The 55,139-nt window shown below is 54.2% G+C and carries 64 protein-coding genes and 1 pseudogene (1 of these 65 cut by a window edge); 23 read left to right on the top strand and 42 right to left on the bottom strand.

All coding sequences use genetic code 11. The annotated features are described in order from the left end of the window. On the bottom strand, positions 1-945 hold the 5' portion of the coding sequence (locus ACZ5BW_RS07175) for a PEP-CTERM sorting domain-containing protein (RefSeq protein WP_464543584.1). 243 nt of this gene lie to the left of the window's left edge; only the first 945 of its 1,188 coding nucleotides appear in the window; it begins with the start codon at positions 943-945; its stop codon lies off the left edge, out of view. 238 nt (positions 946-1,183) lie between these two features. Between ACZ5BW_RS07175 and ACZ5BW_RS07170 the strand changes: the two genes are divergently transcribed. The 3 genes from ACZ5BW_RS07170 (at position 1,184) to ACZ5BW_RS07160 (ending at position 3,156) form a co-directional block, all read left to right on the top strand. Beyond that, on the top strand, positions 1,184-1,633 hold the full coding sequence (locus tag ACZ5BW_RS07170) for a helix-turn-helix domain-containing protein (RefSeq protein ID WP_464543583.1): 450 nt from the start codon (positions 1,184-1,186) through the stop codon (positions 1,631-1,633). A gap of 248 nt (positions 1,634-1,881) precedes the next feature. Next, positions 1,882-2,676: an MgtC/SapB family protein gene (locus tag ACZ5BW_RS07165; RefSeq protein ID WP_464543582.1), complete on the top strand. Its 795-nt coding sequence runs from the start codon at positions 1,882-1,884 to the stop codon at positions 2,674-2,676. A gap of 78 nt (positions 2,677-2,754) precedes the next feature. Next, entirely contained in the window at positions 2,755-3,156 is a 402-nt protein-coding gene (locus tag ACZ5BW_RS07160) for a VOC family protein (protein WP_464543581.1), read from the top strand. Here ACZ5BW_RS07160 and ACZ5BW_RS07155 read toward each other — a convergent pair. After that, positions 3,120-4,115, bottom strand: a complete 996-nt coding sequence (locus ACZ5BW_RS07155) for an NAD(P)H-quinone oxidoreductase (RefSeq protein ID WP_464543580.1) — start codon at positions 4,113-4,115, stop codon at positions 3,120-3,122. The two genes, ACZ5BW_RS07160 and ACZ5BW_RS07155, sit on opposite strands and share 37 nt — an antisense overlap. 143 nt (positions 4,116-4,258) lie before the next feature. Between ACZ5BW_RS07155 and ACZ5BW_RS07150 the strand changes: the two genes are divergently transcribed. Then, positions 4,259-4,948: a type 1 glutamine amidotransferase domain-containing protein gene (locus ACZ5BW_RS07150; protein ID WP_464543579.1), complete on the top strand. Its 690-nt coding sequence runs from the start codon at positions 4,259-4,261 to the stop codon at positions 4,946-4,948. Between the two features lie 101 nt (positions 4,949-5,049). Then, positions 5,050-5,277: a hypothetical protein gene (locus tag ACZ5BW_RS07145; RefSeq protein ID WP_464574212.1), complete on the top strand. Its 228-nt coding sequence runs from the start codon at positions 5,050-5,052 to the stop codon at positions 5,275-5,277. A 43-nt stretch (positions 5,278-5,320) separates the two neighbouring features. Here ACZ5BW_RS07145 and ACZ5BW_RS07140 read toward each other — a convergent pair whose 3' ends face one another. Beyond that, entirely contained in the window at positions 5,321-6,802 is a 1,482-nt protein-coding gene (locus tag ACZ5BW_RS07140) for a flavin-containing monooxygenase (RefSeq protein WP_464543578.1), read from the bottom strand. Positions 6,803-6,949: 147 nt separating this feature from the next. Further along, positions 6,950-7,166: pseudogene (locus tag ACZ5BW_RS07135) on the bottom strand (DUF4158 domain-containing protein); the annotation flags it as partial. Between the two features lie 155 nt (positions 7,167-7,321). Between ACZ5BW_RS07135 and ACZ5BW_RS07130 the strand changes: the two are divergent. From ACZ5BW_RS07130 to ACZ5BW_RS07115, 4 genes are all read left to right on the top strand, one after another. Continuing rightward, positions 7,322-7,525 carry a hypothetical protein gene (locus ACZ5BW_RS07130; protein WP_464543577.1) on the top strand — a complete coding sequence of 68 codons (204 nt, stop codon included), beginning with the start codon at positions 7,322-7,324 and terminating at the stop codon, positions 7,523-7,525. After that, positions 7,519-8,076, top strand: coding sequence for a recombinase family protein (locus ACZ5BW_RS07125; RefSeq protein WP_464543576.1), 558 nt, complete (start codon positions 7,519-7,521; stop codon positions 8,074-8,076). The genes ACZ5BW_RS07130 and ACZ5BW_RS07125 overlap by 7 nt, the downstream gene beginning before the upstream one ends. A gap of 122 nt (positions 8,077-8,198) precedes the next feature. Beyond that, positions 8,199-8,561, top strand: a complete 363-nt coding sequence (locus ACZ5BW_RS07120) for an IS607 family transposase (protein WP_464543574.1) — start codon at positions 8,199-8,201, stop codon at positions 8,559-8,561. A 31-nt stretch (positions 8,562-8,592) separates the two neighbouring features. Continuing rightward, entirely contained in the window at positions 8,593-9,423 is an 831-nt protein-coding gene (locus ACZ5BW_RS07115; RefSeq protein ID WP_464543670.1) for an RNA-guided endonuclease InsQ/TnpB family protein, read from the top strand. A 64-nt stretch (positions 9,424-9,487) separates the two neighbouring features. Here the strand turns inward: ACZ5BW_RS07115 and ACZ5BW_RS07110 are convergent, their stop codons facing one another. After that, entirely contained in the window at positions 9,488-10,213 is a 726-nt protein-coding gene (locus ACZ5BW_RS07110) for a glycosyltransferase (RefSeq protein ID WP_464543573.1), read from the bottom strand. 264 nt (positions 10,214-10,477) lie between these two features. On the opposite strand from ACZ5BW_RS07110, the gene ACZ5BW_RS07105 reads away from it, so the two are divergent. Then, positions 10,478-10,681 (top strand): hypothetical protein, encoded by a 204-nt coding sequence (locus ACZ5BW_RS07105; protein ID WP_464543572.1) that lies wholly within the window; start codon positions 10,478-10,480, stop codon positions 10,679-10,681. A 138-nt stretch (positions 10,682-10,819) separates the two neighbouring features. Here ACZ5BW_RS07105 and ACZ5BW_RS07100 read toward each other — a convergent pair whose 3' ends face one another. Next, entirely contained in the window at positions 10,820-11,218 is a 399-nt protein-coding gene (locus ACZ5BW_RS07100; protein ID WP_464543570.1) for a DUF3579 domain-containing protein, read from the bottom strand. Between the two features lie 251 nt (positions 11,219-11,469). Here ACZ5BW_RS07100 and ada point away from each other — a divergent pair, with 251 nt between their 5' ends. From ada to ACZ5BW_RS07085, 3 genes are read left to right on the top strand one after another with little or no spacing between them, the layout of a single operon-like run. Next, positions 11,470-12,549, top strand: coding sequence for a bifunctional DNA-binding transcriptional regulator/O6-methylguanine-DNA methyltransferase Ada (ada, locus tag ACZ5BW_RS07095; RefSeq protein WP_464543569.1), 1,080 nt, complete (start codon positions 11,470-11,472; stop codon positions 12,547-12,549). Beyond that, positions 12,546-12,767 carry a 2OG-Fe(II) oxygenase gene (locus ACZ5BW_RS07090; RefSeq protein WP_464543568.1) on the top strand — a complete coding sequence of 74 codons (222 nt, stop codon included), beginning with the start codon at positions 12,546-12,548 and terminating at the stop codon, positions 12,765-12,767. The genes ada and ACZ5BW_RS07090 overlap by 4 nt, the downstream gene beginning before the upstream one ends. A 47-nt stretch (positions 12,768-12,814) precedes the next feature. After that, a complete protein-coding gene (locus ACZ5BW_RS07085) occupies positions 12,815-13,237 on the top strand; it encodes a lytic transglycosylase domain-containing protein (RefSeq protein ID WP_464543567.1) in 423 nt (140 codons plus the stop codon). Between the two features lie 275 nt (positions 13,238-13,512). Here ACZ5BW_RS07085 and ACZ5BW_RS07080 read toward each other — a convergent pair whose 3' ends face one another. Further along, positions 13,513-13,674, bottom strand: coding sequence for a hypothetical protein (locus tag ACZ5BW_RS07080; RefSeq protein WP_464543566.1), 162 nt, complete (start codon positions 13,672-13,674; stop codon positions 13,513-13,515). Between ACZ5BW_RS07080 and ACZ5BW_RS07075 the strand changes: the two genes are divergently transcribed. From ACZ5BW_RS07075 to ACZ5BW_RS07065, 3 genes are all read left to right on the top strand, one after another. Continuing rightward, positions 13,669-14,013: a hypothetical protein gene (locus ACZ5BW_RS07075; protein ID WP_464543565.1), complete on the top strand. Its 345-nt coding sequence runs from the start codon at positions 13,669-13,671 to the stop codon at positions 14,011-14,013. The two genes, ACZ5BW_RS07080 and ACZ5BW_RS07075, sit on opposite strands and share 6 nt — an antisense overlap. Positions 14,014-14,293: 280 nt before the next feature. Continuing rightward, on the top strand, positions 14,294-14,797 hold the full coding sequence (locus tag ACZ5BW_RS07070; RefSeq protein WP_464543564.1) for a hypothetical protein: 504 nt from the start codon (positions 14,294-14,296) through the stop codon (positions 14,795-14,797). Beyond that, a complete protein-coding gene (locus ACZ5BW_RS07065) occupies positions 14,779-15,279 on the top strand; it encodes an NrfJ-related protein (RefSeq protein ID WP_464543563.1) in 501 nt (166 codons plus the stop codon). The genes ACZ5BW_RS07070 and ACZ5BW_RS07065 overlap by 19 nt, the downstream gene beginning before the upstream one ends. 43 nt (positions 15,280-15,322) lie before the next feature. Here the strand turns inward: ACZ5BW_RS07065 and uvrB are convergent, their stop codons facing one another. Beyond that, positions 15,323-17,410 (bottom strand): excinuclease ABC subunit UvrB, encoded by a 2,088-nt coding sequence (uvrB, locus tag ACZ5BW_RS07060; protein ID WP_464543562.1) that lies wholly within the window; start codon positions 17,408-17,410, stop codon positions 15,323-15,325. A 343-nt stretch (positions 17,411-17,753) separates the two neighbouring features. On the opposite strand from uvrB, the gene ACZ5BW_RS07055 reads away from it, so the two are divergent. Next, the gene (locus tag ACZ5BW_RS07055) at positions 17,754-18,947 is read left to right on the top strand and encodes a pyridoxal phosphate-dependent aminotransferase (protein WP_464543561.1); all 1,194 of its coding nucleotides are present in this window, start codon (positions 17,754-17,756) and stop codon (positions 18,945-18,947) included. Positions 18,948-19,098: 151 nt separating this feature from the next. Here the strand turns inward: ACZ5BW_RS07055 and ACZ5BW_RS07050 are convergent, their stop codons facing one another. Continuing rightward, the gene (locus ACZ5BW_RS07050; protein ID WP_464543560.1) at positions 19,099-20,187 is read right to left on the bottom strand and encodes a hypothetical protein; all 1,089 of its coding nucleotides are present in this window, start codon (positions 20,185-20,187) and stop codon (positions 19,099-19,101) included. A gap of 499 nt (positions 20,188-20,686) precedes the next feature. On the opposite strand from ACZ5BW_RS07050, the gene ACZ5BW_RS07045 reads away from it, so the two are divergent. Both ACZ5BW_RS07045 and ACZ5BW_RS07040 read left to right on the top strand, forming a co-directional pair. Continuing rightward, a complete protein-coding gene (locus ACZ5BW_RS07045; protein ID WP_464543559.1) occupies positions 20,687-20,932 on the top strand; it encodes a hypothetical protein in 246 nt (81 codons plus the stop codon). Between the two features lie 409 nt (positions 20,933-21,341). Then, complete coding sequence (locus ACZ5BW_RS07040; protein ID WP_464543558.1) at positions 21,342-22,088, top strand: PEP-CTERM sorting domain-containing protein; 747 nt, start codon at positions 21,342-21,344, stop codon at positions 22,086-22,088. Positions 22,089-22,090: 2 nt separating this feature from the next. On the opposite strand, the gene fliR is transcribed toward ACZ5BW_RS07040, so the two are convergent. The 13 genes from fliR to fliF form a co-directional block, all read right to left on the bottom strand. Continuing rightward, on the bottom strand, positions 22,091-22,873 hold the full coding sequence (fliR, locus tag ACZ5BW_RS07035; RefSeq protein ID WP_464543557.1) for a flagellar biosynthetic protein FliR: 783 nt from the start codon (positions 22,871-22,873) through the stop codon (positions 22,091-22,093). 110 nt (positions 22,874-22,983) lie between these two features. Beyond that, complete coding sequence (gene fliQ / locus ACZ5BW_RS07030) at positions 22,984-23,253, bottom strand: flagellar biosynthesis protein FliQ (protein WP_464543556.1); 270 nt, start codon at positions 23,251-23,253, stop codon at positions 22,984-22,986. A gap of 45 nt (positions 23,254-23,298) precedes the next feature. Then, the gene (fliP, locus tag ACZ5BW_RS07025; protein ID WP_464543555.1) at positions 23,299-24,075 is read right to left on the bottom strand and encodes a flagellar type III secretion system pore protein FliP; all 777 of its coding nucleotides are present in this window, start codon (positions 24,073-24,075) and stop codon (positions 23,299-23,301) included. A gap of 1 nt (position 24,076) precedes the next feature. Beyond that, complete coding sequence (gene fliO, locus ACZ5BW_RS07020; RefSeq protein ID WP_464543554.1) at positions 24,077-24,553, bottom strand: flagellar biosynthetic protein FliO; 477 nt, start codon at positions 24,551-24,553, stop codon at positions 24,077-24,079. A gap of 2 nt (positions 24,554-24,555) precedes the next feature. Continuing rightward, positions 24,556-25,011: a flagellar motor switch protein FliN gene (gene fliN / locus ACZ5BW_RS07015; RefSeq protein WP_464543553.1), complete on the bottom strand. Its 456-nt coding sequence runs from the start codon at positions 25,009-25,011 to the stop codon at positions 24,556-24,558. After that, positions 25,008-25,985, bottom strand: a complete 978-nt coding sequence (gene fliM, locus ACZ5BW_RS07010; RefSeq protein WP_464543552.1) for a flagellar motor switch protein FliM — start codon at positions 25,983-25,985, stop codon at positions 25,008-25,010. Before fliM ends, fliN begins: the two co-directional genes overlap by 4 nt. Positions 25,986-25,989: 4 nt before the next feature. Next, entirely contained in the window at positions 25,990-26,442 is a 453-nt protein-coding gene (fliL, locus tag ACZ5BW_RS07005) for a flagellar basal body-associated protein FliL (RefSeq protein WP_464543551.1), read from the bottom strand. Positions 26,443-26,666: 224 nt separating this feature from the next. Continuing rightward, positions 26,667-28,154 carry a flagellar hook-length control protein FliK gene (locus ACZ5BW_RS07000; RefSeq protein WP_464543549.1) on the bottom strand — a complete coding sequence of 496 codons (1,488 nt, stop codon included), beginning with the start codon at positions 28,152-28,154 and terminating at the stop codon, positions 26,667-26,669. A 53-nt stretch (positions 28,155-28,207) separates the two neighbouring features. Continuing rightward, positions 28,208-28,654, bottom strand: a complete 447-nt coding sequence (fliJ, locus tag ACZ5BW_RS06995; protein WP_464543548.1) for a flagellar export protein FliJ — start codon at positions 28,652-28,654, stop codon at positions 28,208-28,210. 23 nt (positions 28,655-28,677) lie between these two features. Beyond that, positions 28,678-30,105: a flagellar protein export ATPase FliI gene (fliI, locus tag ACZ5BW_RS06990; protein WP_464543547.1), complete on the bottom strand. Its 1,428-nt coding sequence runs from the start codon at positions 30,103-30,105 to the stop codon at positions 28,678-28,680. Continuing rightward, positions 30,105-30,860: a flagellar assembly protein FliH gene (locus ACZ5BW_RS06985; RefSeq protein WP_464543545.1), complete on the bottom strand. Its 756-nt coding sequence runs from the start codon at positions 30,858-30,860 to the stop codon at positions 30,105-30,107. The genes fliI and ACZ5BW_RS06985 overlap by 1 nt, the downstream gene beginning before the upstream one ends. Further along, entirely contained in the window at positions 30,857-31,855 is a 999-nt protein-coding gene (fliG, locus tag ACZ5BW_RS06980) for a flagellar motor switch protein FliG (RefSeq protein ID WP_464543543.1), read from the bottom strand. Before fliG ends, ACZ5BW_RS06985 begins: the two co-directional genes overlap by 4 nt. After that, a complete protein-coding gene (gene fliF / locus ACZ5BW_RS06975; protein WP_464543542.1) occupies positions 31,848-33,578 on the bottom strand; it encodes a flagellar basal-body MS-ring/collar protein FliF in 1,731 nt (576 codons plus the stop codon). The genes fliG and fliF overlap by 8 nt, the downstream gene beginning before the upstream one ends. 228 nt (positions 33,579-33,806) lie before the next feature. On the opposite strand from fliF, the gene fliE reads away from it, so the two are divergent. Continuing rightward, the gene (gene fliE / locus ACZ5BW_RS06970) at positions 33,807-34,154 is read left to right on the top strand and encodes a flagellar hook-basal body complex protein FliE (protein ID WP_464574211.1); all 348 of its coding nucleotides are present in this window, start codon (positions 33,807-33,809) and stop codon (positions 34,152-34,154) included. Here the strand turns inward: fliE and ACZ5BW_RS06965 are convergent. The 19 genes from ACZ5BW_RS06965 to flgB all read right to left on the bottom strand — a co-directional run bounded on the left by ACZ5BW_RS06965 (position 34,151) and on the right by flgB (position 52,260). Continuing rightward, positions 34,151-34,456 (bottom strand): EscU/YscU/HrcU family type III secretion system export apparatus switch protein, encoded by a 306-nt coding sequence (locus ACZ5BW_RS06965; RefSeq protein ID WP_464543539.1) that lies wholly within the window; start codon positions 34,454-34,456, stop codon positions 34,151-34,153. The genes fliE and ACZ5BW_RS06965 overlap by 4 nt on opposite strands. Continuing rightward, positions 34,434-35,315, bottom strand: a complete 882-nt coding sequence (gene fliK / locus ACZ5BW_RS06960; RefSeq protein ID WP_464543538.1) for a flagellar hook-length control protein FliK — start codon at positions 35,313-35,315, stop codon at positions 34,434-34,436. Before fliK ends, ACZ5BW_RS06965 begins: the two co-directional genes overlap by 23 nt. 290 nt (positions 35,316-35,605) lie before the next feature. After that, on the bottom strand, positions 35,606-35,947 hold the full coding sequence (locus ACZ5BW_RS06955; protein WP_464543537.1) for a flagellar protein FliT: 342 nt from the start codon (positions 35,945-35,947) through the stop codon (positions 35,606-35,608). After that, a complete protein-coding gene (gene fliS / locus ACZ5BW_RS06950) occupies positions 35,947-36,411 on the bottom strand; it encodes a flagellar export chaperone FliS (RefSeq protein ID WP_464543536.1) in 465 nt (154 codons plus the stop codon). The genes ACZ5BW_RS06955 and fliS overlap by 1 nt, the downstream gene beginning before the upstream one ends. Before the next feature lie 16 nt (positions 36,412-36,427). After that, a complete protein-coding gene (gene fliD / locus ACZ5BW_RS06945; protein ID WP_464543535.1) occupies positions 36,428-38,437 on the bottom strand; it encodes a flagellar filament capping protein FliD in 2,010 nt (669 codons plus the stop codon). Positions 38,438-38,489: 52 nt separating this feature from the next. Beyond that, entirely contained in the window at positions 38,490-39,689 is a 1,200-nt protein-coding gene (locus tag ACZ5BW_RS06940) for a flagellar protein FlaG (protein WP_464574210.1), read from the bottom strand. A gap of 92 nt (positions 39,690-39,781) precedes the next feature. Then, positions 39,782-40,105 (bottom strand): thioredoxin family protein, encoded by a 324-nt coding sequence (locus ACZ5BW_RS06935; protein WP_464574219.1) that lies wholly within the window; start codon positions 40,103-40,105, stop codon positions 39,782-39,784. 160 nt (positions 40,106-40,265) lie between these two features. Next, positions 40,266-41,540, bottom strand: a complete 1,275-nt coding sequence (locus tag ACZ5BW_RS06930) for an EAL and HDOD domain-containing protein (RefSeq protein ID WP_464574209.1) — start codon at positions 41,538-41,540, stop codon at positions 40,266-40,268. Between the two features lie 169 nt (positions 41,541-41,709). Next, on the bottom strand, positions 41,710-42,645 hold the full coding sequence (flgL, locus tag ACZ5BW_RS06925) for a flagellar hook-associated protein FlgL (protein WP_464543532.1): 936 nt from the start codon (positions 42,643-42,645) through the stop codon (positions 41,710-41,712). Positions 42,646-42,774: 129 nt separating this feature from the next. Then, the gene (flgK, locus tag ACZ5BW_RS06920) at positions 42,775-44,694 is read right to left on the bottom strand and encodes a flagellar hook-associated protein FlgK (protein ID WP_464543531.1); all 1,920 of its coding nucleotides are present in this window, start codon (positions 44,692-44,694) and stop codon (positions 42,775-42,777) included. A 121-nt stretch (positions 44,695-44,815) separates the two neighbouring features. Beyond that, positions 44,816-45,820, bottom strand: a complete 1,005-nt coding sequence (flgJ, locus tag ACZ5BW_RS06915; protein WP_464543530.1) for a flagellar assembly peptidoglycan hydrolase FlgJ — start codon at positions 45,818-45,820, stop codon at positions 44,816-44,818. Beyond that, positions 45,820-46,953, bottom strand: coding sequence for a flagellar basal body P-ring protein FlgI (locus tag ACZ5BW_RS06910; RefSeq protein ID WP_464543529.1), 1,134 nt, complete (start codon positions 46,951-46,953; stop codon positions 45,820-45,822). The genes flgJ and ACZ5BW_RS06910 overlap by 1 nt, the downstream gene beginning before the upstream one ends. 22 nt (positions 46,954-46,975) lie before the next feature. Further along, complete coding sequence (locus tag ACZ5BW_RS06905) at positions 46,976-47,620, bottom strand: flagellar basal body L-ring protein FlgH (RefSeq protein WP_464543528.1); 645 nt, start codon at positions 47,618-47,620, stop codon at positions 46,976-46,978. Positions 47,621-47,746: 126 nt separating this feature from the next. Further along, a complete protein-coding gene (flgG, locus tag ACZ5BW_RS06900; RefSeq protein WP_464543527.1) occupies positions 47,747-48,529 on the bottom strand; it encodes a flagellar basal-body rod protein FlgG in 783 nt (260 codons plus the stop codon). A 94-nt stretch (positions 48,530-48,623) separates the two neighbouring features. Next, entirely contained in the window at positions 48,624-49,376 is a 753-nt protein-coding gene (locus tag ACZ5BW_RS06895) for a flagellar basal body rod protein FlgF (RefSeq protein WP_464543526.1), read from the bottom strand. 30 nt (positions 49,377-49,406) lie between these two features. After that, positions 49,407-50,630 carry a flagellar hook protein FlgE gene (flgE, locus tag ACZ5BW_RS06890; RefSeq protein WP_464543524.1) on the bottom strand — a complete coding sequence of 408 codons (1,224 nt, stop codon included), beginning with the start codon at positions 50,628-50,630 and terminating at the stop codon, positions 49,407-49,409. A gap of 113 nt (positions 50,631-50,743) precedes the next feature. After that, a complete protein-coding gene (flgD, locus tag ACZ5BW_RS06885) occupies positions 50,744-51,412 on the bottom strand; it encodes a flagellar hook assembly protein FlgD (RefSeq protein ID WP_464543523.1) in 669 nt (222 codons plus the stop codon). Between the two features lie 9 nt (positions 51,413-51,421). Further along, positions 51,422-51,841, bottom strand: coding sequence for a flagellar basal body rod protein FlgC (flgC, locus tag ACZ5BW_RS06880; RefSeq protein WP_074707279.1), 420 nt, complete (start codon positions 51,839-51,841; stop codon positions 51,422-51,424). Positions 51,842-51,855: 14 nt separating this feature from the next. Then, entirely contained in the window at positions 51,856-52,260 is a 405-nt protein-coding gene (gene flgB, locus ACZ5BW_RS06875; protein WP_464543522.1) for a flagellar basal body rod protein FlgB, read from the bottom strand. A gap of 373 nt (positions 52,261-52,633) precedes the next feature. Here flgB and flgA point away from each other — a divergent pair, with 373 nt between their 5' ends. From flgA to ACZ5BW_RS06860, 3 genes are all read left to right on the top strand, one after another. After that, positions 52,634-53,380, top strand: a complete 747-nt coding sequence (gene flgA, locus ACZ5BW_RS06870) for a flagellar basal body P-ring formation chaperone FlgA (protein ID WP_464543521.1) — start codon at positions 52,634-52,636, stop codon at positions 53,378-53,380. Between the two features lie 290 nt (positions 53,381-53,670). Continuing rightward, on the top strand, positions 53,671-54,009 hold the full coding sequence (gene flgM, locus ACZ5BW_RS06865; RefSeq protein WP_464543520.1) for a flagellar biosynthesis anti-sigma factor FlgM: 339 nt from the start codon (positions 53,671-53,673) through the stop codon (positions 54,007-54,009). Positions 54,010-54,016: 7 nt separating this feature from the next. Then, a complete protein-coding gene (locus ACZ5BW_RS06860; RefSeq protein WP_464543519.1) occupies positions 54,017-54,493 on the top strand; it encodes a flagella synthesis protein FlgN in 477 nt (158 codons plus the stop codon). Between the two features lie 38 nt (positions 54,494-54,531). Here the strand turns inward: ACZ5BW_RS06860 and ACZ5BW_RS06855 are convergent, their stop codons facing one another. Next, entirely contained in the window at positions 54,532-55,038 is a 507-nt protein-coding gene (locus tag ACZ5BW_RS06855) for a hypothetical protein (protein ID WP_464543518.1), read from the bottom strand. Positions 55,039-55,139 lie beyond the last annotated feature (101 nt).

Below are 55,139 nucleotides of genomic sequence, written 5' to 3'. Positions count from 1 at the left end.
ATTAAATGACTCGCCCGTACTCAGTGGAAGTGAGCCTTCGGCACTAAGCCACTGTGTCAGGTCCACAGCCACAAACAGGTCTGATGTATTATCGTTCCTGCTAAACATTGGTACCAGGAACTCATCGGAGCCTTTAAAGAGCATTGTTGCGCTGCCAAGATCAAGCTCGTTTATAGCACCATCCACTTTGCCTGCAAATGCCAGCATTGTTTCAGATTGACCTGAGCCAAACGCCTGGACCTTATAATCGCTTAACCGTCCCAGTGCTCCATTCGCCGGGTTTACCGCAGCCGCCGGGAGAGCGCCTCCATCGGTCCTGCCTGCAGCAAGATTCACGCGATTAATAACGCTGCCATCAAATAGGTTTCCGGTGCCGACTTCGCGGTAGCTGGGTGTGATGGCTACCGCAGTCAGCGGCATGCCGCCGGTATTGGTCAGGGACCACGCGAACGGTGTGCCAGCCGCCACATGTTGTCCCGATGTTATCACTGTCGCCGCAGAAGGAGGCTCCGCTCCGGCACGTATCGACACTGTGGTACGACCCAAGTCCACGGCAGCTCCATGATTAAGCTGCTCTGCCCGTCCCACTACGTCGACAGCTCCGATGACAGGTTGTTTTAGCCCGGGAAACGAAAAATTAAATACCGGTCCTGCGGGCGGTACACCTGCGCCCGCAATGTGCTGGATACCTACGGTCAGATTACGGGCACCAGCGCCCCCTGCAGCATCCGTTAAAGTTGTTCGCCAATTTGTGCCATTGACCAATGGAGTTACACCCCCGACACCAAAAAAATATTGATGGCTCCTGGTAAAGTTGGCCGCATTGTCCACTCCTCCCGGATTTAATACAAAACCAACTGCGTGGGCGGCTGGAGGCACAGCACCAATAACCATCACAAACGCTGCTGCATGTAATACTTTCCATCGATTCTTCGAAGTCTTCATTTTCGTTCTCCTTTTGCTTGGAATAACACGAGGAAATGCGCTTCATGCTCTGTGTTCGGAAATCGAGTTTTCATCCAAAAGCTTGATCGACTGCCTTATCGTGCTTTCATGCAAGATGCCTGCCATAACCGGGATACGTGTTATAAGACAAAATATGTGCCGCATATATTGCCGCATGATGCTATGGTGAAATATGTATGTGGCTGTTAGATCCCATTGACATCCGTATAGGCTAGCGATGCGCAAACTTGAGGTTACCAAAACTAATGTCATTCAGATGGCGCTGAGGCGGGAGATGCAAGGGTGCCCACAATTACGCTTTATGCACCGATTACACTGTATATTGCTGATAGGTGCGGGCGGGAGTTGTTACGAAGTAGCCAAAGTGTTTGGTGATAATCCGCGCAGTGTCGAGCGCTGGGTGCAGCAATTCCAGCAGACGGGTATAACAGGTCTCAAGGAAAAACCTCATCCCGGAAGACATGCGAAACTTGTGCATGAGCAAATGCGCCAGCTCGAATTCATGCTTCGCGATTGTCCGCGCGAACTAGGATATCCAGCAGATGTATGGAGTAGCCAGTTGCTGTGTGGCGAAATACTGCGCCGTTTTCACGTGAGCCTGAGTGTACGGCATTGTCAGCGTCTATTGAGGGCACTTCGGCAACCGGTTCCTCAACAAAATGAGTGACATTGGTAGCAAAAGGGCTGGATTTTCTGTATTCCATCTTTCTCAGGTTACCCGACAGAAATTCTGTCATATCTGTTTATACATTCTCCCCTGCCTTGCAGATTTCGAATTTCTGGATATAACTGTAAAATTCTTCGACAAACGTAAAGATGCTGAATACTTAAATCGCCAATTTGCAATTAGGATTAACCCATCTCTAAAGAGCAATCTACTCAACCCAGTCTCCGCAATTGTTCTTTCAACCCAAATTGTCTATTAGCCGCTTACCGGTCCTGGAGAGGAGAGGGGCGGTTGAAGCGATTTCGGTTTACTATGAAGGGTTAAAAGGAGGAAGGGCTCTGGAAGCTATAAACGCGGGTGATTTCGTCACGATTGCTATTCATCTTTTGGCGGCAGTTCTATCGGGCGGGGCTATCGGTCTTGAACGAAGCCTGCACGGGCATCCCGCCGGTTTCAGAACGCATGCACTGGTTTGCCTTGCATCCAGCCTGCTAATGCTGGTCACGCTCTATCAGTGGAAGTGGCTGCCGCCAAATATATCGATGGAGGCCGTCCGAATGGACCCAACCCGGATGTCGCAGGGCATCATGACCGGTATCGGTTTTCTTGGAGCCGGGGTTATTTTCAAGGAAGGCCTGAGTGTTCGCGGCCTGACCACTGCTGCTTCCATCTGGATTACAGCCGGTATCGGCATACTGATGGGTATAGGCTTTTTCCTTCCCGGTATTTTTGGAACTCTGCTGACCCTCGGGATACTCTCGCTTTTCCGTTTGATCGAAGACCGGATCCCGCGGCAGTCATACGCTCAGTATTACGTAAGCTTTGACCGCCATAAGGTGATGCCGGAAGACCAGGTCCGTGCCCTCGCACTCGACCATGGGTTTGAGATTGCAACCATGAGTTACCGGATTACGCGGGCGGGCTTGTTCGAATACCGCATGGATGTCAGGACGACAAATGCCGGCAGAGCTGCGGGGCTTGCAAAAGCACTGCAAAATATCGAGTCTGTACGTGAGTTTCGTGTCTCGACCACGGGTACCTAACTTAAAATATACGTGTCCCTCCAGCGGGAGAGATATGAATTCAGCTTGAATCGTCAACCAACCGGAGGAGTTTTCCCCATGCAACTGAACCCTTATCTCAATTTCAACGGTCAATGCGAGAGCGCTTTCAAGTTCTATGAAAAATGTCTCGGAGGGAAGATCACAGCAATGCTTACCTTCGGAAGTTCACCCATGGCGGAACAAACACCGCCGGAATGGCATGACAAAATCATGCACGCGCGCCTGACGGTAGGCGATGCTGTCTTGATGGCCTCGGATGCGCCACCCGGACATTATGAAAAAACCAAAGGGATGTCGATAGCCTTGAATACGGAAAAGCCGGAAGAAGCCGAACGTATATTTACGGCATTGTCGGAAAATGGAACCGTGCAGATGCCGATCCAGTCCACCTTCTGGGCTGCCCGGTTTGGCATGCTGGTCGATCAGTTCGGCATACCGTGGATGGTCAATTGTGAGTAAAGACGATGAATTTCAATTACTCCTGTCGTCAAAACGATTTTTCCGATGTGGGCGCCCGATTCCATCAATGCATGCGCCTCGGCAGCTTCCTCCAGTCGGAACGTTTTGAATATTTGCGGCTTTATTTTCCCCTGATGCAATAACGGCCAGACCTGCTGTTCCAGTTCCTGCGCAATCTGAGCCTTTTCAGCCACGGTGCGAGATCGCAGGGTCGAGCCGGTATGCGTTAGCCTTTTTGCCAGCATGGGCATCAGGTTCAGCTCCATGGCAGGCCCATTCTGGATACCGACCTGGAGAATACGGCCATTGAGCGCAGCCGCCTTGTAGTTTCTCGCTACATAGTCCCCGGCGACGATATCGAGAATGACATCGACTCCTTTGCCATCCGTAAACTTTCGGACTTCCTCGACGAAATCCTGCGTGCGGTAATTAATGGCGAAATCAGCGCCCAGGGCAACACATGCCCGGCATTTTTCCTCCGAGCCTGCTGTTGTCAGGACAATGGCGCCGAAAGCCTTGGCCAGCATTGTGGCGGTGGTGCCGATGCCCGAGGTGCCACCATGAATGAGTACAATCTCGCCCGATTTGAGCTTGCCGCGCTGAAACAGGTTGGTCCAGACGGTAAAAAAGGTTTCCGGCAATGCCGCTGCCTCGATCATGTCAAGACCCGATGGTATCGGCAGGGCGTTGCTCTCGTGCACCACGCAATATTCAGCATAGCCACCGCCTGCAACAAGCGCGCAAACCTTTTCGCCCTGCCTGAATCGGGTTGCGCCTTCGCCTGATCCAATGATTTCCCCCGCGACTTCAAGCCCGGGTATTTCCGAGGCACCTGGAGGGGGAGGGTAAAGCCCCCGGCGCTGCAGGATATCGGGACGATTTACCCCGGCCGCTGCCACCTTGATCAGGATTTCACCGCGACCAGGCTTGGAAACCGGACGGGACGCAGGCCTCAGCACCTCCGGTTCTCCCGGATGTTGTATTTCAATTGCCAGCATCGTTGGTCGACTGTTGAGTTTGAAAGCGATGCCAATACCTGCTATAGGTTAACTGTTCCAATTTTCCGTTGGTGTTTCGATGTTTTCCCACAAAGGAGATGAACATGAAAATTCTCATCGTTCTGACATCCCATGATCAACTTGGCGACACTGGTAAGAAAACCGGCTTCTGGCTGGAAGAATTCGTTGCCCCCTATTATGCGTTCAAGGATGCAGGAGCGGAAATCACGCTGGCTTCGCCGAAGGGCAATATGCCACCGATCGATCCGAAAAGCGATCTCCCGGAAAACCAGACTCACCTGACGCGCCGCTTCCGGACAGACAGCGCCGCACAGGCTGAGCTTGCGCATACCAAAGAGCTGACCTACATTTCGGCAGCCGATTACGATGCGGTCTTTTATCCCGGAGGGCATGGCCCGATGTGGGATATGCCGGATAACCGGATATCCATTTCATTGCTGGAGGATTTCATAGAAGCCGATAAACCGATTGCCGCAGTGTGTCATGCCCCCGCTGCGTTGGTCAACGTGCGGGGAAAAGACGGGGAGTATCTGGTCAAAAGGATGCGCGTGACCGGTTTTTCAAATGCCGAGGAAGAAGCGGTTGGCCTGACCTCGGTTGTTCCATTCCTGCTGGAAGATCGTCTGAGGGAGCGCGGCGCCATATACAGCAAGGCAGACAACTGGATACCCTACGTCAAGGTCGACGATAAGCTGATAACCGGTCAGAACCCAGCTTCCTCCAGGCCTGCGGCGGAAGAGTTGCTGCGAATGCTCCATGTCGTCGCCGTCTAGAACTGCGGAACTGCCGGACATCCACCGGCAGGAGTCTATCGAGAGGGCAGGGAGGAGAAGCGCTCCCTACCAACCAGGAAGCAAGATAAACAGGAAAGGAAATGCAGGGCGTGGACAAAAGTGAATGGTATTTTCAGGTCGGCTATGTGGAAATATTGTATGCAGCAATGGTGGTGGGCATTGCGGTTGCATTGTATTTCTTCCGCAAGTCTGGCGAGGTTTCGGGCTTGATCGCAGACAGGATGGAGGAAAGCGGCAAGCTGCTGGGCTTGCTGGGACTGGCGGTGGTGCTTTTCATACTCAACAGGGTGCTCGGGGATCTGTGGTAGGGCCGCAGTGGTTGACTGCACGGAGCTACCAGCCCCACGAGGCTTAACACATGACATAATCCTCGAATCGAAGTTCTCGAAGCTGCTTTGCGTACTGAAAGGAGAATCCCGGATAAATTCCGATGATTTTCCCGGATTCTGTCTTGTACCAACTCCGGCATCCTGCAGCCCATACCGTTGTCGATAAAGTCTTTTGCAATTCCTCGTTATACCGATTCATGGCTTCAGGTTTCACTGAAAGAAAGCGCTTCCGCTGCCTGGCCACCTCCTGGATGCATTTCAGCGCATAGTTCACCTGGGTTTCTATAAAAAGGATTGCGGAGGTGTGTCCTTGCCCCGTATTTGGCCCCAGGAGTATGAAAAGGTTGGGGAAATTAGCCACTGTGACTCCCTGGTAAGCCTTGGGCTCACCCGCCCACGCCTCGTTCAGTGTATCGCCATGCAAACCCCGTATTTCTACCGACAACATATGTTTTACATTGAAGCCGGTCGCACAGATAATCGCGTCCACTTCACGTTTCTGCCCGTCGCACGTGAGGATACTGGTGCGGTTGATTTGCTGGATGGGAGTATCGATCAGCTCCACGTTGGAGCGCATGAGGGTAGGGTAGTAGTCGTTGGAAAGCAGGACACGCTTGCAGCCGAAGGGATAGCTGGGACGTAACGCTTCCCGCAGGCGCGGATCGGTCACCTGCCGCCTAAGATGCCATTCTGCAAGCCCACGCCCGATCCTTGCCATGAAACCGCCGGGATTAAAGGAAAGACGGTTCATTTCATGAAGCCAATAGAGCAGAAAGCGGTTGGCTTTGATAACCGGCTTTAACCGAAACAGGACTTTTTCCCATGGCGCGTAAACATGATTCAGCCTGGGGATGACCCAGTTAGGGGAGCGCTGGCAGACGTAAAGCCTTGCGGCAAGGGGAGCAATGCGGGGAATGATCTGGACCGCGCTCGCCGCCGTGCCGATAACCGCGACCCGCTTGCCATCAAGGGAATAATCGTGATCCCATCGGGCAGAGTGAAACAGGCGGCCTTCATAGATATCCATGCCCGGGATATCGGGGTATCGCGGCTCGCTCAGCGGCCCCGCGCTGCAGATGAAGAAACTTGCCTTCAGTTGCTCCCCGTTTTCAAGCCGTAACAGCCAGAACCCCTGTTCGGGATCAAAGCGCGCGCTCGTCAGCGTGGCATTGAGCCTGATACGAGGCAGGAGATCGAACTTCGTGGCAAATCGCACCAGATATTCACGGATTTCAGGTTGTGGAGCGTAAGCCTGAGACCAGTCGGGGTTGAGGTCGAAGGAGTACGAATAAAGGTGAGAGCGGACATCACACTCGGCTCCGGGATAGGTATTGTCCCCCCATGTGCCTCCAATTCCTCCAGATTTCTCGATAATGAGAAATGAGGTGATACCGGCTTTACGCAAGGCCCTGCCCATGCAGAGGCCCGAAACGCCAGCACCGAGAATTACAGCGCGATAGGTTTCCCCGTCAGCTTGTTCTGGGACAGGAGGTATGTTCGACATTCAGCAGTTTCAGTAGCCAGGGAACAAATTCATATTTAATGTCATTTATTACAATAGCATCCTCTTATTTTGTTTATCAATAATAAAAATTAATTTATTTCTTCATCTATTTTAGAGATATCTGCTCAAAAGTACCGGTACGCATAATGGTGGCTCGCCGACACCAAGAACCGTGCCCGGAAAGCGAAGGTAGCAGAGCTGGACCGCGAAGCCGAGGCGATTCACCACACCTCGCCGCTGTCGGATGATGGAAAGGTCGGACTCGCTGAGCGTGTAGTACCGGATCGGGGTCGGCATGGTTGTCGGGCAACACCAGAAGGCTTTGCCACAGGCGGCGGGACAGGATCGAACAGCGGGCATGCAGGTGCCTTCTTCTTATAAACGAGGGATTTCGAGAAGCTAGGTCAGGACGTTGATACGGGGCGCAAAATTAAGGCATTGCTATTCTCGAAAATAGTTCTTGAAATTCTATTCTTGATTGGCTATCATCTCAACGAGTTTCGATAAGGAAGAATACCGATGCGGCCGTCCGTTGCGCTTGACCTCAAGCGAAGTGCAGTGCGCGAAGCGACAAGTCGCTTTTGTGCGGCAAACCCGCGTGTTTTCGGCTCGGTGCTGCATGGCACCAACCACAGGACGGCAGTGACATCGACCTGCTGGTTGGATGGTATGGGGAAAGACGAAGAGCGCAACGACGACCATCCGGGAGACAAGTCATGTTGATTGGTTATGCGCGTGTCTCGACGCAGGATCAGAACCTTGAGTTGCAGCGGGAAGCCTTGACCAAGGCCGGGTGCCAAAAAATCTTTGAGGACAAGGTGAGCGGCACGAAAACCGATCGTCCTGGCTTGACCAAGGCGTTTGAAATGCTGCGCGAGGGCGACACACTGGTCGTCTGGAAACTGGATCGACTGGGTCGCAGCGTCAAGCAACTGGTCGATCTGGTCGGCGAACTGCGCAAGCAAGGCATTCAGTTCAAGAGCCTCACCGATGCCATCGATACCGGCACGCCTTCCGGCCGGTTCTTCTTCCACGTCATGGCCAGCCTCGCCGAGATGGAACGCGAGTTGACCGTCGAGCGCACCCGGGCCGGATTGGAGATCGCCCAGCAGCTCGGCCGCAAGGGTGGGCGCAAGCCCAAGATGACGGACAGCAAGATCGAGTCGGCCAGGAAGCTGCTGGCCAGCGGTGTCCCGCCCAAGGACGTGGCCAGGAACCTCGGCGTGTCTATTCCGACGCTGTATCGCTGGGTGCCGGCTTCGACACACGCTTAGCATGGCGATTTTTTTCGTTTCGTGAACTGGCCCCAGCCAGCGCAGGATCTTGTCAAAGGGGAGGGGTTAAAACAGTTCAATAAATAGTTGCGTGTTTTTGTTCATTCATATATGTTTTGAACATGTCTCGCAAAATGGTCAGCATTCAGGAAGCCGCTGAGTTCCTGGGCGTAGCAGCCCAAACGCTGCGACGCTGGGAGCGTGAAGGCAGGCTGATTCCTGATGAGCGCACACCGGGCGGGCGCAGGCGCTACGACTTGGCCAGGCTGCGCCCGCAGCAATTTCATACGTCCACAGCAGCGCTGCGCACCGTCGCCTACGCCCGAGTCTCCAGCCAAGACCAGAAAGACGACCTGGAGCGCCAAAAGCAGGTGCTAGAACTCTACTGCGCCCGCCAGGGCTGGACATTTGAGGTGATTGCCGATCTGGGCTCAGGCATGAACTACCACAAGAAAGGCTTGATTTCGCAAAAAAGGAGCGCATGACCGCTTCACGCTCACCAGCGACCAATTCGGTATCGACGCCTGTCGCATACGCATCCCCAATTTGGGCTGGGTGCGTATGCGTGAGGCGTTGCGTTTTGCTGGCAAAGTGATGTCGGCCACCGTCTCCCGTGTGGCTGATCGCTGGTTTGTCAGCATTGCCGTAGATACCCAGGATGATTCGCACCTGCCTCCAGCCAAAAACCAAGGCGCGGCAGGTGTGGATTTGGGTGTCTTGGCACTGGCAACGTTCTCAACGGGGGAAAGCATTGCTGGCCCTAAGCCGCACAAAGCGCTGCTGCATCGCCTGCAAAGGCTCTCGCGTAGCTTGAGCCGCAAGCAAAAAGGCTCGGCCAACCGCAAGAAAGCCAGGGTCCAACTGGCAAGGCTGCACGCTCGCATTGCCCATATCCGCTCGGACGCTTTGCACAAACTCACGACAGACCTCACACGGCGCTTCCATACCATCGGTATTGAGGACTTAAACGTGCGCGGCATGGTGAAAAACCGCCACCTGGCACGCTCGATTGCTGATATGGGATTTTTTGAGTTCCGGCGGCAACTGGAGTACAAGGCCGCGATGCGTAGTGGGCAAGTGGTAGTAGCTGATCGTTTCTTTGCCAGCAGCAAGACCTGCTCAGACTGCAACCATAAACTGGAGTCGTTACCGCTGGCAATGCGGCAATGGACATGCCAGGAGTGCGGCGCAATCCATGACCGCGACGTAAACGCCGCTGTCAATTTAAAGAATATGGCGGTGAGTTCCACCGTCTCAGCCTGTGGAGAGGACGGCTCTGGCTCAGGTCGTAAGACCCGAGTGAAACCAGCTTCGGGGAAGCAGGAAGTCAGTTTTGTTCCTGTTTAAGCAGGAATGAGCAAGTCTGACGGAACGGAATGCGCACTTATTTGGTGTTATCGTCCATGACAAGTCAGCGCCGCCCATCGTACCAGACTGACAGATGCTTTTTGTCTTGCAGAGAGCGGCGAGGGTTCAGTATGACTCGCGCGATCTGGCCAAAAATCTCTCCCGCGGAGTAGAGTTGCACCTTTCGCGGCGAGGACTCCAGCGGATGTTTCGTCAGGATCGGGAATTGCAGGCCGCGCGGCCGTCCCCATTTTTTCAGCTTTTCGCTCAAAGTTATTTCATCAGCGGCATAAAGTTCCTGATCGAAGCCACCCACATCACGAAATGCATCCGCCCGGCTGACGACAAGTGCGCCGGCCGCCCAGCGAAAGAGGACGGATGTTGCAGTCCAGAGTCGCAATACGCCACTGGCCCACCACGGCAGATCCTGCATTTTGATGGCGCTCCCGCAACCTACAATTCTGCCTTCTTCTATCAACCGCAGAATATCGCCAAATAATTCGGGATTCAAAATACTGTCGGCGTCCACAAATAATAGCCAGTCTCCTGTTGCCACGGCAGCTCCGGTATTTCGCGCCCGGCCAATCTGATTGACTGGCTCGAAAACGACCTGCGCACCGGCCTGCCTCGCAAGCTCAGCCGTGTTATCCGTGGAGTTGTTGTCGACTACGATTATTTCCGAGGTAAAACCGGGTGTGGCATTTGCCACGAGCGACGCATGAACAGATTTTAGGCACGCTTCAATCAGAAGCTCTTCGTTAAAAGCCGGAATGATTATCGAAAGATGCATTGAACAGACTCGATCTTATTTGTTGTGACTGAAATCACGATTATCGCGGAAAATATGCAGGGGAAGCCAGATATCGACGATAGGTGAAACATAAGACCTTATGCTACGTTTAGGAGTGGCAGGCAGTAGAAACAAGGCGATAAACAGTTTAAAAGCTTTTTTGAAAAAACTGCCATCAGATATAGGGACAGGTAAAATTGAAAAATAGTGAAAGGATTCTTATGGTTGAAGCCGCAAGAGTCATATTGAGTATTGGGAGGTAAGATGAGTGAATTTGCAATCCTGCAATGGCTGATAGTATCCGCACTCTTTTTCGTCGTTCCATTTTGGAGAATCTTCAAAAGAGCAGGTTTCAAACCGGCATTATCCTGGATTGCCTTGATCCCTGGGGGCATCCTGATTCTTCTATGGATTCTTGCGTTTGCCAAATGGCCGATACTGACGGGAACAGAAATAAAGAAGGAATAACCTTCCGTCTAAAAAGCCAATCTTTGAGCCAGAGGACGATGCAGACTATTCAACGTCCATCCCGCTACCGTGTCACATCTCCTGCAGAGCGCCAAGATGCCCGATGTGCCTTGGCCAGGTTTTACGTTCCATTGCGCACTAAACCAAGCCTCCGGCAAATTGACAATATTCGAGCATGATGAGATTGTTATCGTGCGCGAAACCTGTGACGAAATCCCAGACTCTCTTCTCCAGGTCGCGCAGACGCAGGTCGACGATCACGCAAATGACACCGCTAATGATGGCAGGCCGTACGTGGGAAGAACAATGGAAACCAGGGCGAGCTGCTTGATGCGCACGGATTGGCGCTGTCGCATCTGAGTCCAGTAGCGCCGCGACGCCGCATAATCGTTCGGCCCAGTCGCTTGGGCGAAAGATCGAGCCATCGTACCGGATGCCCTTGATCAGCAGTTCTTTGATGGGTTCGATCGGCCTGGCAAGGATTGCAGGGCAGCTCTTGCGCCCCGCGGGAGGATCGTAACCCACCGAGTACTTCATGTCGGCAAACTGCTCTGATGTTTCATCAGGGTCATTGTGCAGAATGGGATGACTCAGATATTCTACATACCACCTACATACAACCTTAAGACAGGTAATACGGCTGCTTGTTCAACTTTTATATGGCAAAACAGGGTAATTAATCATCGAATTCGAAAGCAAGACCCGGAGTGCGGCGGGCTTGCGGCATTGGTAAATTGGCGGTCGTTATCAATACATAAGCGAATGCGATCATGAGTCCGAATACATCAATGAAAAAAGCACAGCTTGCCGATGCAACGCTCAATGACCCGCGTTGGGCCACTGTCAAGGCGCGCAGCGCTGAAGCGGACGGCAATTTTTATTACGGCGTGCGGACCACTGGGGTTTACTGCCGTCCTACCTGCGCAGCTCGTCCAGCACGACCGGAGAATGTCAGTTTTTACGGGACCCGCGAAGAAGCCGAGCAGGCCGGTTTAAGGCCCTGCAAGCGCTGCCAGCCGGACCGGCCCACGTTGGCCGAGCAATATACGGCCAGAGTCACCCAGGCCTGCCGCATCATCGAGGGAACGGAGAATATCCCAACCCTCGACGTCCTTGCCAGGCAAGCGGGCATGAGCACTTATCACTTCCATCGCGTGTTCAAAAAGGTGACCGGATTGACGCCGAGACAATATGCCGCCGCGCAACGCGAGAAAAAGGTGCGCGATGAACTGGGAGGTGGCGGCGTAGTGACGGATGCCATTTTTGATGCGGGATACAGTTCCAATAGCCGTTTCTATGAAAAGTCGAACAAGATCCTGGGCATGACACCGACTCGCTATCGCGCTGGCGGCATCGATACGAAAATTCGCTTTGCCATCGGGGAGTGCTCCCTGGGATCAATCCTTGTTGCGCAAAGCGATCGTGGCATCTGTGCGATTCTCCTGGGGGAGGATGCGGAAAAGCTGGTGCGCGACCTGCAGGACAATTTTCCTCGTGCCGACCTGATCGGCGGGGATGCGGATTTTGAACAATTGGTGGCGCAGGTTGTCGGCTTTATCGAGGCGCCGGGTATCGGCCTGGATCTGCCACTTGATGTGCGCGGCACTTCGTTCCAGCAGCGTGTGTGGCAAGCCCTGTGCGAAATTCCCGTGGGGCAGACGGCCAGCTACACAGATATTGCAAGACGCATCGGCTCACCCCGTGCAGTGCGGGCAGTGGCGCAGGCCTGCGCGGCCAATCGGCTCGCGGTGGCCATCCCGTGCCATCGGGTAGTGCGCAACGACGGCGCCTTGGCGGGTTACCGCTGGGGGGTGGAGCGCAAGCGTTCTCTTCTGGAAAAAGAAGCGGGCGGGGAGGTGGAGGCATGAACACTCTGGCACGGAAAGTACGGAAAATCATGCCGGACAAGAATATTGACTGCCGTGTGCATGAACTCGATTGGGAACGGATAGAGAACGACCTGGATGCCCAGGGGCCAGTTCAGGGTAAGCGTAGGATTTATCGGGTTAATTTACGCCATGGCGTCAGCCGCTTGCGCTCGGGTCATCGCCACACTGCGGGGATCATTTTTCATGACGCGGCCTGATAAAATTATGTGCCTGACGCATGTCTTGATCTGATTTCGGGGTGCGTATGGAGAATTGGGTCGATGATTTGAACGGGCGCGGCGCCAGGTATAAGCCCCTGCTTGAAGCAGCGGAAAAGCGTTACGGAATACCGTCCGGCATGCTGGCGCGTCTGGCGTGGCAGGAGTCGCGTTTTCGGGATGACATTGTTTCCGGGCGCATAGTATCCAGTGCCGGGGCAATGGGAATAATGCAAATCGTGACGCGCTGGCATCCTGGCGTAGACCCGCTTAACCCGGCGCAAGCCATCGATTATGCGGGGCAGTTTCTGGCGAGGCTGTATAAGAAGTTTGGCACGTGGGAACTCGCGCTTAAAGCCTATAACTGGGGTGAAGGGAATCTGGCCAAGTGGTTACGCGGGGAGAAAATAGAACCATTGGAAACCCGCCTGTATTCCGCGCAGATTTTGAGTGACTTGGGGATGGCATGATGGGTAGGAGGGAATGTCATGATAGCAGGGCTGTGGTTGTTGGCCCAATGCGGCGCATGCTCGCGCTGTCGGATAAGCCCGCGGGTCAGTTGCGTCCGTCAACGCATGATTCAGTCTCCAAACTACCATCCATGATAGCCATGAGCGGGGCCATGCATGCTTTAACGTTTCTTATGCATTGAATTTAACATAATATACATTATACGCAAATGAAGGAAATAGAAATAATGGCGATTGTCATCGTTTTTCGCTGAGACACTGTCAGCAGTACTCAATCAACCGTACATGGCCCCATACTTCGGAAACTGAGTCATATGTTTTGCGAATGGCTCCTGCTTTCGCGCATCAATGGTTGTCTGCCGGAGATCGTCAAGAAATGAGACTGCAAACCCCATCATGGGCAACTGGTCGGGATTAAGCAGATCGGGTGAATGCAAGATTTTTTCCTCTTTCAAAAGCCAGGCGGAATGATCATCGGTATGAGCAGGATGTTCAAAGCGATGCGATTCCACGGTCAGATCCTCGAACCTGAAGGAATCTTTCAAGCCAGCCAGCACAACCGTGGGTACCGGCAGCGGGCTCTTCATGAAAGCCATTTTACCAGGACGGGCATCGTTGCCAGAGCGATGCTGACTGCCAGAACATTTTTCCTGCTTTCTCCTTATAAGCGAATGCCAAAGCAAGAAAATTCATTTTATGTGCGCCTGCGCACAGAAACCATAGTCAGACTAAGGGAAAATGATACTCAGGCATCCGCTTTTTTCTCCCTCTTGTAGTGGATGCCACTGACCCGGTAAAGGCCGACTACTCCTTGCCGGGTCTCTTTTTTGTATCCTTCACTTTCCAATCCTTCCTGATATCTCTCATCTCATGCTCCGCTCAGATGCTCGTGGCCCACCTGTAGAAGAAGCCTGTAAAAGAAAGAAGCGCCGCGGCGTGATAAATGGAAAAGTAAATACCTAAATTGCGGCGGGTTTTTTTTCTGAAATCATCATTCTATAATCCCTCAGAAATTCCATTATCCCTCAAAAATTCCATTCACTGAAAGGAGCTGATATGCGACTCATCGTTGTGGCTATCTCCATGGTGTGGATTACAAGTGCTCTCGCGGAGGAGGTGCCCCTGACATTTCAACAATCCGACCCTCAAAGTAAATTCCGTGATGCACAACTTCATGTAAGAGAATTGATGAAAGCAGGCCGCTACAAGGAAGCCTCGGAATACATGCCAGAATATCAAAAGCTTTCCTGCGAGGCTTCGGAGCAGAAAGCGGGGCGCAGCATAGTAGAAGGCGCTGCTATCTGTGCTCGCAAATACGATCAGGGGGGAATGAGCGCCGGCAATGTGCTGCACCAGCAGGATCGATCCGTGGCAGGATCATTATCCTCAAATACTGTAGCGCCCGGAATTACGGTGATGCAGCGGCCTGTTCCCGGTACCCCCACAGTGCTGGATGGCTCGACACCCTCCCTTTTTCTTTTCGATCCCCGGAATGCTCCCGCAACGGGTAGCCGACATCGCGATGATGCGCCGACAGATCCTTGGACGGGGACACGCTGAAACACGTTCCTGAAAACCCGAAAAGTCTGCACCCGCTTTTTTCCGGAAAATTTTCCGTTGGAACCGGGGAGATTGAGGTGTATTATTGCGCGGCTATTAGCTATTATTTACTGAGGAGAGTCGTTTTGAAGGCAACTTATCCTGCGACAGCTTTTTTTATTGGCATCATGTTTTTCAGCCCCCTGCCCGCCCTTGCGGAAAATGCCAGTGCCAGCACGGGTGCCTCGGCAGCCGGCGCAGCAACAGGAATGCCAGCCAATGAAGGCAAGGTTCTCTCCACGCTGGATGCTCCGGGCTATACCTATATGGAGTTGGCGAATACCGAGAAACGCTTCTGGATCGCGGCACCAACGATGCGGGTTAAAGTGGGTGACCGGGTACGTTTTGATCAAAGTCTTGTCATGAAAAACTTCAACAGCAAGACCCACAATCGTACCTTCAAGGAAATTATTTTCGCGAACTCGGCCACGGTGATCAATTAGCGCAGAGAAAGCGTGTTGACGCTTCCCGGCATTCAATCTGTCGCTATCTCACCGTTCTTCGCAGCCTCCTTCGGGAGGTGGCCGCTTGCGTCCCTTTCTCATCCTCTGGCTCAACAAATCCCACGAAGAGCTTGTTTTTTAATCTTTTTAATTCATCCCGATATTCTGCCGCCTTCTCGAATTCGAGATTTTTTGCTGCCTCGTGCATCTGTTTTTCCAGTGATTTGATTTCTTTTGCCAGCTGCGTCTCGCTCATGGCTTCATACCGCGCCTGCGTTTGCGCTGCCTTAAGCTGCTGCTGGGCTGTTTCCATGCTGTAAACACCGTCAATCAAGTCCTTGACGCGCTTATGCACGCTTCGCGGCGTAATACCATGCGCCTGATTGAACAGGATCTGCTTGTTGCGCCGTCGCTCGGTCTCATCCATTGCAAGCCGCATGGAATCAGTGATCCTGTCCGCATAAAGAAGTGCGGTGCCATTGATGTGACGCGCTGCGCGACCGATAGTCTGTATCAATGAGCGCTCTGAACGAAGAAAGCCCTCCTTGTCCGCATCGAGTATGGCTACCAGTGATACCTCCGGCATATCCAGACCTTCGCGCAACAGATTGATGCCGACCAGTACATCGAACTTCCCCAGTCTCAGGTCACGCACGATTTCCACCCTTTCCACCGTATCGATATCGGAATGCAGATACCGAACTCTGATGCCGTGGTCGGCAAAATAGTCGGTCAGGTCTTCAGCCATGCGTTTGGTGAGCGTCGTTACCAGCACCCGCTCATCCTTAGCCGTGCGTAGCCTTACTTCCGACATCAGATCGTCCACCTGGGTGCTGGCCGGCCTAACTTCGATCTGCGGGTCTACGAGACCTGTGGGCCGCACCACCTGCTCGACAACCTGTCCGCTGTGTATCTTTTCGTACTCCGCCGGCGTCGCGGATACAAACACCGTTTGCGGCATGATTTTCCTGAATTCATCGAACCGGAGGGGACGGTTATCCAGCGCTGAAGGCAGGCGAAACCCGTAATCGACAAGATTTTCCTTACGAGCCCGATCACCCTTGTACATTCCTCCGACTTGTGGAACCGTGACGTGGCTCTCATCGATTACCATCAGCGTTCGGGGCGGCAGGTAATCCATCAAGGTCGGCGGCGGCTCCCCCGGTTTTTTTCCTGACAGATGGCGCGAATAGTTCTCGATGCCTTTGCAGAAACCCAGTTCGTTGAGCATTTCCAGATCGAAACGGGTGCGCTGTTCGATGCGCTGCAGCTCCACCAGCTTGTTGTGCTGCTGGAAAAAATCCATGCGTTCCCTCAACTCCGTCTTGATTGTCTCGATGGCGCGCAAGGTGGTGCTCCTTGGCGTCACGTAATGGCTGGAAGGATAAACGGTATAGCGCGACACCTTTCTCGAGGTGCGACCGGTAAGAGGGTCGAACAGTGTCATGCTCTCCACCTCGTCATCAAACAGGGAAACACGCACGGCGGTTTCCGAGCTTTCCGCCGGAAAGATGTCGAGCACATCTCCCCTCACCCGGAAGGTCCCCCGGCTGAACTCGAATTCGTTGCGTTCGTACTGCATTTCTGTCAGACGCTGTATTGCCTGCCTTTGCGTAATCTTTTCATGCTCCCGCAGATGGAGGATCATGCCGTGATAATCCACAGGGTCACCTATCCCATAGATGCACGACACCGTTGCGACGATGATGGCGTCGTCCCGCTCGAGCAGCGCCTTGGTAGCGGACAGGCGCATCTGCTCGATATGCTCATTGATGGCGGAATCTTTCTCGATAAAAAGGTCCCGCGAAGGGACATATGCTTCCGGCTGATAATAGTCGTAATACGATACAAAGTACTCGACGGCATTTTCCGGGAAAAACTCCCGCATTTCCGCATACAACTGCGCCGCCAGCGTCTTGTTTGGCGCCATGATAATGGCGGGACGTCCGAGCCGCGCAATGACATTGGCCATCGTAAAGGTCTTGCCGGAGCCCGTCACCCCCAGCAGTGTCTGGAATGCCAGTCCGTCCTCTATTCCCTCCATCAGTTTTTCGATCGCTGCAGACTGATCGCCTGCGGGCTGAAATAACTGATTGAGCTTATAAGGGCTATTGGGAAAGGTAATAATCACGGGTATAATCCAAATTCATCGTAGTCTACTGTTTTTCAGTTAATTCCATGACTTGCAGCATTGTTTCTGCTTCGCCTGACTCCTCGTCAAACTGGAAAAGTGGATTGCATATTTTCGCAAGTATGCGCGGTGCAGTCGGTCAGATGGAGCTTTCCGGGAATTGCAGGAAAGAACCGGTTACCCTGCCCCACTTCATCATGTTTCAAATCTCAAGTCTCATCAAAAGGTAGGCCTTTTTCCATCTCCTCCAGCCAGCGCATGTAGCATCACTCGCGACTTGATGGCTGATTTTATCACGCAGCACAAGTGCCATTAGCATAAGGACATTAGTAAGGACATTATTGTGGAACTCTCAAAGCGCGTTCAGGCCATCAAGCCTTCCCCTACTCTGGCTGTCACTGCCCGAGCTGCACGGCTGAAAGCGGAAGGCAAGGATATTATCGGGCTGGGCGCCGGCGAGCCTGATTTCGATACCCCGCAGCACATCAAGGATGCCGCGATTGCAGCCATTGATCGCGGTTTTACGAAATATACGGCTGTTGGTGGAACACCCGGCCTCAAGAATGCAATCATCGCCAAGTTCAAGCGCGAAAATGGCTTCGACTATACCGCGGGACAAATTCTGGTTTCGTGCGGAGGCAAGCAAAGCTTTTTCAATCTCACACTGTCTGTCATCAATCCAGGGGATGAGGTCATCATACCGGCGCCCTACTGGGTCTCTTATCCTGACATCGTCCTGATCGCCGAAGGCAAGCCGGTCATTGTCGAGGCGGGTATCGAGCAGGGTTTCAAAATCACAGCAGAACAACTCGAGCAGGCCATTACCCCAAAAACCAGGATGTTCGTCATCAACAGCCCCAGCAACCCCTCCGGGGGGGTTTATACTTTGGACGAACTCAAGGCATTGGGAGAAGTTCTACTCAGGCATCCCCATATCCTGATTGCCACGGATGACATGTACGAGCACATCCTGCTATCGGATGGCAAGTTCGTCAATATTCTGAATGCATGTCCGGCCCTGTATCCCCGCACGGTGGTGCTCAACGGGGTTTCGAAGGCGTATGCCATGACAGGCTGGCGGATCGGTTATTGCGCGGGTCCCGCTCACATCATCACCGCAATGGAGAATGTCCAGTCGCAGAGCACTTCAAACCCTACCTCTATTTCCCAGGTCGCGGCTGAAACAGCGCTGAATGGCGATCAATCCTGTATCACCCCGATGGTGGAAGCGTTCCGCCAGCGGAACCGTTTCGTGACTGATGCCCTCAATGGTATCGCCGGCATCCATTGCCTGCTGTCCGAGGGAGCGTTCTACGCGTTTGCCGATGCACGGGAAGCAATCGCACGTTTGCACGGTAACGGGATGATCAAGGATCGCAGCGATATCGCATTTAGCGAATATCTGCTGGAACAGGGGGGTGTCGCGGTGGTGCCAGGCTCCGCGTTTGGGAGCGAAGGTTATATCAGGCTCTCCTTTGCCACTGCAAAGTCCAACCTGGAGAGTGCACTGGGCCGCATGGCAAGACTATTGGGCTGAAAAGGGCTGAAAAACGCCTTGCAGCTGATAAACGCGGCAAAAACTTTCCATTTAAACGATTTCTCGCTGAATCGGGAAAGTGAATCGGTAGGGTTGGGTTGAGCGAAGCGGAACCCGGCCTACTATCTCACCTGTTTCGCCTGGAGTTTTCTTACCAATAACCGGGTGGAATCATGTAAAGCCCTGTGTCCCACGCCCACTGTCGAACAGGGTTCTCGGTCATCGCGTCCCTGTCATCCGGCTGCGCCTTCCAGTGGAAATCGCACACGCTCCCGTTATGCCCTACGAAGGTATGCAGACCGCCATTCGCCACTCCTACGAAGAATGGCGCATTTTCCAGTTTTTCCAGTAACACCTCGGTTTTGCCGTCCGGCGTTACCCCACGGTAACCGGAAACGACCGCATCGCAGCGAACGCCGGCAGACCCCGAAACCGGGGACTTCCAGATGCGCGCCCCCGCCTTTGCCATATTCAGCGCACCGAGTTTCTCGCGCTCATCCGCAGCAGAAAGGTCTTCAACTGTCCGCGGGCTATAAAATACGGCGGTCCACCCATCCTTTTGCAGTTCTTCACAAAGGACGGTACCGCGCAAATCTGCCTCCTTTACCCGGGCGTTTATTTCTGCAAAACGCGCTCCCTGGCCAGCTCCCTCATAGGCTGCCTGAACATTCTCCATCACCCATCCGATACACGAACTTTCGCGTAGACGCGTTGCCTCCCCTGAAGTTTTTTCTATCGTGATGTATCCGGGTTCAATCGATCCCATTCGCCAGTTTCCCATGCTCATGGCGTCGATCTGTGTCCGCAGCGCTGCCTGGTTCCCCCTTAGAATGTCGTCATGGAATTGGGAATGATCGCCATAATACAAGCCGATGCCCGTGCGTTCGATCGCCGTTTTATGCGCGTTGCTATTGTTCGTGATACTCCTGTCACCCACTTCCGCAAGCGTCTTCCAGTTTATCGGCTCACCCGTCGCAGGCTCAGCGCCTCCTGTTCGGGTAAACAACCACTCGGCCATCGCCACGGCGGGAGGATCGGAAATGGTATTGACGTTCCCGTCTTGATCGTAGCTATCGATAATCTCCCAGAGTCGCTCGAGGTTTGGAGGGGTACCTTCCATCATCCCCTCGGCCGGCAATCCTCTCAAATTCAAATCCGGGTAGGACTGCCTCAACGCACCGGTGTTGATCGATTTTCCCTTCAGGCGATTAATAAAAGTGGCATGGTCAAGTGTAGGCATTCCTGACTCCCGTTGATTATACTCAAACGAAAAATTGACGGATCGGCAAAGGTATTAGCACATTTCTACAATTTTCCTTATATTCACTTTAGCAGCCACTGCTAAAACTTCAATACATTGAGGTTGTTTATGAAGTATGAATCACAGGAGGTGGATGGACCCGACTATTGAATACGGCAAGTCTTTATCTACCTTCCGCGCATGGTGGAGCCACGCTCCCAAATGTCTCGTCTAAAGACGGTTCGACGCGACCCCATCCTCAAGATTACTGAGTGGACATACAAATCTCACCCTGGAATTTCATGTCAATTGCAAATTGGCAATTCATGGTGCCGTCGATTACGATTCTACCCGCAGTGACCCCCTGAAACATCCCTCGTCCAGTCGCGGGCACGGGCACGGACGTTTCTCGGAATGTCCCATAAGAGCCTCCTAGGGGATTACTGGGATTGCACGCTTGGAATGCACTTGTACCCGTGGTATTCAAGGTAACCTGGGAATGGACAGTTTCCCTCTGGCCGGTCGCAGGGTTTGTTATCAGAAGACCGTCATCACAGACCAGGGTGTGCATGAAGTTGATCGAGCCGTCGGATCCAACGCCACCGTTGCCCATGATGCCGCATTTAACTTTGGTACCGGCCCCAATTTCGAGGTGCGCAGTCCCCAGGGTGATACCGGCGGGGCTGACAGCATTATTAAATATTTTACCCTTGACTGCGGTAGCGGCTGTACCTGCCGGGCATGAAGCAGCGTCTGCTTGTCCGGTAACTGCAATCAAAACCGATATTGCGGCAGAGAACATATAATTGTTTTTAATCAACATGAAAATACCCCTATATCTAATAGTAATAAATGAATTTCTCGCCAAGCGCGAGCGTGAAGAGCGGTCAGGGGGCGGAGATCGCGGTCTGCCATACCATCGTTCCCGGGCCGACACTCCCGCACCGCAGTTTACTGGATTTGTTCGGAGATCGCTTTATACTCCCGATGTAATCAGTCCAAATAACAGTCAGGAATTCGGCGTTAGAGTGACTATTTCCGATCAGAAGGTTGACGCGGAAAGCCGGGCATTATAGATTGGAGGTCGGGTTTTTGATTTTTTTGAGGTGAGATTTGGATAATTGATGCGCCAAAATTATTAAAAGGAACTTAAATTGAAAGCAGCCCATACAATGCTAATAAAGCGCTCGATAGCTTCAATCATCGCAGGCATGGCAGGCATGGCGCCAATCGCTGGCGCACAGGCAGCACTTTTAACTATAAACGCTATCATCCATGAGCAAGTTGGCTATCAGCCTCATCTGGGTTGTTTCGGAGGCACGATCACCGGTAGTGGGATGAGTTCGTTTCTGGGAGCAGTTTCCATTGCAGCCAATGACTGTATTACTCCAACGGGAAATAGCCTCTCATTTGAGGGACAGATGACATTTACCGTGTCAAGTGGAGGCGAAATCTTTGCTGATTATTTTGGACTGTTCGTTCCTACCCGCTACCCATCCATATTCACGCTAAAGGACTCCTTTTTCAGCATAACGGGCGGGACAGGAAAGTTCCTCGGTGCAGAGGGGAACGGAAAATTATTTGGGACGGAAGATATTTTAAGTGGCTGGGGTTTGATGCAGGCTACAGGAGAGATATCCGGTTTCAAAAAAAGCAAGAAAGAGAAAGAATCGAGACTTGATCTTCTCAGTCTTGCAGACCCTGCTAATAGCCCTAGCACTGGGGAGGTGGAGGGCTTCAGTGATTTAAACGGTAATACACCGGTGCTTGGGGATTTCTACAAGAGCGACAGCAATGACGCGATAGTTGCAATCAACGAGCTTCCGGAATCAGGTTCCCTGGCCCTGCTCGGCATAGGCCTTGCCAGCCTTGCCTTCGTTCGCCGTAGGGTAAGCCGCTGAGTTCAGCGGGCGTTTTGCGCCACCTCGAGCATGGTTTGCAACCCTTCGGTGATCAATCGCTCGATCACGGGAGTAAAGTGCGGAAGCGACAGCATGAGCGCTGCCATTCCAACCATCAGGGTAATCGGAAAACCCACTGCAAAGACGTTCAGTTGGGGCGACGCGCGAGTCAGAATGCCCAGCGCCAGATTGACAATCAATAATGCCGCGACCACCGGCAACGCAAGTTGCAGGCCGACACTAAAAATAATACTCCCCCACTCCGCCAGCCTTTTCCATCCCATATTTGAAAAGGGTTCGGTGGAGATCGGGAAGGCGTTGAAGCTGTCGATCAGCGCAGACAGCATCAACAGATGGCCGTTGAATGATAAAAATGCGAGTGTTCCCAGCAGACCCAGGAAACGCCCCAGAACAAGACTGCTGCCATCGCTGTGAGGCGTAAAGAATGTAGCAAACCCCAGACCCATCTGCAAGCCTGCAATTTCTCCCGCCAATTCAATCGCACTGAAGATGATGCGCATGGCAAAGCCCATTGCCAGCCCGATCATGATCTGCTGACCGAGAACCAACAGGCCGGGAGCGGACGCCAGCTCGATCTTTGGCATGGGTTCGAGAGTGGGCGCCACGACCAGCGCGATGAAGATACCCAGCCCCACCTTCACCCTGACAGGAACTGCAAGATTTCCCAATACCGGCGCTACCGAGAGGAGCGCCAGAATACGGGCAGCAGGCCAGAAAAAGGAAATGAGCCACGCATTGAGATCGGCCGAGCTGAGCGTGATCATTTAACAATAATGAAATTCTGCTTTATCTCCCCGGTCCAGCGAGCACTGGAGGGTGGATGTGACAGGCAAGATGCCGCTCTCGCCTGTCTTTTTCCGGGTAGTCCTGACAACTATCCGATCACTCCTGGAATTCCTTCCAGTACCTGCCTCATATAATCGAGCAGCACCGAAAGCATCCACGGTCCTGCAAGCACCAGCATGGCAAACAGGACCACGAGTTTGGGAATGAAAGACAGAGTCATCTCATTGATCTGGCTGGCAGCCTGAAAGATGCTGACCAGCAATCCGGTGACCAGCGCGGCCAGTAACAAGGGAGCGGAAACCATCAAGGTAACTTCCATTGCTTTCTGGCCGAGTGTCATTACGCTTTCAGGTGTCATGGTTCTTTTCCATCATTTCGTCCGGTGAATAAATATGTTGCATCCTCAATAAAAGCTCTCTGCTAGCGAACCGATCAGCATATGCCATCCATCCACCAGCACGAAGAGCATGATCTTGAAAGGCAGTGCGACGAGAGCCGGCGATACCATCATCATCCCCATCGACATGAGCACCGATGCCACGACCATGTCAATGATCAGAAAAGGAATGAATACTGCGAAGCCAATTTGAAATGCGGTTTTCAACTCGCTGGTAACGAAGGCCGGAACGAGCACCCGAAGAGATACTTCTTCCGGCCCGTTCAGCTGGGGCCTGCCCGAGAGTTTGACGAATAGCGCAAGATCGGCCTCCCGGGTTTGTTTCAGCATGAAAGCTTTGAGCGGCACGGCGCCCTTCTCCAATGCCTGCTCCATCGTCATCCTGTTTTCCACATAAGGTTGGTATGCGTCCTGATAAATCTTGTCGAATACCGGACTCATGACGAAAAAAGTCAGGAACAGCGCCAATCCGACGAGCACCTGGTTGGGTGGCGAGGATTGGGTGCCAAGGGCCTGCCGCAGCAGCGAAAGGACAATGATGACGCGGGTAAAACCCGTCATCATCAGGAGCGCTGCTGGCAGAAATGTTAGCGATGTCAGCAGCAGCAGTGTTTGCAGGCTCAATGAATAAGTTTGTCCACCCCGGGGTGCAGGCATGCTGCTAAAGGCAGGAAACCCTCCCTTTGCCTGTGCCAGCGCGACCACAGGCGTGGCCAGCAACAGGGCTGCGACTATAGTTCCGCAGGCAATACGTATGCTGGATCGAGATTTTTTATCTGACATGCTATCCACCATGTTTTTCTGCCAACCGCTTCAGCCAGCCTGAAAAATTCGAATCTTTTTCAGCATGCCCTGGCGTTTCGGAGACATGGAGCATGCTTGCACCCATGTCGCCTTTGGGCATGCTATGCAATACCGTTACATGCCCGGGTGCGACACCAATGACAAGCCAGGTTTCGGCCACTTCGACCACAACGACGCGCTCGCGCTGTCCCACCGCCGATCCCCCGATTATCCTGACCACCCCTGCATGCCCACTGTATGCCCCACCCATGCGCTTGAGCAGCCATGCGCAACCTGCAATCACAGCGAGCACCACTCCCAGGCCGAGCATGACCTGCAAGGGGCTGCCGCTGGAAGTAACTGTGCTGTCGCTCGCCCCAGCCAGGACCGGTGAGGCGAAATGCCAGAGCGCTGCCGCTGAAAGGGGACTGCGGAACACTGCCCGAGGCAAAAACGGGTTCTGATGTTTTCTTTTCACGATTAGCGGTTTAATTTGCGTATCCGTTCACTCGGCTTGATGATATCGGTCAGACGTATACCGAATTTCTCATTGACCACGACAACCTCGCCCTGGGCAATCAGGTAGCCGTTCACCAGAACATCCATCGGCTCCCCTGCTAGGCCATCCAGCTCCACCACGGAACCCTGCGCCAGCTGCAACAGGTTCTTGATGGCGATTTTGGTGCGTCCCAATTGCACTGTGAGTTGAACGGGTATATCCATGATCATGTCAATATCGTTCTGGACCTGCACCTTTTGCGTGCCCTGGAATTGCTCGAATATCTGTCCCGAGCCAGTATCTCCGGCCACAATTGTTTCATCCTGGTCCGTCGGCGTTCGAGCCGCGGAATTGGCTGGTGTTACAGACACTTTCATCTCCTCAATTTTATTCACAAAGGGCCGCCTGGACAGATCGCGGCGTTCAACTTCACTCATTCATTGCTCCCGGAAGCAAGCATTTTTTCCATACGTAAAGCATAGCGGCCATTCGAAATTCCATACTTGCATTCCATGACCGGCACCCCATCCACGGTTGCAGTAACAAATTCCGGAATATCCAGGGGAATAACGTCCCCAACCTTCATATTCAGGATCTGATCGAGCCTGACCTGGGCATGCGTCAGATTTACCAGTAGCGTCACCTCAGCGGACTGTACCTGTTTCGACAGTCGACCAACCCAGCGTTTATCCACTTCCAAGGCTTCGCCTTGCACACTGCTCGACAGGAGATCACGGATCGGTTCGAGAATGGAATAGGGCATGCAGATATGCATTTCTCCAATCACGGAACCAAAATTGACTTCGAAGGTGGTTGCAACCACGATTTCATTGGGCGTGGCCACATTCGCAAACTGGGTATTCGTCTCTGCCCGCACGTATTCGAATTCAATCGGATAAACCGGATGCCACGATTTGCCATAGCTGTCGAAGACCAGGTTGAGCAAGCGCTGGATAATGCGCTGCTCCGTCTGGGTAAAATCGCGGCCTTCTGTCTTGGGAAGAAAACGCCCATCGCCGCCGAACAGGCTGTCAACCACCAGAAATACCAGTGTCGGGTCGAATACAAACAGCGAGGTGCCGCGTAAAGGTTTTATATGCACGAGATTCAGGTTGCTTGGCACTGCGAGATTGCGCACGAATTCACTGAACTTGATAACCCTTACCGGTCCTGCGGTGACATTTGCGCTGCGGCGCATGAAATTGAACAGTCCAAGACGCAGAAGGCGCGCAAAGCGCTCATTGATGATTTCGAGAGTGGGCATGCGCCCCCGTACGATGCGTTCCTGCGTCGCCAGGTTATAGGGACGGAAACCGGGATTAGCCGTACTCTGTTCGATTGCAGTGGATCCACTGCTCACTCCCCTGAGGAGAGCATCCACCTCCTCGCGCGAAAGGAAATCATCTCTCATGAAGCTACTGAATCACAAACGAAGTAAAAAGCACGTTCTCAACCGATTCTGTCACACGCCCCTCGCTGAACTGGCGATTTATCTCGGCAGTGAGTTCAGAGGCGAGCTTCTTTTTTCCCTCGACACTCGAAATTTGCGTGGCTGTCTTGCCCGAAAGCAACAGCAGCACGCGGTTGCGCACTTCCGGCATATGCAATTTGATTAAATCCACCACGCTCTCATCTTCGACCTTCAAGGTAAGATTGGTCTGGAGATGCTGTTCGCTGTGTTCCGGCTGGAGGTTGACAGTAAAGGTTTCCAGATTGAGAAACACAGGAGGTTTAGGCTTCGGCAGCGCGCCTGTCCCGTTGTAGACCTGGCTGAAATACCATCCTGCGCCGCCGCCTCCTGCTCCCAGCAATAGGGCGCACGCCGTGATAATCAGAACGAGTCTGCCTTTCCCGGATTTCTGCTCCAATTTGATTTCCCTCGGGTCTTTACTTTGCTTATTTGGTCTGACTGCCATGTTTGTGCTCTGTTAGCCGTTTTACGCTTACGCAGGAGGCATTATTGAACTGATGCCCTGCCTTCAATGTGAGAAACAAACGGGAAAAAACAGGTTATCTCGAAATTTGGAGATTGCAGCCTCCGACGTCACAAACAGGGATTCTCTATAGCTGGCCCGGCCACAACCCGCTCAAACTATGCAAAGGTATCCACAAGCTGGTGTCCGCGAATATCAGCAGTGCCGCGGCTCATTCCGAGGCTTGTTCCTGCTGAGGCTATCCGGCTTTCTTCCTGCCGATAATGAGACCTTCCATTATTTTGCCTTTCGAAATCTCCTTGCTGCTGGGATCCCTGGTCGCTGACTGTTGCATTGCCCAGATTGATTCCGCTTTCCGCCATCATTTCCTTCAGCCGGGGCAGCGCCGCTTCGAGTGCTTGCCGAACTTCAGGGTTCTGGGATACAAATGCTGCGCTGGCCTGATCGCTGTTTACGGACAGGACGACCTGCAGCGGCCCCAGATCAGGTGGGTTCAGATTGAGTTCAGCGATCTGATGTTGGTGAGATACCATCCAAAGTACTCTCTGACCCAGGGCATTATCCCAGATGCCTGTGCCCACGCGCGGTTCCAGCCTGAACAAAGAAGGATCACGATCTGCGGTGCCAGGCACTGTACCTGGCTCGACTATCAGATGCCCTGGAGATGGAGGCGGAGTCAGGAGTTCGTAGGGCACGACGGGTGCAGTTAATGTGGGGAGCGAAGAAGTATCGCTTCCTGCGGCCGAGCCGGGACGCAGATGTGCAACATCCGGCAGGAAATCACCAATGCTGCTGGGGATTCCCGCCAGTCTGCTCTCTGAGGAGACCAAATCAGAATGAGACATCTCGTGCGCTGCGGCTCCTGTGAACTTCATATCTTGCGGTAGTTTCCCGCCTGCCGCGGGGGCGGATACGATTCTGGAGGAAGCGATTCGAACAGTCGTCTGGCCCTCCTGAGAGCCTCCCGCAATAGCAGAACTCAGGTGCATTCCAGCCTCCATGAGCTGCGCTATGCTGATAACGTTCTCTCCCGGTGCCAGTCCTGAGGGATCGGATAGTTTTGCGTCTCCCCCAGCCCGCGCCTCGCGTCCTACCTCGTATGCTATCGAGGCCGCAGCTGAAGTGATCCGTCCGGCAGCAGACCGATGCGGATCGTTCGCACTCCTTTGACCGAATGCAGCGTCAGGCTGCTGCTGGATCGGCATACCGGCAGGGATTCGGGTTTCAATTCCGGTTACGGTATCCGAGGTTCGGCCGGTACCAGGGAGGTGTAAAGCATCTGTGATACCTGGTATCGCCGTGACCGTGGCAGGGCGAGAGAGCTGGAAACCACCGGCCACCATTTCAGCTGTCATATTCCCTTCTTTGCCGCTGCGATCCTCCTCAGCCTCGGTCTCACCGTCCGTGTGTTCAGAATCTTTCAGGGATGGATTTCCGGGTATGCCAGGACTGTTGCCGATCGCATTCGCCGCCGGGCCCACTTGCGGATCGCTAGCGCCTGTATCCGGTGCTTCACCATCATCGCCCACTTCGGCAGCAAGCAGTTTGCGGAAATCGGACGCGTCCGATTCCTGAGTAGCGCTTCTCGATTCGATCAAAGTATCCTTGACGGGATGCAAAGCGGCGCTCGATGATACAGGTAGCATAGGTTGCTCTCGGAATTCGATTTTTCAGGAGTTTATTACCTTGTATGGCTCAACTATATCGAGCCGGGCCGGATAGCCGCACTGCTCGCCCACTCGTCTGTTTCCCGCTGCTCGCGCTTTGCCTGGTGGGCCAACTGGATCTGCCTGTGACGTTGCGCCAAAGTGTCATAAGAGTTAAGAACACGCCGCTCCGATTGCCATGCGGCTTTACTGGCAGCGACACGCTGCCTCATGTTCGCCAAGGCTTCCTGTTGCTGGGAAATCGCCGCGTCGAGCTTGTCGATGAATTCATGATAATTTCGCCACCCCGACGCCGTGAGGCCTTGTTGCATGGAAGCCCGAAAGCGGGCCCGGTATTCGTCCGAATACTGGGTCAGCAAAACCAGCTTGGCTTCCATGTCCAGGCCTTGAGCGTTCAAAAATCCCAATCTTCGCGCCGCATCATCCGTGCGAGTCTGTGCCAGTTCGATGAGGGTTTCCAGTGCAGAAGTTTTCGACATGATCAGGCGACAGCTAATTAAGATTAATTGAAGTTTGAAGCATTGAAGTTTGAAGCAAGCAGAGCCCCCAGGCTTCGGGTACTCTCTTCATACCCTGCGCGCTCCACCATGGTTTGCTGAAGAAAACGTTCGAGTTTTGGATACAGGGCAATCGCCCGATCCAGCAACGGGTCATTCCCCGGAGAATACGCTCCTACACTGATCAGGTCGCGCGAACGCTGGTAGCGTGAAAAAAGCTGCTTGAAATAACGCACCTGCTCAAAATATTCGGGCGGGATCAGGCTGGTCATGGCGCGACTGATGGAGGCTTCGACATCGATGGCAGGATAATGCCCGCTTTCCGCCAGTTGCCGCGAAAGCACGATGTGTCCGTCCAGAATCGCCCTTGCCGCATCTGCGATGGGATCCTGCTGGTCGTCCCCCTCGGCTAACACTGTATAAAAAGCAGTGATCGAACCACTGCCCTTGACCCCATTCCCTGCCCTCTCCACCAATTGCGGCAGTTTGGCGAATACGGAAGGCGGATACCCTTTGGTCGCGGGAGGCTCCCCGATCGCAAGCGCGATCTCACGCTGCGCCATTGCATAACGGGTGAGTGAGTCCATGATCAATAGAACATTTTTTCCCTGGTCCCGAAAGTATTCGGCGATAGAAGTCGCATAGGACGCACCCTGCAATCTCATCAAGGGCCAGGTATCTGCCGGTGCTGCCACTACCACTGAACGCGCCAATCCTTCAGCACCCAGGATTTGCTCGATGAAATCCTTGACCTCTCTTCCGCGCTCACCGATCAATCCCACGACAATGATATCGGCGCTGGTATAGCGCGCCATCATGCCGAGCAGGACGCTCTTTCCCACGCCGGAACCGGCAAAAAGGCCCATGCGCTGACCGCGCCCCACCGTAAGCAGGGCGTTTATCGCGCGCACCCCTACATCAAGGACCTCGCTGATCGGTTCCCGGTCGAGCGGGTTGATGGGCGAACTTGCGAGCGGAGCCGAACGTTCCACCTCTAACGGGCCAAGGTCATCCAGGGGACGCCCCGTGCCATCCACCACCCTTCCCAGTAGCGCTTCTCCCACTGGAAACCGGCTGATCTGATCAGATGCCCGGCGCCGCTGGCGGGACGCGCTGACTGGATTAGAAAGCACGCCAGTGCGATCCCACGGCACGATCTTGGCGCCGGGAGCCAATCCGAACATGCCGTGGGCCGGCATCAGGTAAAGCCTGTCATCATGAAAACCCACTACCTCAGCCTCCATGCTGTTACCGTTGGGCATCAGTATGGTGCATCCACTGCCCACAGCCAGCTTGAGGCCCGTTGCTTCCATTATCAATCCGGTAACACGCGTGAGACTCCCGGAAACCTGGAAGGGCGGCGACACCACCGCCAGCCCGCCACAGTTTTTGAGAAATCCTTGCCATCGATCGGTATGGGATAAGGCTTCCATCAGTGACGCTCCAGCCAGTCATTATGTTGTCCCAGCGCCTGGGTTATGCGGCGCCAGCGGGTGGACACGGTGGCATCGATATCGCTTGGCCCCACCCTGATCCGGCACCCTCCCCGCTCCAGGCGAGGATCGAGGCTGATGGCGCAATGGTCGAGCTCCTGATTCAGGTGCGTGCGCACCAGGGCAGCATCTTCCGGGTGCAAAAATAGCTGTGCCGGCTGCCCAAGTATCGGTTCAGACTGGATACATTCGCGAACGACCGCGAAAACAAGTTCCGGTTTCACCCGCAACGCCTCACGCACCATCTCTTTGGCGACGTCGAGTGCAAGGGAAAGCAGAGCATTGCAAACCTTCTGATCAGCACTTGTCAAGGCTTCCTGGAGACCGCGAAATGCAGCCGTCAATTGCCCGGCTTCAAGGCTGGCGCGCTCGCGGCCAGCATCGTAACCGGCTTTTATGCCAGCTTCCCGGGCAGTTTCATACCCTGCGTCATAGCCTTCCTGCCGGGCCTCCTGATGTATTTTTTCGATTTCCTCCACTGTAGGCAGCGCAACCTGTATTTGCTCAGGTATTGTCTCGTCTTTGCTATCAGCTGAAGCGTCCACCGGCCCTTCGAGCATTGAACCTTGCTCCAGGATATCCATTTCCCAACGACGACAGGTCGACAAATCTTCCTTGAGAATGATCTGGCTTGCCCGAGACGTCACTCTTGGCCTTTCGCCGCATTTTTTTGCCTGCGCACCAACCTTACTCATACGTAGCTTTCTTCGTTCTTGCTGCCGAACACGATTTGCCCCTCATCTGCGAGTCGCCGGACGATCTGTAATATCTGTTTCTGATGGTTTTCAACTTCGCTTACCCTTACGGGTCCCATCGCTTCGAGGTCTTCACGCAGGATTTCAGATGCGCGTTTCGACATATTCTTGAAAATCCTTTCACGCAGATCCCAGGCTGCACCTTTCAGCGCGATCACCAGGATGTCAGATTGAATTTCCCGCAGCAGCGTCTGAATTCCACGGTCGTCAATATCCATGAGATTCTCGAATACAATCATCTGGTCCATTATTTTTTGCGCCAGATCCGCGTCGAATTCCCGCAAATTATCAAGCACCGAGGTTTCCGCGGTGCTACCCATGAAGTTGATGATTTCCGCTGCGGTACGAATGCCGCCCACCGAGCTTTTGTTGATATTTTCACTGCCGGACAACAAATCGGTCAGCACCGTATTGAGTTCGCGCAATGCGGAAGGCTGAATGCCTTCGAGCGTGGCGATACGCAGCAGGATGTCATTGCGAAGCTGCTCGCTCAGTTGCCCGAGAATTTCACTGGCCTGGTGACGGTCGAGGTGGACGAGAATGGTAGCAATGATCTGCGGGTGCTCCCCCTTGATGAGTTCCGCGACTGACTGCGAATCAATCCACTTGAGTCCCTCGATCCCGCTCGTGTCGTGTCCCTCGAGAATGCGGCTGATGTTGTCTGTCGATTTATCTTCATCCAAAGCTCTTTCGAGCACCGTACGTGCGTAATTTTCCGGATCGACATCCAGAAAAAGCGGCTCACGCATGACCCGGCCGCAGAAATCGCCCAGAACACTATCGACCTGTTCTCGGCTCAGGTTCCGGAGCTTGGCCATCGCAGCGCCGAGTTTTTGTACTTCCAGCTGATTAAGATGCTTCAGTACCTGCACCGCCTCGTCTTCGCCCAATGACAGGAGCAGGACTGCGCTCTTGTAGATGCCCTCCTCATTCATGACCGGCCACCCATTGCTTGACGACGCTTGCCACCAGCTTCGGCTCTTTTTTTGCGAGCTGGCGCGCGAGCGTCAGTCTTTGCTCGTATTCAGAAGGTTGTGGTGCGGGTTTCAGTGCGGGAACAGGTTGCACATGCTGCTCATCGGTCTCAGGTTCGGCTAGAAGTGGAGGTTCCGGCTGGTTGATACGCTTGAGCGAAGGACGTAGCACACCCAGCACCAGATACAGAATCAACCCGCCAATCAGAAGCGTTTTTCCGATCTGCTGAGCCAGTTCAATGGCCTCGGGCTGTTTCCACAATGGGATCTCTGGCGCTGCTTCCCGCTCCACGCCTGTGAAATGACTGTTGACTACGTTCAGTGTATCTCCGCGTTCCCTGCTGAATCCCACAGCCTCTTTCACCAGATCGGTAATCTGGGATTTCTCCACCTCGCTCAGCGGCTTGGCGCTGATGACACCATTCTCGTCCACGACTTTGCGGTGGTTGACCACAACTGCAACAGAAAGTCTTTTTATACCGCCGACTGGTTTGCGCACATGCTGGATTGTTTTATCGACTTCGTAATTGATGGTGGCATCCTTGCGCGTGCTGCTTGGGGCGCGGGATTGGGATGCGGTTGCTCCGGGTGACTGCCCGGAATTTGCGCCGGGAGGTGCTGGCGGCGGCGTGGTAACCGGAGCGGTTGCCGGAACCGGAGGCTGATTGGAAAGCGCGCCCGGAACGCCGCCTTCATTCTGGGTGCCCACAGCCGTGGATTCCGAAGTCTGCTGACTGCGGATCGTGGAGCCTGCAGAGTCCTGGTTGGGTCTGTACGTTTCGCTGGTTTGTTCGGAGTGTGCAAAATCGACCTCGGCCGCGACCTGGGCACGGACATTTTCCTGTCCCACAATGGGAATCAGAATCGCCTCGATCCGCTTGATATAGCTTTGCTCCAGCGCATGCAAGTACTTGAGCTGGGCTGGATCCAGTCCCGTATTGGCGTTCGATTCATCGATCCTGGTCAACAAATCGCCTTGTTGATCCACTACCGTCACATTCTTCACGTGCAGATTGGGGACGCTGCTGGAAACCAGGTGGACGATCGCATTGACCTGCTGGGGATCAAGTGTGCGGCCGGGGTAGAGGTTCACCAGCACGGATGCGCTGGGTTTCTGTTGCTCCCGCATGAATACCGATTGCTTCGGGATTGCCAGATGGACTCTGGCGCTGTCGACAGCTGCCAGCGCCTGGACGGAACGGGCCAGTTCACCTTCCAGCGCGCGCTGGAAATTGACCTGCTCAAGAAACTGGCTGGTACCGAACTTCTGCTTTTCCATCAGTTCGAAGCCCACCAGGCCACCCCTTGGCAACCCCTGGGATGCAAGTTTAAGGCGAGTGTCGTGCACCTGGTTCGATGGGACGAGTATCGCTCCACCGCCTTCGGCAAATTTATAGGGCACATTCATCTGCTGGAGGGATGCGATGATTGCGCCGCCATCACCGTCGGAGACATTGCTGAACAGCACCTTGTAGTCCGGTGCCTGGGTCCACATCCATCCGGCCGCCAGCAATGCAACCACAGAAGAAACGGTCAGCATGAGCGCGATTTTCTGCTGGCTGGATAATCGCGTCAGAAAGCTTTGCAGTCGACCCTGAACGCTGCTTACCGCGCCATTGGCCGAACTGTTTGCGGCACTGTTCATTGCGCTGTTCATTGTTACGGCATCCGTACCCGATGTCACCTGTTTCTCCCCAGTCCTGCACTCCAGATCGAATCGCGTTTATTTTTCTCTGTCATATATGGATAGATGAATAGGCGTATCTTGGCAAACCTCTTGAGAGTCGCCATTATCACCATGGCTGCAGCTTTCAATACGGGAAAAAGAAACCGGTTTTACGGCCTTTTCAAAAAACGGAATACAGGAGAGAGTGCTATCTTGTATGCCTTTCAAAAGTACTTGCCGGAAACCATGGACATTTCAAACATAGATTCGATGCTCGCCCAGCTACGCGCGGGCGCTGCGCTTGCTGGCAGCAAAGCGGGTCCAGCCGGGACAATAGCGAATGGAGACGAAACTGGAAGTGAAGCGGGACGTGTCGATTTCGCAACCGTATTCAGGAGATCGCTGGATCAGGTCAATAACGTTCAGCAGCATGCATCGAAGCTTGCCAGAGATTTTGAATTGGGCGCGCCCGAGGCCAATCTGACTGAAGCCATGATCTCGCTGCAGAAAGCATCCATCTCGTTTCAGTACACGGTGCAAGTACGCAACAAGCTGGTTGCAGCCTACCAGGATATTATGAATATGCCGGTTTAGGAGCTGAACGGGATTGACGGGGACTCCTCGTTGTTCTGATCCCCGGCTTCCATCCTGTAAAGCCATGCGAGCAATTCTGCCACCGCCCGGTAGAGCTGCGGGGGAATGTGCTGATCCAGATCCACCTGCATGAGCAGGGACACCAGTTCCGGGGATTCATGAACGAAAACTCCGTGTCTTCGTGCCTCCCGGATAATATTTTCGGCAACCAGACCGCGTCCCTTGGCAACAACCTGCGGCGCATGATCGCCGGCACGATACGCCAGCGCAACGGCAGCCTCAGACCGATTCAGCCTTTTCATCCGCCTCGATACCCATACTCGATAATCTGATTCCTGCGGAATCCAGTCCTGCGACGAGATGCCCTGCCCCCGCCCGCAGGATCGCGGCGGACGATTCGGTTGCAGCAAGACGAACCTCGACTCCAGACTCACCAAGCCTCAGAACCGCGCTGATAAATCCCAGATTCGGCAGCGTAAGACGTACACTGGTTTTCCATACGGGATATCGAGTGGTGCCGTCACCTTCCGATTCATCCATCTTCTCCCCGACTGTATCCCACCCGATAGTCTGGCCGGGCCAGATTTCGCCTTGCCACTGAAGATGGCCGTTTTCCAGAACATCCAGTTGCTGCCGCAAGAGCGCTTGAGTATCGCGATGCATGGGATTCGAGTAATCCTGATGCGGGTGAGCTGGTAAATGAAGCTCGCCTCCCGGTGAAGCCGGGGGCGAAGCAGTACCGGGCAACTGCGAGAGGTTTTCCGATAAACGCCCCTGCGGTTCCAGCAGCAGGCTTGTCAATGATCTCTTGCCGGCCACCCATTGCGCCAGATGAAACTCATAAAATAGCCCGCTTGAACTGATTGCTTGCATCAGTCCTTGAGAGAGTTGCGTATGCTGGGCCGGCGTACCCTCGCGTGGCGGCGCGGGAAGTAATGGCGCCGTATTTGGCTGATTTGGCTGCGCAGATCGGGTGCCAGAAGAGTCAGAAGGAAGCAGAAGCGGCTGCTGGAGCAGCGTGCTGATGAAACGCCCGGTCACACTCAACTGCGAAGCCACTGTTGGAGAGTCGGGCACGAGCCCGAACGTCGGCTTTGGCACGCGGGACAGGAAAATCAGATTGAAAGTTTCGCCCAGATGCGCGCTCCGGGGCAATTTCATCTGTAACACCTGCCTGTCTCGCCCCTCCCGGTCGTACAGCATTACGATGAATTCGTTATTGGGAAGCAGGGCTTGTACCTGTGCTCTCAGAGAACGTCCGGGCTCCAGTCCGGCGAGGAGCGAAGTAAAATCCTCACGTCCTTGAAGTGAAGACTGAACCGGATGGATTGAAGTTATTGCCGCGATTGTGCCGGATGCATACAGATCGAATTCTCCTGTTCCGATGGTTAGGGGCTGGGAAAACCTGGAATGAAGATGATGCTACGAAAGCTCGTTCCCGGAATTCCTGCTCAGAAATTCCACGCTCCCGACTCATATGCCTGACGGACGCACCGCGAGCGGCTGGCAGTACCGAGCAGAGCTTGAACCTGTTTTATCCATGGCTCCGTATACTCGCGTATCACTGCGTCATCGGCCAGAATCTTGTGAATCAGTTCAACTTTCCGCCGCTGCATATCCGGCGGAAGCCGCACCGGTTCTGCAGCCTCGAGCTGTGCCACCAGGGCTGCGCAGCGTCGCTCCAATCCCGCAAGCTGATCCCATTCACTCGCCTGGGCAGCTTCTCTCATCTCTCCGGTAAGATCGGAAAGAGACTGAAACACAGCAAGGTTTTCTGCACTTGTCATCATCATTACGCTTTTTTCAGATTGGCGATGCCGTCATGAGCGACGGATGAAATCATCTTTCCCTCTTCACCTGGCTGCGTGAACGATCCGATCGCTTCCCATGCTTCGTGCAGCTCGCCAAGAAGACCACTTACCTCTTCGATGTATTCCGGTTTGTCATGAACATTAGCCTGCAACAGCCGGCGCCCCATGTACTCATAAAGTGCATTCAATTGCTGCGCGAGCTCTCCTCCCGCTTTGATGTCCAGGCTGGCTTGCAAGCCGGAGTTGATGATTGCAATGGCTTTGGAAATCGCTTCACCCCTGGCCGCGATCTGGCCGCTTCGCGTATGGGCAAGCGCCGAAGCCAATGCTATCCGTGCTCCTTCGAACAGCATCAGGACGAGCTTATGAGGACTGGCAGCTATTACACCCGTTTCAAGACCAACGCGGGTGTAGGCGTTTACACCGCAGCGAGATGCTGGATACATATATTTACCTCTTCTGTCATTTTTCGTTGAGAGTCGGCAGCGCGGCCAGCTGTTGTTGAAGAAACTGGCTCGTCTGGGTCAAGCTGCCCAGCATGGCATCGAGCGCAGAGAACTGCGCCCGGTAACGCGCCTCAACCATTTCGAGTCGACGGCTAAAATCCTCCTGGCGCCGATCGATATCCTTGATACTGGCGTTCAGCCCATCGACCCGGCTGGCGATCACTCCTTCAGTAGCGAGAAACTCTTCTGCAACCTTGCTCAATCGCTCGGCGTAGCCTCGCGAGAACTCGACTGCCCCCCGAGTACCGAGCGCACCGCCGTGAATGGCGACGCGCAGACCTTCGGCCGTTCCTCCGCCAGTGGCAGTCAGCATCTGTCCCGATCCTGTAGCGGAAACGCCATTGATGGAGCCTGCGACATCCATTCCCGTCACTCCCGCAGGACTGGCCCCGAGCAGATTGCCTGCACCATTACCTCCCATGAGGACGACACTGGAGGCGGATCCGTAGCGCGCCGACACGATACTCAATACGCCGCCGGACTGGGAAACCGATACTGAAATTCCTTCGTTAGTCAGGCCAGAGAAACCATTCAGCTTGCTTTGCACTTCGGCCGCCAGTGCATCCGCGGAAGCATAAATTCCCTCGGCTAGCGTAATACTGGCTGCCACCCCATCCACATTGAAATTGAGCTGATCGTTGACCCCTGCCGTTATCGTTAGCCCTGCCGCCTGGTTTCCACTGAGGCTGCCTTGCGTTGCAAGTTGTGTAACCGTAACGGCATAATTTCCAGCTATTGTCTTGTCCGTTGCGCCGTCGTATGTAATCAGGCTGTCGGTGGAGGTGCCACCTATCGTAAACAGCTTGCCGATCTGTTCAAATTTTGCGTCCATTGACGCTTGCAGCTTTGCCGCATCCACTGCCAGGCTGCCGTCTTTCTGCAAGGTAACGCCAATCTGGGAGAGGGAGATGAAGCCGTCCCCGCCGCCGGTCATGGCCGTTAACGCCGCTCGAATTCCGCGCTGAACCGAGAATGCAGCCGAATCCCCCTGCAATATTGCGCCCCTCTTCGCTGCCGAGTTATAAGAACTGAGGTCGGAAAGCGTTTGATTGATGCTGTTGTACGATTTTACGAATGTTTCGACCGCTGTCTTGACAGTAGCGGTATCTTGCGAGACATTCAGTGTCGTCGGACTGCCTGCATTCGTTTTGAGCAGGCTGAGTGTCACGCCTTCAATTGCGTCTGTAATCGTATTCGATGATTTGGCGATATCGATCCCGTCGATCCGCAGCTTCGCATCCTGGGCGGCCTGCACCTGGGTGAGATTCTTGCCGGAGCCCGCTCCCGCGGCCGGATCGAAGGCAAGACTGGAGAGTCCGGCTGCATCAAGATTGCCGCCATCGTCATCGCTGACGGTAATCTTCAGGCTGTTCGCCGCCCCCGTATCCTTTGCGGTCAGCACAAGTTTGTTGCTGGCACCGTCATTCACAATCGTTGCACTCACGCCGACATTGGCTGCATTAATGGCATCACGCACGCCGGAGAGGGTGTTGCGGGAGGGATCGATCGTTATCGTTTGCGCCGGTTTCGCGTCGTTGAGAGTAAAAGTATTCAGGACGCTATCATAAGTGCCGTACTGTATCGTCAAAGTCCCGCTGCCTACGGTGCTTGACGTGCTGGCAAAACCGTCCGAACGGATTTTCTGCTGTTGGGCAAGCTGCTGTACTTCCACCGAATAATTACCCGGCACCGCCTTGCCGTCACCATTCCCGGTTGCAGTCAACAGGGAGCTATCTGCCGCACTCGCGCTAATAGCCTGATATTTTGCAGGATCAGCCAAGCCCTGCATTGCCGTCTGAAAAGCAGACAAGGCGCCTTTCAGTGTTCCATAAGCGGATAGTTTTGCCTGATAGTCGGATTCGCGCTTCTGAAGCAAAGCAAGCGGTGTGCGTTCTGCTGCCATCAACTGGCTGACTATGCCATTTACATCCAGGTTCGAACCTGCCCCAGCAGCGGTAATCGCCATATTCCTGTCCTCTTCTGTATTCCTGTTTTCGACGGGCGTGCCTGCCCTGCCATCAGGCTTTGGTGCGCAGCAACAAACCCTGCAGCTGATTCATGGCCTTTGCCAGGGCCAGCATTTCTTCCATGGGAATCTGCCTCACCAGTTCCCGGGTTTCGTTGTCTACGACTTTTACCACTATCCTGTTGGTGTCGGTATCAACGCTGAATTCCAGACTCGAGCCAGCGAGTAGCGTTGCTTCCTTTTCCTTTTCCTTTTCAATTTCCTGTTTCACCTGCACGGTCTGCGGCGTGGGTGGATTTCCATCCGCGGCCGACAGGCGAACATCAGCGTGCAGGAATTCACCTTCGGTTGCTCTGGAACCGATCCCTGGTTGAATGATGGCTCCCGATTGTTCGATTTTCATTATTGACATTCGAAATACGGCCACAGCCATGTCAGGTTCGAGTTCAATATCCGACTCGTTGCATGACACTTTACAAGGGATGCCATAGCGTTTTGCAAATTCGCCCGCTTCCCATTCTATTGCCGCAAAAATGCCAAAATCCATGATGCCTGGCCGCAGGTCTCGGGAAATACGTTGTATCGAATGCATGGTGCGATCCACCAGATCGGAAACAGTACGCACTTTCGCAAGTAATGCAGCATTCTCGGCGCTGCTGGCACCTGCATCGATCCGCCTCACCAGCCAGTCGAGATCGATCTTGATGGCAGTGAGGTTTCCCCCCAGATCATCGTGTATTTCTCTGGCAATGCGTATACGCTCGTGCTCCCTCGCCGCCATGACGTGCGCTGATACTTCCTTGAGCCGTTCATGGGATTCCTTGAGTTCTGTCTCCCGGCGCCTGCTCTCGGTGATATTGATGATGATGCCTTCCCAAACCACGCACGCGCCCTTCTCCCGCCTCGGACTCGCTCGCAGGCTGACCCACTTTATATCCCCGTAGGATTCGATCCACAGACGTCCTTCCCAATTCCACGTTGTCAGATTAGCTGCGGATTGTGCCTTCGAATACTGGAGGCTTTCCCGGTCTTCCGGGAGCACCAGATCCAGAAGCAGCGAGGGATTGGCTTTGAGTTCTGCAGCCGAAATACCAAGCACGCTTACGCACTGGTCGCTGATAAAGGGCATGGAGGAAGTACCGTCTTCCTTCTGTATGTATTGAAAAACCATCCCCGGAGAATTGGCGGCAACATCCGGAGGATACGCTTCCCCCATATGGATGGAGTCTGATTTTTCCTTTTTTTGCTTCATGCAGTGCTGATCGTTATTGACTGCGCAAGTTATAATGCGACAGATTCTGTCTGGACGTAGAGGATACGGCGCGATCACCCGCCCTTGAAGATTCACGCATCCTTGCAGATATTTTCAAGAGCGCGCTGAATAAGATCGGAACTCTCAGGCCGGACCAGGCGAGCCATTTCTTTTCCGTCCTTCAAAAAGATCAGGGTCGGCCACAGCTTCACTCCAAACGAGCGTCCCAACCGTCGACCTTTTCCATCCTCTATCCGGATATGGCGCACCGGTGAAGCTCCTGACAAGGCTGAAGCAATCAACGGTCGCGCAACCCGGCAGTATCCGCACCATGCTGCACCGAACTCGACAAGAGTTGGACCCTGGAGCAAATCGATCTCGCCACGGGTTGGCTCACTGCCATGAACAGTATCCATTCCTGTATTATAACCGCTCCAGCGTTCCCGTTTCCCGGCCTTCCGGGGAGGCAAAGTGGAATTCCTTTTCAGGCTGCCTCCCCCGGCAACTCTTGAACCCTCATACGCGGGTGCATCCAGGATGCGGATGAACTTGCCAGGCGGGGGAAAATCAGGACTTCTATAAGGTAGGCAACAAACTATTGCTCCATTCAAATGCTTCCAACTGGAATGGATAAAGCTCTTCAATCGGCAGTCCCAATCTGGCAAGCAGGGGCATGAGCAGTCGGCCGGCTTCGCCAGGTTTTTCGAGATATTCGGCAAGCTTCAGCAAGTCTCCGTAGAACCCTGTCCGGTACAGCAAGGCTTCGGTGATTTCCTCGCTCAGAACGATCTGACGGAGAATTCTTTCCATGTGTTGCCCGAACAAAGCATCCAGCAAGGATAAAATGCCCACGGTAAAGGCAATATCAGCCATGCTTCTGTTTGCGGGCTGAAGTTTTCGGGCGACGAGTTCAAGAAGTTTGGCGCGTGTGGCTGCCAGCAGGAGAAGCGGCGACCCGAACTGGATCTGAGGATCCGGACCGACATAGATCTGAATTTGCAACCATCGCTGCAACTGGCGGCGGCCGAGGACCATCAAAGCCTCACTTAACGAATGTATGCTTTTCGTAACACCCATGCCCGGCGTATTGACCAGTCGTAATAACGACAGGCAGAGCGATACTTCCTTCTTGATGCGTTGCTCGATTTCTATAGTGTCGGCGTCCCTGGCTATCAGAGTCATCAGTTCCATGATCGCCAGCTGCGAAGTTGCAAGTTTCTTGCCTGACAGAAGAGCTGGTTTTGCAAAGTAGTAGCCCTGGTAATAGTCAAATCCGAGTTCAAGGCAATTCTGGAATTGCTCGATCGTCTCTACTTTATCAGCGAGAAGCACCTTGTGCGCCTGTTTGAACTGGCGAACGAGCATGGCCAGATCGGCGCACGTCATGAGGGACGTATCGATCTTGATGATTTCAACAAACGGCAGTAACGGTTTTATGTATTCGGACAGGGTGATGACATCATCCAGCGCAAACCGGTATCCTGCATCCGTCAGCTCGGCAATACGCCGGACGAGTTCGGGAGTGATCTTGTCCGTTTGAGGAAACTCGAACACAACTTTTTCGGGCGGTAGAAAATTAACCAGGTCTCCCATCAACAACATGGAATTCACGTTGAAGAAGCCCAGTGCGCTTCCGGTCACGTTCTCAATGCCCAGTTCGGATGTATGTGCGATGATGGAAGCGGCGCCGCGTGTATCCTCGGCGCTAATCGGCGCCCTGATCCCCGTGCGGCGGAATAATAACTCGTAAGCAATCAGATTCTGGTTACGATCCAGAATAGGTTGACGAGCCAGGAAAAATTCCTTTACCTGCGCGACTGAAGAAATGTGTGGAGTCGTATCTAGAATCATCTGTCAGTCTCTATTCGACTGAAAATTCAGGTAGCGTTACAGCCACGACCCGTAGTCAGAACCGCGGTCGGATAGCTCGCCTCCCTGTGGAACGACTCGGAGCATGGTAACCATCAGCAGGAAATTTTTTTCCGAGTGAAGAATCCGTGCGTGAAATATCCTGCCGCCATCAGCCTATATAATCGAACAGGGAAAGGCTTTGCACTTTCAGAAATGCCTTCTGCGTAGCTTCCAGATAGGTCCGCTGCTGAGTCAGATCACTGATGGCCTCAACGTAGTCCACATCCCGTAATTCCGACAGCTGCTGTTTGTACTGAATATTCAAATCTTCGCCGCGTTCATTCAAGGCATCGATTTCCTTCATGCGCGTTCCTACCGATGCCTGCGTCTTGAGCACATTGTCGAGCGCATTGGACAGGTTTGCTTGCGCGGTATCCAGACCGGTGGCGAGGGCTGCCTTACCCGTCGGGTCGGTTACCGGTGTTTCGAGTAAATCAGCCAGATCCGATAGCGTCTTGAACATGCTGTGGTAGCCGCCTCCCGCAGCGGGAATGCGCTCGAACACCTCTCGTCCTGACTCATTTACTGCAAGCTGCCGGGATGAGCTGGCTTGTATCATGCGCAAGCCTTCATCGCCGACATATTGCACCCCGCTCCCGGTATCCTTAAACGGCATGGTTGAACCCTGATAACCGGAAAAGAGATATTGCCCGTTTACATCCTTTCGGTTGGACAAGCCCAGAAGTTCACCCAGACTCGTGCGCAATTCAGTGGCAATGGCTTCGCGTCCGCTGTCATTCAGCGTACCGTTTCCGGCAGACACGGTAAGCTCCTGCGCCCTTTGCAGCAGGGCTGTAACGCCGCCAAGAGTATCTTCCAACATGCTGAGGCTGGCCATGCCATTTTGCCGGTTCAACGCGTATTGACTGTTGGCGGAGTCTGCCTCGGCAACATTGAGTGCCCGAACATACGCCGCCGGATTTGCAGACGGCGTGAGCGCGCTGCGGCCGGTACTTATCTGCTCAAAGGTCTTCATCTGTGCCGACTGCTGGCGGTGGATGGCGGCAATTCCCGCCTCGTAACTGGTATTACTGCTGACGCGCATTTTGATTCCTTTTTTCTATTTCTATCCCATGCTGATCATGTTCTTGCCATGGCCGGTGCTTGCACTGATCACACGCTTCAAGCGTTGTCAGGCCCCCTTCGTGAGCGGGTGCTACTTTGCAGTGCGCTTTTACCTCATTATCTCGAGCAGCGCATCGAACATCTGATTAGCTGTTTGTATCACCTTGCTCGCCGCCTGGTACGCCTGCTGGTAGCGCAGCAGGTTAGCCGCTTCCTCGTCGAGATTGACACCTCCTTCCGACTGCTGCAAAGCCCTTGTTTGGGTAAGCAGGGCAGCCTGCGCGTCGGCCGTGACCTCCAGTTCGCGCGTCTTGTTACCCATCTGGCTGACCAGTTGCCCGTATGCGCCCTGGTAACTTGCTCCGCCAGCGGCCAATGTATTGCTTGACTGCAATGCTCCCAGCAGCAAGGCATTGCGATTATCAGCCACTCCATCCGTGTTCGGGCTGACACTGAACGTATCGCCCGGCTTGGGCGTTCCGGTAATCTGAACAGTCCAGCCATTGAACGTAATCGGCCCACCCGGATTAAAGGGAACGCTGGTCGGATTTCCTGTGCCGGTACCGCTTACATCAAAAGTGGTGGCGCTGGTAAAAGTAAGCGTGACCGCCTGCCGCAGATTGGGATCAGTGGGAGGCGGCGCGTTCACCGTGCCTGCGCTGATGCGCCCCGTACCGGTATTCGTGGCTGGTGCGCTTGTCCGGATCGGTGCTGCCGCAGCGATCTTGCCAGTATCCTGAATCGCAACCGCGATCTGGCCGGCGCCCTTGACCGTTGGCCGAACAAGGAACTCATCTCCCGCCGCAACTGTTCCGGAAGCAAGGTTCAATCGCACACCATCCACTGTCTGGGGGAAGGCAGCAAAAGTCTGAGCATTTCCTTCTACTCCATTCCTGATGGGTTTCAGGGTATAGTTGGCGCCATCAAAACTCAGGCGATAATCACTGACGTCCAGATCACGATAACTGACGATTTCGGCGTCAATGACTGCGTTGCCGCTATTTTCTGCCGATGCCACTACCACCGGACCCGGTGTAGTAAAAAAGTCGCCTCCCAGGTTACCTTGCGCATCTTGTCCCAACCGGTGCTGTTCATTGAAGGTTCCCGCCAGCCCGATCGCCACCCGGCCCAGCCCGTTGCGTACCGTATCAATGATCTCGTTGCGAAATTGCAGCAACCCGCCGAGTTTGCCTCCATCCAGGTTTGCCTCCTTGAGCGGAATACTGCTGCTGCCAAGAACATGAGCAATCTCGAGGCGGTCCGCATCCATTGCGGACGGTCTGGCAGCAAGCTGAAACGCCTGCGAACCCATTACCAGGGGCTGGCCCGCCCCCAGGAAAACACTATATCCACCGTCACTCTGCACCACCACTGTAGCGCGAACCTCGTCGTTGAGCTGCGTCACCAACTCATCGCGCTGATCCCGCAAGTCGTTCGCCGACTGGCCGTTGGCAGAACTCTCCGCCATACTGATGGTTTCATTCAATTTTGCGATTCGCGCCCCCAGGGTATTGATAAGCGAAGTACTGTTCTCGATTTGCCTGTTTACCCCCTCCTGGATTTCATCCAGCTGGCTGCTCATTGAGTGAAACTGCCGTACCAGCACCTCTGCATTCGACAGCATGGATTGGCGCGATGCCGCTTCAGCGGGATTTGTCGCGATTTCCTGAAGGCTGCCGAAGAAATCCTGCAAGGCGGGCGACAGTCCTGAACCACCGATGGAATCGGCCAGCAGTCCGTCGATCTGCTTCATCTGGGAAAAATATGTTTCCAGCTGGCTGGATTCAGTTCCAGCCTGCGCAACCTGCCTGGAGAGAAACTGGTTATAAGCCCGCTTTACTGTATCGGTCTGCACACCCTGACCAATAAATCCACTGCCCGTAGCCCTGGCGTCGGTCGTCGACTGGATAACCTGCTGACGGGTGTAACCTGGAGTTGCGGTATTGCTGATGTTATGCCCTGTAACGAGCAACCCCCGCTGGGCAGCCTGGAGCGCGCTGAGTCCAATGCCGAAAATACCATTACTCATGGGTATACCCTGTCTCTGCCAGCCTGATCTGAATGTCGTGCATATATTGACGGCATCGGGTTGAAAATATTTAGGGGAGCAGTGAAAATCCTCCGAGGGGTTTATCAGGGATTCTCACCACTTACGACTCAGGACCAAAGGTCGTTTTGATAATCCGGCCTAACTTGTCTCCATAGGCTGGATCCGTAGCATAGCCGGCCCGCTGCAGGGCATGGGCGAATCCTTCGGCATCGAGCCTCTGCACCGCTTGCCTGAGTACTTCCGTGTAACGCGGATTGGTGCTCAAAAGGTTGGCATAGTCGCGGAAAGCTTCGGCGTAGGATGGATAAGCGCGAAATTTCTCCACCCTCTTATGCGCAATGCCATTGATATATTCTGTCGTGACCGCTTCCACCACAGGCCCCTTCCAGCCGGCGCCCGCTTTTATGCCAAACAGGTTGTGGCTGGGAGTTCCATCCGTAGCGCGCAGCTCGCGTTTTCCCCATCCGCTTTCCAGTGCTGCCTGCCCGAGCATGAACTGGACCGGGATGCCTGTTGCCTGGCTCACTTCCTGGGCATATGCACCTACCCTTGCCTTGAACTCGGACACATGCGCAGGTACTTCGCTCGCCTGCGAGCCCTCCTGTTCCAGCCTGGATGGCTCCGACTGTCCCGCTCCAGACCACCCTGGTTGATGCAGTCGTTCCTGCCTCTCCACTGTTGGCGCGTAACCCCGCAAACCCGGATACTTCCCTGCCTCCGCTGGAGAACGTGGCGTTGATTGATCCAAAGTATGGACCTCGGGGTTTTGCGGAGTCTGCGCTCTTTCCGTTGAATCGGGCGGTGCGGCATGGCGCAACTGGCGCACCATGATCTCGGCAAGGCCGATGCCGCGCGCAGCCATAGTCTGGGAAAACTGTTGATCCAGCATCGAGAGATACAGCCGGCTCTGTTCGCTCTCCATCAGATCGTCTTTAGGAGTGGCATCGCGCATGCTTTTCAGCAGCATGTTCAGAAAGAGCGCTTCGAACTGCCTGGCTGCGGCTTCAAGACCAGCCTCGCCGGTTTTTTTTGATTCCACGCGTAGCCCGTTCACCGCCTGGACGTCAAGGGCGAAGCGCGTGGATAGATCGACCGAAGCCGCCATCAGATGATTTCCAGCTCAGCCCGCAGCGCACCGGCCGACTTCATCGCCTGCAAAATTGCCAGCAGATCCTGCGGCGTCGCACCGATTGCGTTCAATGCCTTTACTACTTCGGCCAGCGAGGCGCCTTCAACCATCGTCAACATACCCGACTCCTGCTTGATTTCTATGGTCGAGCGCTGCGCCTGTACGGTCCGCCCCGACGAAAATGGTCCAGGCTGGCTGATCACGGGTTCCGTACTGATGACGACCGTCAGGTTTCCGTGAGCAATCGCGCATTGATCTACCGTTGCCGCCTGATTCATGACCACTGAACCGGTGCGGCTGTTCACGATCACTCGGGCCGGCATTTGTGCGGCATTGATCGCAAGGCTTTCCATCTCCGCCAGAAATGCCACCCTTTGATCGCTTTCTGCAGGTGTCCGTACCTGGATGGCCCGGCCATCCAGTGCAGCGGCCGTACCCATGCCGAAGCGTGTGTTGACCGCATCCACGATCCGTTTCGCCGTGGAGAAATCGGTGGCATTCAGTTCGAGGCGGATCATGCCATCCTGTCCCAGTGCTACCGGTACCGCACGTTCGACTGTCGCCCCACCGGGAATACGACCGGCATTCAGATGATTGACCTGGACTTTACTTCCGCTGGCGGCGGCGCCTATTCCAACGACCAGCAGGTTACCCTGAGCCACTCCGTAGACCTGACCGTCGATTCCCTTGAGCGGAGTCATCAGCAAGGTACCTCCGCGCAAGCTCCTGGCATTACCCATGCTGGATACCGTGACGTCGATCGCCTGGCCCGGCTGGGCAAGCGGCGGAAGCGCAGCTGTGACCATTACAGCCGCCACATTCCTCAACCGCATGTTCGTCCCGGGCGGCACATTGACGCCCAGTTGCATCAGCATATTATTAAGACTTTGAATGGTAAACGGTGTCTGAACGGTCTGATCGCCTGTCCCATCCAGCCCCACTACCAGCCCGTAGCCAACGAGCTGGTTGGTGCGTATGCCCTGAATCGATGCGAGATCCTTGATGCGCTCTGCCTGAACAGGCGCGGAAAAGATCCATAAACCCACCCATGCGCAGAAGAAGCCGAACCAGGCCGGGGCAGCGATTCCTGTTGAAACCGGGTATCTCATGGATTCACCTCAGGTGCGCCCTTCAGAACGGCGCAACGGTCAGAAAGAAGCGTGAAAGCCAGCCCATGGTTTGCGCCTCGTCGATATAGCCGTTCGCCTTATACTCGATGCGCGCATCCGCCACCTGGATCGATGATACGGTATTGTTGATCACGGTTTGCGGGCGCACAACGCCGGAAAAACGGATGTACTCCGAGCCCTGGGTCATTGCCAGCTGTTTTTCGCCACTTACCACCAGATAACCGTTGGGCAGCACATCGATCACAGTAACGGTAATCGTGCCGCTGAAATTATTGGTGGAAGCCGCTTCGCCCTTACCTGCGAAATCATTGGACGAGGACGCCCCGAGATCGATTTTTTTTGTGATAGGCACGCCAAACACGATTGGCGGAATGCCGAAACTCAGATCGCCATTCTTGTTGGCGCTGCTGTTGGAGCGCTTGCTGGCATTGGTTCGCTCGGTGAGGAGAATCACCACGGTATCGCCGATCTGGCGCGCCCGCCGGTCGATGAACAAGGAGTGGTATTGATCGACGTCCTGATAAACCGACCCGTTGCCGGGAGGCGCGGGATGCGGTACCGCGCGCGCAGACATAGGTTGGTGAATGATTGGCGCAGGCGTCGGGAGACTGACGCAACCGGAGAGCGCGAGCAGCACTACTGTCATGAAACCGAGGACTCGTGTGCGTCCCTTCGCTGAGAAACTCAAAACCATTTTGTGCCGCCATGATTCTTGATTGCCATCGACGCTTCAGCCGTGGACATTTGAATGTTCGACCCGATTACTGCCGATCTATAGCTGAGTCAGGCGTTGCAACATCTGGTCCGACGTTTGCACCGACTTGCTATTGATCTCGTACGCCCGTTGCGTCTGAATCATATTGACCAGCTCCTCCACCACGTTGACATTGGAGGTTTCCACATATCCCTGGTTGAGTAGCCCGGCTCCATCCGTGCCGGGATTGGTCACGTTCGGAGTGCCACTCGATGCTGTTTCCACATAAAGATTTTCGCCCACGCTCTGCAAGCCGACAGGATTGACAAATGTGGCAAGCTGCAGATGGCCCACCTGAACGGCCGCGGTGGAATCCGGGGTGGTTACGGAAACGACTCCATCACGGCCCACAGTGATGCTCTGGGCGTTCGGCGGAATGGTGATCGCGGGTTGAACGTAATAGCCGCTGGACGTCACCAGTTGCCCCTCGAAATCAGTCTGGAACGAACCGTCCCGGGTATAGGCCGTCGATCCGTCGGGTCGCAACACCTGGAAAAATCCCTGCCCCTGGATAGCGACGTCCTTGGAATTTCCGGTCTGCTGCAAGTTTCCCTGGGTAAATATACGCTCGGTGGCAACAGGCCTGACGCCGGTTCCGAGCTGCAGGCCGGAAGGCAGCTGGGTTTGCTGTGAGGATTGTGCGCCCGGTTGGCGGAGCGTCTGGTACAGCAGGTCTTCAAAAACGGCACGCGAGCGCTTGAAGCCGTTTGTGCTGACATTCGCCAGGTTATTGGCAATGACATCCATCTGCGTCTGCTGCGCATCAAGCCCGGTCTTGGAAATCCAAAGTGATCGAATCACATCAACTCCATGAAAAATTATTTTCTATTATCTGGTTACAATCACTAATCAAGGTGATATATCAATACGGAAGTGTGCAGGATTCTTCCCTGCCTCACCCACTGATCGACAGGAGCTGGCTTGCCCGTTGGGCATTGCCTTCCGCATTCTGCAACAGCTTCATATGCGTCTCGAACTGGCGGGAAAGGGAAATCATGTCCACCATCGCCTCCACGACATTGACGTTGCTCCCCTCCAGCGCACCGCTGCTCAAGGTAACGTTTCCATCCGCCTCCGCCTCGCCACCGCCGCTGAGCCGGAAGAGTCCATCAGGGCCGCGCACGAGTTGCGCTTCGGGTGGATTAACCAGCTTGATTCGGCCCACAGCAACAGCCAGATTGGGCTCGCTCGTCCCGGCCCCGGCGGGCACCGTGGAAACTGTGCCGTCGTTGCCTATGGTAACTTTCGCATTGGGCTGGATGGAAATCAGCCCGGTATCGCCCAGCACGTTCAACCCGTCGCGGGTCTGCAATACGCCATTGGTACTGACATGAAGATCACCGTTGCGGGTGTAAGCCTCGCTACCGTCCGCCAGTTGCACCGCGATCCACCCCGCCCCCTGTATTGCTACGTCTAGCTCACGTCCGGTGTTCTGCGCAGTGCCCGGACGGAAATCCGCCCCGACACTTGAATCCACCACAAATGCCCTTGTAGCGAGGGTATCGCTGAACACCGGCACAGCGCGCAGCGCATTTATTTCAGCGCGGTATCCGGGAGTGTTCGCGTTCGCCAGATTGTGAGATACCCCAGCGTGCTGTCCCAGCGTGTGCTTGGCGCCCGTCATGGCAACATAAATCATGCGGTCCATATTTACTCCAATGATTGCCTGCTAATCGGATTACTTCAGATTCACTACTGTCTGAAGTATCTGATCCTGAGTCTTGATGGTCTGGGCATTGGCCTGATAAACGCGTTGGGCGGTAATCATATTGACGAGCTCGGAGGTAAGCTCCACGTTCGAATCCTCAACTGCGCCCGCCTGCAGCACACCCAGGCCGCCGGTATTCGGCGCGGCTACCAGCGCCGCGCCTGAAGCGGAAGTTTCTTTCCAGGCATTATCGCCGGCTGCTTGCAAACCCTGGGGGTTGGCAAAATTGGCCAGTGCGATCTGCCCCATGGAGAGAAATTTACCGTTGGAATAACTGCCGCGCACCACCCCATCCTCGCCGATAGAGAAACCAGTGAGCTGGCCGGGTGCGTACCCGTCCTGCGATAACGCATTGATACCGAAACTGGAACCAAATTGAGTCGTGTTTGCGAAATCGATATCGAAAGCGAGGGGATTGGCCCCGGTGGTGACGGGAGCCGTCACACTGAAGCTGCTGGAGCTCAAGGGGTCGAGATTACCGTTGGACAAGAAATTCAATGTGCCAATCGACGAACCACCATTGAGGAGAGTGCCATCGTTGGCAGCGAACACATCCCAGCTGTTGGCTGCCGTCTTGACGAAATATGTCGATAATGGAGTCGAATTGCCCAGACTGTCATAGACCGAAAGCGAGGTTGAGCTTTGATAAGTCGCCGGATCCGTCAGATCGAAGGCGGCCGCACTCAACGGCGTCCCGCGCGAATCGAGATTGACCAGTGCGTTCACCTGCGTCGTGGGGGCAGGTGGCAGGTCCGCAGTGGAAAGCCTTAAATCGGTGGGCGTACCGGAATTGATCTGTCCGGCTGAGTTGGCCATATAGCCGGTAAGGCGAAGGCCACTGCTGTTGACGATATAACCATCCTTGTCCGGATGAAATTGACCGTTGCGCGAATAGCTGATCGTGCCCTGGTCGCTTAAACGGTAGAAACCCGCACCGCTGATTGCGATATCGAACGGATTGTTGGATATGGTAATACTTCCCTGGCTGAACTGCTGAGCAATTCCGGCCACCTTGACGCCGATGCCGGCCTGCGTGCTGCCACCACCGCCCGACAACGAATTGGCGAACATATCCGCAAACTGCGCCTGTGACTGCTTGAAGCCGACAGTATTCGTATTGGCTACATTATTACCAATGACATCGAGGTTTTTCGATGCCGCATTCAAACCACTTAAACCCTGCTGAAAACTCATGTTTTCGCCTCCCCTGCCTGCTCGTTAGTACGGAATACCGTGATAAATGCCAAATGCCCTGTAGCTGAAACGGCTTTCGGCCGTCTTCCTGACTCTTCCTACCCTTGAACAACCTAAAAAATCTGCCGGATATCGGCCAATCCGACCATTCCCAACGTGCCGACATCCAGTTGCACGCCTTGATTTCCCTGGGACACACCTTGAACGGTTGCCGCAGCCAATGCCTGTACTTCCACCTTCTGATCGCCGCGCAGCGCGGCAACGCTTATGCTGTAGTTCCCGTCTGCCGCCTGGCTGCCATCACTCGTCTTGCCATCCCATACCAACTCGAGGGAACCCGCCGCCCGGGGGCCGAGATTCATGACTTGAATCTCGCGGCCGGCCGCGTCATGTATTCTTACTTTCACCTCATCCGCGGGTTGCGTCAGCTCAATGCCGAACCGCGCCGCCCCGCCGGCCAACTGCAAGGTGGAGCCGGGCACAAGCACTTCTCTTCCGATCATGCCGGCGGCTTGCAGCGATTGCCCCGCGGTAAAGTTGTCGGCAATGGCTTGAATGGTTGCATTAAGTCTCTCGACACCGTTCACGGTGCTGATCTGGGCAAGCTGTGTGGTGACTTGCGCATTGTCGAGAGGATTGAGCGGATCCTGGTTTTTCATTTGGGTAACCAGCAGCTTGAGAAACCGGTCCTGCAGGTCTTGTTCTGCCGGTTTGGCAGTGCTTCCGGTTCCATAAGCGGCAAATGGATTACTTGCCGACTGTGTATTCTGAATAGTGCTCATGGAGGTTTCCTATTGTCCGATCGTCAGTGTTTTCAGCAGTAATGTCTTCGCGGTATTCATCATGTCCACATTGTTCTGGTATGAGCGCGAAGCGGAAATCATATCGACCATCTCTTCCACCACATTTACATTCGGCATGGTGACAAATCCCTCCGGATTCGCCATCGGATGCGAAGGTTCGTATACCATCTTCATGGGAGATTGGTCCTCGATTACCCCGGAGACCCTCACGCCATGGGTACCGTTGGAGATACCGTTGTCCCCTGTAGGCGAAGTGCTCATGAACACGACTTGCTTTGCCTTGTACGGCTGTCCATTGGAACTCGCCGCGCTGTCCGCGTTTGCCAGGTTGCTTGCAACCACATTGAGGCGCTGATTCTGGGCTGTCATGGCCGACCCGGCCACGGTAAAGATATTGAAAAGAGACATATTCCGCTTTCTCCCTAACCCTGGATGGCAGTCCGCATCTGCCTGATCTGGTCGCTGATGAATGTGAGATTGGCCTCATAGTGAATGGCGTTATCGGCAAACTGGTTGCGCTCCACATCCATATCGACCGTGTTCCCGTCCACACTGCCTTGTACGGCGGTCCTGTACAGCAATTGCTGCCCCGCCGCCACCCCTGTCCCTGTTGGAGAAGCAATATGATTCGGCGCACTTGTGACGAGGATGACGCCGCGCCTTCCGGTCAATGCGCCTTCCATCACTTCCTTGAAATTAATGTCACGCGCCTTGTATTGGGGCGTATCTGCATTCGCAATGTTTGAAGCAATCAATTGCTGCCTGTGCGCCCGCAGACTGGCCGCGTCCTGATAAAATCGAAATGCATGGTCAAGCTTATCGATCACGGAAATCTCCCCCTTCTCTCAATCTCACTTCCTGTTGATATGGATAAACGAAAACATCTTATTAGGGATGCAAGTTGTCCAAAACCCGGATCAAAAGGGGATAAATCCCCTAAATCCCCTTATCTCGACTTTGAAATCAGATTCCGCAGCCGTTGCAGCTTCTGGATTTCCCATCCCTCCAATTGCCTAGGGACCCACTACGGGTCCATTGCAGCAACAATCACGTAAGGAAGCAGGCAATCGCACAGTGATATCGTATAGGGATAATGCCCTGAATAGCGGAAAAAACACCTCTCATTTCCACCGCTACCCGGAACTCGTGCGCACTAGAATCCTGTAGTTGCTCACCGGAAGCATTTTTTTGAGAGTCCATATGCCTGCCATCCATCTTCGACTACTATCCGGGTTATTGTCCTGTAGCCCGAGCCTGCTCATTCTCCTACCCTTGATTCTCCCCTCGTCCGTCTCCGCAACAGCCTCTGCCCCGGCAATTGCAAGGCAGGATCCGCATGGCGTCCAACAGGCGGTTTTGAGCTTCCTGCAGATGCAGTCGATCGGTCTTCCCGGCGAGGTGGAAATCACGCCGGGGCCGATCGATGCGCGGGTGGCGCTGCCGGCTTGCACGGCGCTTGAACCCTCCTTGCCGCCGGGCACCCGCCCCTGGGGAAATACAACCGTCATGGTGCAGTGTACGGCACCCAACCCTTGGACCATTTACGTGCGCGCTACCGTAAAAGTCGTGGCTGACTATCTGGTAACCACCAGACCACTGAGACAGGGACAGGTAATTGCGGCTTCAGACTTGACCAGCCGGAAAGGCGATCTCACCCAGCTTCCACCAGGTATCGTCACCGACTGGAATCAGGCAATTGGCAGAACCTTGGGAGGCAGCCTCCCTTTCGGAAGTCCGCTGCGCCAGGATATGCTTCGCGCTCAGACAGCCGTAATACAGAATCAGACTGTGAAGCTTGTCTCCAGCGGACGAGGGTTCAGTGTGAGCGCGGAAGGCAAAGCGCTTACCCATGCAACAGAGGGCCAGGTGGTAAAAGTTCGAAGCGCTTCGGGCACGGTTGTAAGCGGCATTGCCCGGGCAGGCGCCATCGTTGAAGTAACTTATTGATCGGAATGCGCGGCAAACCTCGCCCAATAAGTGTGGTTTCGAGGAAAGCGCCGATCTGGTCGGCGCGATCAATATCCTGGCGGCAGGACATGCCGTGTTGGCCTGTGGAGGAACGGCGCAGTCGGGCCGTCCAGCGAAGCAGGAACCCGCCGAAGCGACTATGCAGGAGTTCGCTCTTGTTTAGCGCCGCAGGAATCACCTTCCTTCAGGTGGGCGAGGATGTCAAAAACCTCAAGTTTCCTCCGGGTTCTCCGTTAAACTGTCTACGGTCAAACTGAGGAGACAAGCAATTGAAAATAGAGAACTCAATCAAAACAGAGTCTGTCAAGCCGGTTAACGAGGGACAGCCGTCTCCCGGTAAATCGGGACAGCGCGCTGCAGCAAATGCTGCCACCTCGGGTGCAAGGGGTGCAAGTGGTGCGAGTAGCGCGAATAGCATAAGCACCAATATTCAACTGAGTGGGCAACTGCAAAATATCGAGAAAAATTTGTCGAAGGGCGAGGTTTTTGATGCTGAGCGGGTAGCAGAAATCAAGCAGGCCATCAGTGAAGGCCGTTTTACGGTCAACGCGGACAAAGTGGCTGACGGATTACTTGACACTGTCCATGACCTGATTCGAAGCAGGTAGGGACAAATTGAATAACGCTGTTTTCGATCCCATTGCCGGCATTGCTAACGAGCGCGATGCCGTACGAGTGTTCATCGACGTGCTGCGCAGGGAGCAGCATGCCTTGCACCAGGCGGATGTGTCTGTGCTCTTGCTACTCGCAGCGGAAAAAGCAAGTCATGCCCAGCAGCTTGCCGAGCTTGCCCAGGCCCGCGAGCAGTGGCTTGCAGTGCCTGACTCCCTCGAAGATCAGGGCGATATGGAACGCAGGCTGGCAGATCATCCCACCGCGGCTATGGCCTGGCAGGAACTGCTCCAGTTGACTGAAACCGCCCACCAGATAAACGAAATCAACGGTATTCTCGTGAACCAGCGCCTCCGTTATAACCAGCAAAGACTTTCTGCATTACAGGCTGCTGCCTGTGGCCTCCATGATAGTGGTCTTTATGGCTCCGATGGTCAACCACGGACCTTTTCCGGTGGACGTCGGCTCGGCGAGATCTAAGGAAGTAAAACAGGACGCGGCCCCCTTTATCATAACTGTTACGTGGACGACTTGAGTTTGTCTATTCCAGTTAAAAACTGGCTACTTGGATAATGGGCAATTTCTTTACTGAGCGTATCTACAAGAGCTTTCTCCATAACTTGTACGCCATTCACGCCCCGAAAGTTCGACCTGAATGCCGGAAAGAATTTCGTCCTCATTAGTCCAGTAACGAGATCAAGTGCTTCATCTGAATCAGTGCCCTCATAGAAAATAGAATCGTCCGCTGTATGATCGTAATAAATCTCTGACCCGGATTTTGGTTTTTCTGTTGGCTTCAAACGCCGGAGCGGAGTATCAGACCACTTTAGCCTGGCAAGAAGCTTCAACTTACAATTACCTTCACCAGGCTGCCCTCTCCGCCCCTTCGGAATCATGAATGTCCAGATGTAGCCGGGGTAGCGGTCTTTCAATTTTTCAAGTTGGGGTTTGCTGGAAACGAACCGTCCCAGCATGTCATTTTTGACATTTTCTTCAAATTCTTTCCAGTAATAAAAAACATCCAATATTATTTCTCCTTATTTTTTGCCATAGGTTTTTCTTATTTTCGCATGTCAGGTTGTGAAAAAACTGCATCTCAATCTCGGCCCCCTGTTAAGCGCCCTGC

This window comes from Nitrosospira sp. TNL300, from assembly GCF_055385915.1.
The sequence above is the reverse complement of the archived record's forward strand: the minus strand, read 5'-3'. Positions and strand labels throughout refer to the sequence as shown.

Bases quoted from the DNA above. Each gene is read 5' to 3' on its own strand.
- ACZ5BW_RS07170 (WP_464543583.1), top strand. From the start codon at position 1,184: ATGCGCAAACTTGAGGTTACCAAAACTAATGTCATTCAGATGGCGCTG.
- ACZ5BW_RS07160 (WP_464543581.1), top strand. From the start codon at position 2,755: ATGCAACTGAACCCTTATCTCAATTTCAACGGTCAATGCGAGAGCGCT.
- ACZ5BW_RS07150 (WP_464543579.1), top strand. From the start codon at position 4,259: ATGAAAATTCTCATCGTTCTGACATCCCATGATCAACTTGGCGACACT.
- ACZ5BW_RS07145 (WP_464574212.1), top strand. From the start codon at position 5,050: ATGCAGGGCGTGGACAAAAGTGAATGGTATTTTCAGGTCGGCTATGTG.
- ACZ5BW_RS07140 (WP_464543578.1), bottom strand. From the start codon at position 6,802: ATGTCGAACATACCTCCTGTCCCAGAACAAGCTGACGGGGAAACCTAT.
- ACZ5BW_RS07130 (WP_464543577.1), top strand. From the start codon at position 7,322: ATGCGGCCGTCCGTTGCGCTTGACCTCAAGCGAAGTGCAGTGCGCGAA.
- ACZ5BW_RS07125 (WP_464543576.1), top strand. From the start codon at position 7,519: ATGTTGATTGGTTATGCGCGTGTCTCGACGCAGGATCAGAACCTTGAG.
- ACZ5BW_RS07120 (WP_464543574.1), top strand. From the start codon at position 8,199: ATGTCTCGCAAAATGGTCAGCATTCAGGAAGCCGCTGAGTTCCTGGGC.
- ACZ5BW_RS07110 (WP_464543573.1), bottom strand. From the start codon at position 10,213: ATGCATCTTTCGATAATCATTCCGGCTTTTAACGAAGAGCTTCTGATT.
- ACZ5BW_RS07105 (WP_464543572.1), top strand. From the start codon at position 10,478: ATGAGTGAATTTGCAATCCTGCAATGGCTGATAGTATCCGCACTCTTT.
- ACZ5BW_RS07100 (WP_464543570.1), bottom strand. From the start codon at position 11,218: ATGAAGTACTCGGTGGGTTACGATCCTCCCGCGGGGCGCAAGAGCTGC.
- ada (WP_464543569.1), top strand. From the start codon at position 11,470: ATGAAAAAAGCACAGCTTGCCGATGCAACGCTCAATGACCCGCGTTGG.
- ACZ5BW_RS07090 (WP_464543568.1), top strand. From the start codon at position 12,546: ATGAACACTCTGGCACGGAAAGTACGGAAAATCATGCCGGACAAGAAT.
- ACZ5BW_RS07085 (WP_464543567.1), top strand. From the start codon at position 12,815: ATGGAGAATTGGGTCGATGATTTGAACGGGCGCGGCGCCAGGTATAAG.
- ACZ5BW_RS07075 (WP_464543565.1), top strand. From the start codon at position 13,669: ATGCAAGATTTTTTCCTCTTTCAAAAGCCAGGCGGAATGATCATCGGT.
- ACZ5BW_RS07070 (WP_464543564.1), top strand. From the start codon at position 14,294: ATGCGACTCATCGTTGTGGCTATCTCCATGGTGTGGATTACAAGTGCT.
- ACZ5BW_RS07050 (WP_464543560.1), bottom strand. From the start codon at position 20,187: ATGCCTACACTTGACCATGCCACTTTTATTAATCGCCTGAAGGGAAAA.
- ACZ5BW_RS07045 (WP_464543559.1), top strand. From the start codon at position 20,687: ATGGACAGTTTCCCTCTGGCCGGTCGCAGGGTTTGTTATCAGAAGACC.
- fliR (WP_464543557.1), bottom strand. From the start codon at position 22,873: ATGATCACGCTCAGCTCGGCCGATCTCAATGCGTGGCTCATTTCCTTT.
- fliQ (WP_464543556.1), bottom strand. From the start codon at position 23,253: ATGACACCTGAAAGCGTAATGACACTCGGCCAGAAAGCAATGGAAGTT.
- fliP (WP_464543555.1), bottom strand. From the start codon at position 24,075: ATGTCAGATAAAAAATCTCGATCCAGCATACGTATTGCCTGCGGAACT.
- fliN (WP_464543553.1), bottom strand. From the start codon at position 25,011: ATGAGTGAAGTTGAACGCCGCGATCTGTCCAGGCGGCCCTTTGTGAAT.
- fliM (WP_464543552.1), bottom strand. From the start codon at position 25,985: ATGAGAGATGATTTCCTTTCGCGCGAGGAGGTGGATGCTCTCCTCAGG.
- ACZ5BW_RS07000 (WP_464543549.1), bottom strand. From the start codon at position 28,154: ATGCTACCTGTATCATCGAGCGCCGCTTTGCATCCCGTCAAGGATACT.
- fliJ (WP_464543548.1), bottom strand. From the start codon at position 28,654: ATGTCGAAAACTTCTGCACTGGAAACCCTCATCGAACTGGCACAGACT.
- fliI (WP_464543547.1), bottom strand. From the start codon at position 30,105: ATGGAAGCCTTATCCCATACCGATCGATGGCAAGGATTTCTCAAAAAC.
- ACZ5BW_RS06985 (WP_464543545.1), bottom strand. From the start codon at position 30,860: ATGAGTAAGGTTGGTGCGCAGGCAAAAAAATGCGGCGAAAGGCCAAGA.
- fliG (WP_464543543.1), bottom strand. From the start codon at position 31,855: ATGAATGAGGAGGGCATCTACAAGAGCGCAGTCCTGCTCCTGTCATTG.
- fliE (WP_464574211.1), top strand. From the start codon at position 33,807: ATGGACATTTCAAACATAGATTCGATGCTCGCCCAGCTACGCGCGGGC.
- ACZ5BW_RS06965 (WP_464543539.1), bottom strand. From the start codon at position 34,456: ATGAAAAGGCTGAATCGGTCTGAGGCTGCCGTTGCGCTGGCGTATCGT.
- fliK (WP_464543538.1), bottom strand. From the start codon at position 35,315: ATGAAATTGCCCCGGAGCGCGCATCTGGGCGAAACTTTCAATCTGATT.
- ACZ5BW_RS06955 (WP_464543537.1), bottom strand. From the start codon at position 35,947: ATGATGATGACAAGTGCAGAAAACCTTGCTGTGTTTCAGTCTCTTTCC.
- fliS (WP_464543536.1), bottom strand. From the start codon at position 36,411: ATGTATCCAGCATCTCGCTGCGGTGTAAACGCCTACACCCGCGTTGGT.
- fliD (WP_464543535.1), bottom strand. From the start codon at position 38,437: ATGGCGATTACCGCTGCTGGGGCAGGTTCGAACCTGGATGTAAATGGC.
- ACZ5BW_RS06940 (WP_464574210.1), bottom strand. From the start codon at position 39,689: ATGAAGCAAAAAAAGGAAAAATCAGACTCCATCCATATGGGGGAAGCG.
- ACZ5BW_RS06935 (WP_464574219.1), bottom strand. From the start codon at position 40,105: ATGGATACTGTTCATGGCAGTGAGCCAACCCGTGGCGAGATCGATTTG.
- ACZ5BW_RS06930 (WP_464574209.1), bottom strand. From the start codon at position 41,540: ATGATTCTAGATACGACTCCACACATTTCTTCAGTCGCGCAGGTAAAG.
- flgL (WP_464543532.1), bottom strand. From the start codon at position 42,645: ATGCGCGTCAGCAGTAATACCAGTTACGAGGCGGGAATTGCCGCCATC.
- flgK (WP_464543531.1), bottom strand. From the start codon at position 44,694: ATGAGTAATGGTATTTTCGGCATTGGACTCAGCGCGCTCCAGGCTGCC.
- flgJ (WP_464543530.1), bottom strand. From the start codon at position 45,820: ATGGCGGCTTCGGTCGATCTATCCACGCGCTTCGCCCTTGACGTCCAG.
- ACZ5BW_RS06910 (WP_464543529.1), bottom strand. From the start codon at position 46,953: ATGAGATACCCGGTTTCAACAGGAATCGCTGCCCCGGCCTGGTTCGGC.
- ACZ5BW_RS06905 (WP_464543528.1), bottom strand. From the start codon at position 47,620: ATGACAGTAGTGCTGCTCGCGCTCTCCGGTTGCGTCAGTCTCCCGACG.
- ACZ5BW_RS06895 (WP_464543526.1), bottom strand. From the start codon at position 49,376: ATGGACCGCATGATTTATGTTGCCATGACGGGCGCCAAGCACACGCTG.
- flgE (WP_464543524.1), bottom strand. From the start codon at position 50,630: ATGAGTTTTCAGCAGGGTTTAAGTGGTTTGAATGCGGCATCGAAAAAC.
- flgD (WP_464543523.1), bottom strand. From the start codon at position 51,412: ATGAGCACTATTCAGAATACACAGTCGGCAAGTAATCCATTTGCCGCT.
- flgC (WP_074707279.1), bottom strand. From the start codon at position 51,841: ATGTCTCTTTTCAATATCTTTACCGTGGCCGGGTCGGCCATGACAGCC.
- flgA (WP_464543521.1), top strand. From the start codon at position 52,634: ATGCCTGCCATCCATCTTCGACTACTATCCGGGTTATTGTCCTGTAGC.